The sequence below is a fragment of the Celeribacter marinus genome, assembly GCF_965656515.1.
GTDB classification, from domain to species: Bacteria; Pseudomonadota; Alphaproteobacteria; order Rhodobacterales; family Rhodobacteraceae; genus Celeribacter; species Celeribacter marinus_D.
This window is the reverse complement of the sequence record NZ_CBFHKW010000020.1, coordinates 1-43,730: the sequence shown is the minus strand read 5'-3', so window position 1 is coordinate 43,730 and position 43,730 is coordinate 1. Positions and strand designations below refer to the sequence as shown.

The window sequence follows — 43,730 nt, the reverse complement described above, 5'->3', positions numbered from 1 at the left end:
CGGCGGGTTTTATAGGTCAAAGCCATATCGGGCAGTTAGTCCGCAAACGGGTCTGTGACAAGGATCGTATCTTCACGCTCGGGTGAGGTCGACACGAGCGCCACAGGACAATCGATCAATTCCTCGATATGGCGCACATATTTGATCGCATTTGCAGGCAGATCATTCCATGTGCGCGCGCCCTCGGTGCTTTCGGACCACCCCGGCATTTCCTCATAAATCGGCACGCAACGTTCCTGTTCTTCGGCCGCGGTCGGGAGATAGTCCAAACGCTCCCCGTCGAGGTCATAGCCCACGCAAATTTTCAGCGTCTCGAACCCGTCAAGCACGTCCAGTTTGGTCAAACAGATGCCGTTCATGCCCGACGTCGCACAGGTCTGACGCAACAAGGCCGCATCGAACCAACCGCAGCGGCGCTTGCGCCCTGTAGTGGTGCCAAACTCGTGGCCGCGTTCGCCAAGGCGTTGACCATCCGCATCATGCAATTCGGTCGGAAACGGTCCCTCGCCCACACGGGTGGTATAGGCTTTAACGATCCCAAGGACGTAATCGATGGCCCCCGGACCGATGCCGACACCTGTGGCCGCTTGGCCCGCTATCACATTGGATGACGTCACAAACGGGTATGTCCCAAAATCAATATCGAGCAATGCACCCTGTGCGCCCTCAAACAAGATGCGTTTGCCGGCTTTGCGTTTCTCGTTCATCACCTTCCAGACGGGACCGGAATACGGGAGAATCTTTGGTGCGATCTCTTTGAGCGCCGCGATCAAGGCGTCACGATCAACTGGCTCGAACCCTAGGCCCTTACGCAATGGATCGTGGTGTTGCAACGCGCGGTCAACACGCGCAATCAACGTGGCCTCATCAGCCAGATCTGCCACACGAATGGCACGGCGACCCACTTTATCCTCGTAACACGGGCCAATGCCGCGCCCTGTTGTGCCAATTTTTGTGCCTTTGGACGCGGCTTCCTCGCGGGCGCGGTCCAATTCACCGTGGATTGGCAAAATAAGCGGGGTGTTTTCGGCAACCATCAGCGTTTCAGGCGAAATCTCGACGCCTTGAGCGCGGATCGTTTCGATCTCGCTCAACAAATGCCACGGATCCAGAACAACACCGTTGCCAATCACGGACAACTTGCCACCGCGCACCACGCCCGAAGGCAGCGCATGTAGCTTGTAGACCTTGCCGTCGATGACGAGCGTGTGGCCTGCATTATGGCCACCTTGGAAGCGTGCGATCACATCCGCGCGCTCCGAGAGCCAGTCCACGATCTTGCCTTTACCTTCGTCACCCCATTGGGCGCCGACAACGACGACGTTAGCCATGATGAATCCTTTGATTGGATTGAAACCCGCGCCCGTATAGCGCCGCGCGGGCGGTGAGGGAACCGCAAAACGTGTGAAACCTCTCACAACGCCACATTGTATATAGGAACACCACGCACGAGCGGCGCGCAATTTGTGCCCGATCCGTTTGCACGGGGTTGCGTATAGGGCAATCTCATCTTAAGTACCCGCAACGAACCAATCGAAAGCAGATCCATGGAAAACGTTGTTCTCGTCGTCCACCTCATCTTATCGCTTTGCCTTATTGGCATTGTGCTCATTCAGCGGTCTGAAGGCGGCGGTCTTGGCATGGGCGGCGGCGCAGGTGATGCGATGTCGGCACGCGGTGCGGCAACGGCCCTCACGCGACTGACATGGATTTTTGCGGTTGGGTTCATCATTACTTCCATCACTCTTACGGTTCTGGCGCGGCGCGAGGCCAATGTGTCCTCGGTCGTGGACAACATGTCCGCCACCGAAACGGTAGATGATACCGTATCGAGCCCTGTGTTGCCATCCGGCGAAAGCCTGTTGCCACCCTCGGCCACAGACGCGCCTATCGCACCACCAAGCGTCGAATAACCCCAAAACATGGGCGTTGCGGGATTAATTTCCGCAACATGTAGCGGTTTGGTTGCGCGGGACGACCGAATCTGATAGCTCTCAAATCCCGTGATACACGCGAAATATTTTCGCGTGTTTTACTCTTTTTTGGACACTCACGGGAGCCCCTCATCACATGGCACGATACGTTTTCATCACCGGCGGTGTTGTATCTTCTTTGGGCAAAGGTCTTGCCTCTGCGGCTCTTGGCGCCCTTCTTCAGGCGCGCGGATTTTCCGTAAGGTTGCGCAAGCTCGACCCCTACCTCAACGTCGATCCAGGCACGATGAGCCCGTTTGAGCACGGCGAAGTGTTCGTCACGGATGATGGTGCGGAAACCGATCTCGATCTTGGCCACTACGAGCGGTTCACGGGCGTGGCCGCGCGCAACACCGACTCGATCTCGTCGGGGCGCGTTTACACCAATGTTCTCGAAAAAGAGCGCCGTGGTGATTATCTTGGAAAAACCATTCAGGTGATCCCTCACGTGACCAACGAAATCAAAGATTTCTTGCATGTTGGCAATGACGAAGTTGATTTCATGCTCTGTGAAATCGGTGGCACGGTTGGCGACATCGAGGGCTTGCCCTTCTTTGAGGCAATCCGACAGTTCGCCCAAGACAAACCACGCGGCGATTGTATTTTCATGCACCTCACGCTCCTGCCCTACATCACCGCATCGGGCGAGTTGAAAACCAAACCGACACAGCACTCGGTCAAAGAACTGCGCACCATCGGCCTTCAGCCAAACGTATTGGTGTGTCGCTCCGAGCATCCGATCCCTGAGAAAGAGCGCGAAAAAATTGCGCTATTTTGTAACGTGCGCAAAGAGGACGTGATTGCAGCCCCTGATCTCAAATCGATCTATGAGGCTCCATTGGCCTATCACCGTGAGGGCCTTGATCAAGCAGTGCTTGACGCTTTCGGCATCTCACCCGCGCCCAAGCCGGACCTCACCGTTTGGCACGATGTAGCCGACCGTGTTTTCAACCCCGAAGGCGAAGTCAAAGTTGCCATTGTGGGCAAATACGTGCAACTCGAAGATGCCTATAAATCTATCGCCGAGGCGTTGACGCACGGCGGCATGGCCAACCGTGTCAAAGTCAAAATTGAATGGGTCGACGCGGAAATCTTTGAAAAAGAAGACCCTGCTCCCCACCTCGAAGGGTTCCACGCGATCCTGGTCCCTGGTGGCTTTGGCGAGCGCGGCACCGAGGGCAAAATCAAGGCCGCGAAATTCGCGCGCGAACGCAAAGTCCCCTACCTCGGTATCTGTTTGGGCATGCAATTGGCCGTCATCGAGGCCGCACGCAACCTCGCGGGCATCGAAACCGCAGGCTCCGAGGAGTTCGACCACGAGGCAGGCGGCAAACGGTTTGAACCCGTGGTCTACCACCTCAAGGAATGGATCCAAGGCAATGCAACCGTGCGCCGCAACGCAGGCGACGACAAAGGGGGCACCATGCGCCTTGGGGCCTATAGCGCAACCCTCAAAGAAGGGTCCAAAGTCGCTGCGGCTTATGGCACCACCGAGATCGAAGAACGCCACCGTCACCGCTATGAAGTTGACACAAAGTACCGTGAAAAACTCGAAAGCTGTGGCATGATTTTCTCTGGCATGTCCCCTGATGGACGCCTGCCCGAGATTGTCGAAGCGGTCGATCACCCGTGGTACATCGGCGTGCAATTCCACCCCGAATTAAAATCCAAACCGTTCGCGCCCGCGCCTTTGTTCAAGGATTTCATCCGCGCCGCAAAAGACAATTCACGCTTGGTCTAAGCCATCACAGCGTGCGATTTAAACGGGCTCCTACGGGGGCCCGTTTTCGTGTGCGGGGTCTAGCTTAGCAATTGGGGATGTTTACGGCCAACCCGCCTAGGCTGGTCTCTTTGTATTTGTCGCTCATATCGCGCCCCGTCTGCCACAGGGTTGCAATTGCGCTATCGAGCGGAACAAGATGCGATCCATCGCCGTGCAGCGCCAATGACGCGGCTGCGACCGCCTTAATCGCGCCTAAACCATTGCGCTCAATACATGGCACTTGGACCAAGCCCGCAACCGGATCGCAGGTCATGCCAAGGTGATGTTCCAACGCAATCTCGGCGGCATTTTCAACCTGCGCAGGCGTGCCGCCCAAAACCGCACACATGCCCGCCGCCGCCATTGCTGAGGCGGATCCCACCTCGGCCTGGCATCCGCATTCCGCTCCCGAGATTGACGCATTGTGTTTGATCAATCCGCCGATGGCCGCCGCCGTCAAAAGGAAATCGGGTAACTGCGCCGGATCGGCTTGTGGGACATGATCGAGCCAGTAGCGGATGCACGCAGGGATCACACCCGCCGCACCATTGGTGGGCGCGGTGACCACTTGGCCCCCCGCTGCGTTCTCCTCGTTCACCGCCATTGCGTAGGCCGAAATCCAGTCGTTGACGATATGGGGCGGCGCAAGATTGCTGTGTTGCAGCTCTTGTAAATTAACATAGATACCCCGCGCACGGCGTTTCACCGCAAGACCCCCGGGTAGAATTCCATCGCCCGCAAGCCCCCGCTCCAGACAGGCATTCATCGTGGACCAAATCTGAGCGATTCCGCGATCAAGATCGGCCGCACTCATCCGCGACACCTCGTTTGCGCGCTTCATCTGGGCGATGCTCAATCCCGCCGATTGCGCCATGTCCAACATCTCAAGGCTCGATTGAAATGGATAGGGCACATCGGACCGCGCGCTCGCATCTTGGCTTTGTGCCTGCTCAAACTCGTCAGCAGTCAACACAAAACCACCGCCAATAGAATAGTAGGTCTCGCACAACAACAGGACGCCAGAGACGCCTACCGCCCTAATTTCCATAGCATTCGCATGACCGTGGGACGGCGTGTCATAGTCAAAAATCAAATCAATCGAAGGGTCGAATGCAATGCCAGTATCGGGCAAAACGTGATCCGTACAAATCGCATCAAAGACCATATTGGCGCGGACCGGATCAAATGTTTGCGGGCTAAATCCAGCCAGCCCAAGAATACAGGCCCGATCGGTCGCGTGTCCTTTTCCCGTAAATGCAAGTGATCCAAGCAATCGTACCTGAACTCGGACAGGCGTGATGTTTTGATCAGCCAATGCGGCCATAAACCGTGCTGCGGCCACCATTGGCCCCATCGTATGCGACGATGACGGGCCGATGCCCACCTTGAACATTTCAAAGACACTCAAGAACATCGCGACCTCCCATTGCCATGTAGACCAACGCGACGTCCGTCACCCTGTCAGTTATTGATCGTCAGCTTTTGGAAAGAATTCAAGCGCTTCTGCTAAATCCCGCGCCATGTCGCTACGTTCACTCATCAAGCCGTGATAGGTGCCCGCACGATCCTGCTCAGATTTGGCTTGGTTCACTTTCCACTTTCCTTCCATGTGTGACACGTCAAATCGTATGCCGACAATGCCGCGCTTGAGGGCGGCAATGTAGGCCACAGGTGCATCAGACATCGCCCACGGATTGGCGCGCCCCGCCTCATGGCGATCCGACAAGGCGCTCAGATGCGCGTGCAACCAGTCGCCGTCCTGAATGGCCTCGAATGTGCCATGGGCATGCGCCACGATGTAACCCCACGTTGGGACAACCTTTGCATGAACCTGTTTTGACGGATAGTAGCTTGGCGATATATACGCGTGCGGCCCTTGAAACATCACCACCGATTGACCTGCACCCGCGAGAGTCCAATGGGCATTCGGGCGTGCGATATGGCTTTCGAGATAGGTTTTTGTGCCCTCTTCACGCACCATCCACGGAACATGCGAAATCTCGATGCCGCCCTCATGCGGCGTCACAAGCGCGCCGAACGAAATTTCGTGCATCGCCGCGCGCAGGACAGTTGGATCGTCTATGCCAGTTTGGTCAGGTCGGTACATGGTCTGCCTCGCGCGGTTTTCTTTCGCCTAACACGCTCGTGCCACCGCGCAAACCATCATTCGCGTCATTCACCGCGTTTGGGCGGCTCGACGCCAGATACAGGCCTTTCATCATCTACAGTGATCATAATTATCAAAAAAAAGCGCACCACATTCGCGCGCGACCCGCTATAGCCTCCCGTTATGGATATGACCCTTTTCTTTGCCCTTTTGACATTTGCATTTGTGGCCTCTGGCACGCCCGGACCAAACAACCTGATGCTCTTGGCCTCGGGCGCCAATTTCGGGTTTCGGCGGACTTTACCGCATATGCTCGGCATCTCTCTTGGCCACTCATTCATGGTGTTTGTAATCGGTCTGGGTCTAGCACAGTTGTTTGAGGCAGTTCCGGTTTTGCGTCAGATACTGGTTGTCGTCTCACTCGCTTACATGCTGTGGCTCGCGTGGAAAATCGCGAATGCCGCCCCACCCAAAGAGGGCGCAGCCGGCGGTAAACCGTTCACATTTTGGCAAGCGGTCGCATTCCAATGGGTCAATCCAAAAGCATGGATTATGGCGATTGGGGCGCAAACCAACTATGCACAAGGCGAGGGATGGACGGCGGCGGCCGTTGTGGGGCTTGGGTTTCTCATGGTGAACTTTCCCGCCATTACAGTCTGGGCATGGATGGGCACCGAGGTGCGGCGCTTGCTTACCAACTCGCGGCGCTTGCGCATCTTTAACTGGACTATGGCCACCCTTCTTGTGGCGTCGCTCTTACCCATTTTGGCGCACTAACGGCACCCCATCACAGTTGCGTGCACCCGTTTCCTTTTCCCAAATCGCGGTTTATATGAAGTCTATGTTTGCAGATTTTATAAAAAACCTCCTCCAACCGAACCCGCCGCGCCTATCGAACCTGGATTCGCGTCTTGCACTTGGCGCGCTTTTGGTGCGCGTGGCGCGCGCGGATGGGCACTATGATCCTGCCGAGGTCACAAAAATCGAGACGGTGCTGTCGGACCGCTACTCCTTAAGCCAGTCCGATGCGACCGAGCTGCGCATACGCGCCGAACACCTCGAAGAGGAAGCCCCTGACACAGTGCGCTTTACCCGCGCGATCAAGGACGCCGTGCCCTACGAGGATCGCGAAAGCGTCATAGAAAGCCTATGGTCCGTTGTGTTAGCCGATGGAGCGCGCGATCACGACGAAGATACGCTTTTGCGTTTGGTTGCCAATCTACTTGGCGTCAATGATCGCGATAGTGCCTTGGCCCGCCAACGCGTTGAAGCAAAGGCAAAATAGCCGCCACATCCGAGGCAGCTTGCGAATCTGTGGGTGAGCGCCTTTAGACGTTGACGTTCAAAAGTCGGCCCCGACACTGCATTTGGATGAACATTCGCGCAGATTGACGCATAAATCCTCGCCATTTCGGATAGTTAACGTTGCGACGCAGGGTCAATTCGATGATGTTTGTTGCATCTGCTTAAGAATTCGCCCTAACTCGTTCGAATGTTGACCACTGACTCAAAAACAAATCCGCCCATGGATACGCCCGTGATCGAAATTCGGGAGCTTCACAAGGCGTATGGCGCCCTTGAAGTGCTCAAAGGAGTCTCGATGACCGCGCCGCGCGGCCATGTGCTTTCGCTTATTGGCTCCTCGGGGTCAGGAAAATCGACGCTTTTGCGCTGTGCCAACTTGTTGGAAGACAGCCAACAGGGCGAAATCTTGTTCGAGGGCGAGCCGATTACGTGGAAGGGAACAGGCCTGCACCGCCGGCCCGCTGACCGTAAACAGGTGATGCGGATTCGCACCAACCTGTCGATGGTCTTTCAACAGTTCAATTTATGGGCGCATATGACGATCCTTGAGAACGTCATGGAAGCGCCTGTAACGGTTTTGGGGCGGCCCAAAAAAGACGTCGAAGAGGCCGCACGCGCCTATCTGGACAAGGTCGGCATTGGTGACAAATGCGATGTCTACCCTGCGCAAATGTCGGGCGGCCAACAACAGCGCGCCGCCATTGCACGGGCTTTGTGCATGGAACCCAAGGCCTTGTTATTCGACGAGCCGACATCCGCGCTCGACCCCGAACTGGAACAAGAGGTGGTGAAAGTGATCAAAGCGTTGGCCGAAGAAGGCCGGACCATGATCATCGTCACCCACGATATGCGAATGGCGAACGACGTGTCAGATCACGTGGTTTTCCTCCATCAAGGCCGTGTTGAAGAAGAAGGCGCACCCGCCGACCTCTTTGGCGCGCCTAAAACGGAACGGCTACAACAGTTTCTAAGTGCAACTGTTTCAGCCTAAAAAGACCAACCTGGGAGTATTAAAATGAACAAACTCATCCTTTCCGCTGCGGCTTTGGCTCTCATGGCCGGTGCTGCGACTGCCGACACCGTGCGCATGGGCACCGAGGGCGCCTACCCTCCCTACAACTTCATTGATGACAACGGCGAAGTTGCAGGCTTTGAGCGCGAAGTGGGCGACGAGCTATGTGCACGCGCCGAACTCACCTGTGAGTGGGTCACAAACGAGTGGGACACAATCATTCCAAACCTCGTATCGGGCAACTACGACACTATCATTGCGGGCATGTCGATCACCGACGAGCGCGACGAAGTGATTGATTTCACACAAAACTACTACCCACCTACCGCATCTGCCTACGCCACACTGACCGAAGGCGCAGACATGATGGGCGGCGTGATCGCGGCACAGACATCCACAATCCAAGCGGGTTACGTAGCTGAAACCGGCGCAACGCTTGTTGAATTCGCAACCCTCGACGACACCATTGCTGCTGTGAAAAACGGCGAAGTGGACGGCGTGTTCGCAGACAAAGACGCCTTGGTGCCTTTCGTTGAAGAGCAAGGCTTCATGTTCGCAGGCGACGACGTGCCACTGGGCGGCGGTATCGGCCTTGGCGTGCGCGAAAGCGACACTGAGTTGAAAGACAAATTCAACGCAGCTATCGACTCCATGAAAGCGGACGGTTCGTTGAACGCCCTTCTCGTCAAGTACTTTGGCGCCGAAACAGCGCAGTACTAAGATCCAAGAGGGCGGGGCCAGTTTTGCGCTGGCCCCTTCTCAACCTTTTATATGTTTGAATATTGCACAGATCCTTCCGCCATTGACGGCCTGAACTGGCTCGCCTGTTATCTGACAACGGGCAAGCATATGCTGTTCTATAAGTCGTTTTTTGTCGTGCTATCGCTGCTTGCGATTACGGCGCCTGCGGCGTTGGCATTGGGATTTGCGGGTGCAATGGCATCGCGCGCGCGCCTTGCCCCGATCCGTTGGATTGGTGCGCTTTATACTTCGATGGTGCGTGGTGTTCCCGATATTATTTTCTTTTTGTTTGTCCCCTTTGCAATGGACCAAGGGTTCGAGTGGCTGCGCCATAAGGTAAAGTGCCCCGACTGGTCCGAACCGATCCGCCAAGGCAATGACTTTATCGTCTGCTCGGCGGCCAAATTACCGCTCAATTCAGCGCCGCAATCGGTGCATGAGCTCTATGGCTTCACCCTCGCGGTTCTGGCATTTGCCATTGTGTTTGGTGCATTCGCGGCCAACGTCATGGCCGGCGCGATGAAGGCCGTCCCACACGCACAGATCGAGACCGCAGAAAGCTACGGCATGTCGCACCGCCAATCGTTTTGGCGCATTCTGGTGCCACAAATGTGGATTTTCGCCCTGCCAGGCCTGAGCAATCTTTGGATGATTTTGATCAAAGCCACACCGCTTCTATTCCTACTCGGCGTCGAAGATATCGTATATTGGGCGCGCGAATTGGGCGGAACAAAAACGTCTCAATACACCTACCCACACCCCGATTGGCGGCTCTGGTATTTCCTCGCGTTGTTGGTGTTCTATCTATGCTTTACGCGGGTCTCTGAGATCGTGCTTGGCCGCATCACCCGAAAACTCTCACACGGACAAGCTACCGTGGCGGGCGAAGAGATGAGGAAAGCGACATGAGCATGACATGCGCTGAAACCATATCCGCCTACGCGCTGCGCTCCATCGGGATTGGCGAGCGGCTGTTGCCGAAATCCGATATCACCTTGTGCGACCAGATCACGCTGATCGGGTCGGGTATGATTTGGAACATCTATTTTGGTCTCGTGGCCTTGATGCTCGGGTTTGTGTTCGCAACGGCGTTGGCCATGGCGAAAGCAAGTTCAAACAAATGGCTGCGCAAACCCGCCGAATGGTTCATCTTTTTGTTTCGCGGCTCACCCTTGTTCATTCAATTCTTTTTGGCCTACGAATTGTTTGTGGCTCTCCCCAAAGCAGGGATCGACATCTTTGGCATAACGATTGAGACAGGGAACCTGACCCGTGCGTGGGCGGGTGCATTGGTCGTCTTGTTCTTGAACACATCCGCGTATTCCGCTGAAATCTTTTATGGCGCGCTGCGCTCGGTCCCCAAGGGCGATATCGAGGCCGCGGACGCCTACGGCATGGTGGGATGGACGCGCTTTCGCCGTATAACATGGCCTACGATGCTGCGTCTTGCGTGGCCGGCCTATACCAATGAGGCGATATTTTTGTTCCACGCCACCGCGCTTGTCTTTTTCTCGGGCTTTCCCGCATGGCAGCAAAAGGGCGATGCGCTTTACTATGCGTCCTACTTTGCGGAAAAGACGTTCAACCCCTTTGTGCCTTATCCTATTGTGGCAGGGTTCTTTGTGGTTCTGACGCTCATCGTGATCATGGTCTTTGGTCTGATCGGGCGGCATCTGAATCGCCATCTCCCCTCCTCTGCGCAGCGTCCAAAACGCGCGCGGATGATGTTGATCCGTTAAAGGCACATCCATGAAGCTAGGCATTTTGCTATGTGGTGATCCGCCCCTGTCCGTCATGGAGCAACACGGCGATTTCTCCGCTCTGTTTTCGTCGCTTTTCACTCCCTACGGGTTTGAAATTCAGACGTGGCGTGTGGTGGACATGGTGTTTCCGGACGATATCACGGACGCAGATGCGTGGCTTGTCACAGGCTCCAAACATGGCGCCTACGAAGATCATCCCTTTATTGCGCCGCTGGAGACATTCATTCGCGATTGCTTTGCCGCACAACGCCGCATGACGGGGATTTGTTTTGGCCATCAGATTATCGCCCAAGCGATGGGTGGGCGCGTCGAAAAATATGACGGCGGTTGGGGCATTGGCCGTACGTCCTATGCGCTCGACGGTTTGGGTGATGTGCATTTAAACGCTTGGCATCAAGATCAGGTAACGACACTGCCACCATCCGCTGAAGTTGTCGGAACATCACATAACTGTGCCAATGCCGCCCTCTTGTACGACGATACGATTTATACCGTGCAGCCTCATCCCGAGCTGTCACACGCCACAATCCAAAGCTACCTCAATGCCGATTGGCCAAACGGCGTGTATCCGGACGGTGTATTTGCCGCCGCCCACCAATCGCTAACCTTGCCCAATGACGAAGCCGCGCTGACGGCACAGATTGCAGCCTTTTTGACATCAGGCCGGTCCGCAGTCATACGCGACACCTAGAACACCCGCCCCCACGCGGGCCCCTCATGTAACGGATTTGCGATATTTCGCTTGCCCGTTCAAGAATGCGTGGATTTTCGCGCCGCAGGTGTTTACAGGTATTCCGAAAGCAGAATTTAAAAATGGTGAAAGTTATGGCCAGCGCTCCAAACGTTTACGATGCAGAACCAATCCCCGAAGAGGCCCGCGCCGAAGTCGAGCGCTTGCTCACCAGCGGTGATTTGTTTCGTTATACCGCCGCCAAAGATGCCCCCGTCACCTTGTTGGAACAAGAGTTCGCGCAGATGTTGGGTGCAAAATATGCGCTCGCCGTTGCCTCATGTTCCGCCGCCTTGTTTCTCTCGCTCAAGGCTTTGGACTTGCCACGCGGAGCGAAGGTCTTAACTCCTGCGTTTACCTTTGCCGCGGTGCCCTCCTCCATCGTTCATGCCGATTGCACGCCTGTGCTTGTCGAATGCGGGGATAACTACCGGATCGATCTGGATGATTTTCATGCGAAAATGGTCGATGCAGACGCTGTTCTTATCTCGCACATGCGCGGCCACACCTCGGATATGGACGCAATCAAAGCGGCCTGTGACGCCAAAGGCATTCCATTGATTGAGGACGCCGCACATTCGCTTGGCACTGTTTGGGATGGTAAAAACGTTGGCACTATTGGCCAGATCGGATGTTTCTCGTTTCAATCCTACAAACTGCTGAACGCAGGCGAAGGCGGCATTATGATCACCGATGACGAGGACATTTATGCCCGCGCCGTGATCATGTCAGGGGCCTATGAACACAACTGGCAAAAACATAACACAGAGCGGAATAATGCCCTGCAAGAGGCGTTTGACCGCTGGCAAAACAAACTGCCCCTCTACAATACGCGCCTGTCCAATATGTCCGCGACCATTGTGCGCGCCCAACTCAAAGAGGTGCCGCGCCGTGTCGCTGATGGCCGCGCCAACCACGATTATGTCGCCGCACGCCTTGAGACGTGTCCCTATCTCACAGTGCCGGCGAAACTGGACAAAGAGGTCCGTGCACCCGACAGCCTGCAATTCAATCTCGTTGATTTTGACCGTGACATGGCGATTGCGTTTCAAGCCGCGGCCAAGGAAAATGGCGTATCGGTTCAGGTCTTTGGCCTGTCCACAGACAACGCCCGCGCGTTTTGGAACTGGCAGTTTTTGGGAGAGGCTCCCGCCCTCCCCAAGACCCGTGAAATGTTGTCGAAAGCCTGTGATACGCGCCTGCCTGCGCGCCTCGAAACGGCCGATCTCGACTATATCGCCGATGCCCTGATAGAGGCGGCAACACGTGCGAAATCGGCAAAGATCGCGGCTGAATAAGCGGCTAGAACGCGACACTGATCTACAAACGCCGCTTCGCATGGAGCGGCGTTTTACGTTGTGATCAGCTCGATTTGGCCCGCCAACCACGGCCATGCGTCAACCGCAGGGGCCACAACGCGGTCACGGATTAACGGACGCAAACGCGTTGCAATGTCATCCGCCATATCCGGCATTCCATCGGTATGGGCAAAGAGTGACAATGTGCGGGCCAATGGTGCCATCGGCAGTGGATGCACGTCAATTTCGGCCGCATACCGCCCCGCGTGCTGTGCGCCCAAGACGCTTAGGATCGTCCACCCCGTCCCGCTGGCTACCATCGCCAGCATCGCGCGGTAGCTGTCCAATTCAAACCGGCGTGGAGTGCGCACACCCTGCTCGGCGAGATGCGCCGATAATGTGCGCCCCATCGCATGACGGCTTGTGTATGCAATATATGGCAGGTTGCAGAGCGTGTCGGGGTCTGGTGTACGCCCTTTGGGCACGACGATGATAAACGGATCGCGCAACAGCGCACGCACATCCATCCATGCAGCCGGCGCGCCAAGCTCGGCCGCAACAACGATATCGAGAGCACGGTGTTCCAACTTATCAAGCAGACGGTGCGAGGGCCCCGTTTCCAATTCAAACCGCGTTTGCGACAATCGATCCGCCATATCCGCAATCAGGGTCGGCGTCACCGATGCCTCGAAATCCTCAACCATACCAAGGCGCAATTGACCCAATTGGGTCAGGTCCAAACTGGCTATCTCTGATCGCGCGCGCGCCGCTTCAGAGCGGATCACCAACGCCCGTTGTCGCAAAATGCGCCCCGCAGGCGTGAGCGTCATCGGACGGCTGGACCGGTTCAGCAATTCCGCGCCAAGTGCGGTTTCAAGATTGGTAATCTGCTGGGAAATGGCAGAGGGCGATGCCCCGAGACGACGTGCAGCGGCAGACACCGATCCCTCTTCGGCGGCGGCGAGAAAAACCTCCACCCCCCAAAGGGTCAAACGCGTGACCGTATCGCTCATGGTTCGCCCTCATGTTGTGCCGCGCAAATCGCTATTGATCCGCGCGGCCACGCTTTACTTCAGTTTCGACAGCTTATCTTGAAGCTCTGCAAGCTGCTTTTTAATGGTGTCGAGATCATCGCCATCGCTACGGCTGCGTTCCGGCTCAGGCTCTTTGGCGGGTGTTGCCCAACTTGTCCCGAGACTGCCAAGTCCGCCTGTCATCGCCTTCATAAAGGCTTCTTGCTGCGCTTGAACGGCACCCAGACCCGGAATGGATCCGCCTAATCCTTGCATCATCTTCTCTTGCCCATCACGGAACATCTCAAAGCTTTGAGCCAAGAACTGCGGCACGGCCGATGTCACATCGGTGGTGTAGCTACGCACCAAATCGTTGAGCACATTGAGTGGCAGCACATTTTCTCCACGGCTTTCATGTTCTGCAATGATTTGAAGTAGATATTGACGCGTCAAGTCATCGCCGGATTTCAAATCAACGATTTGAACCTCGCGGCCACCACGTATGAACTCCGAAATATCGCCAAGCGTGACATAGTCAGAGGTCTCGGTGTTGTAGAGGCGGCGCGATGCGTACCGCTTGATTAGCAAAGGCTCTTTTATATCGGCCATTGGGTTCCCCTCCCTTATTGCGTTGCAGAAAACGCTAAGGGATGGGTTTCGCAAATGCAAAAGAAAACGGGCCCCGCCAAAAAGGAGGAGCCCGTCTCGCGATCCGCGTTTCTCAGGGAGGAGGGAGAAAGCAGATGAAGTTTATGCGATTATTTCGCTGTCGCTTTTTTCGTAGCAGCAGTCACTTCGTCCGTAGCTTTTTTAGCGGCGGATGTCAGTTCGTCCGTTGCTTTTTTAGCAGCGGCGGTCATGTCTTCGCCCATGTCTTTGCCAGCGGCAAGCAACAGGTCAACAGTTTCCATCTGAACTTTTTTGGCGATCTCAGCGAAAGCAGCCATGTTTTCAGTGGCAAGCTCGGCCTGAGCAGATGCAAACGCGGTCATTGCGCTTGTGTAATCTGTTGGCTCGTCTTTAGCGGATGTAAAAGCTGCAACTTTCGCAAGTGTTTCTTTTGTCCACTTGGACGAAATCTCTGTAGATTTCTCAGCCGCTTCAACAGCGACTTTGGACATTTTCTCACCAAGCGATGCTTGGGTTTTGAATGTCTCTTGCATAGCGGACATATCTACCGGAAATGCGCCCATCATGTCTTTCATCATCTTTGTCATGTCATCAGTCTTGGCCATTGGTATAACTCCTTACTGGCTATCTTGAGCATGCGTCCTGAGAAGTCTGGGCGCTGCCAATTTCTGCATCTGCGAACAATATGCATGCCGCAATGCAGAAAATCAAGCCTTAATGCTGCGATGCAGCAAAAGTGAGCCAAAGCAATACCTTATCATACCTTTAAGATGACTTAACGTAAGTTCCGGGTGCGGGAGCGAGAATGTCATGACCCGAATCACCCTCATTGCGCGCGGGGATTTGCGCGCCGGAGCGACCAGACAACCACGCCTCCCAACGCGGCCACCAACTTCCGCTCGTAAAGGTCGCCGTGCCCTTCCACTCTTGGGGGGCTAACGACAGATCGTCATTGGTATAGTGTCCGTACTTCTTTTTCGACGGCGGATTGACGATGCCTGCGATGTGGCCCGACTCCGACAAGATAAAGGTCTTGTCCGTGGACCCCATCTTGCGAATGCCATTGTACGATGCATCCCACGCCGCAATATGATCGGTTTCACAGCCGATCGCACACAAAGGCACGCAGACTTCGGACAATTTGACGGTCTCCCCGCAAATCTCAAAACCTTTGGTGGCCAACTCATCGCGTTGACACAGCCCGCGCAAATACTGCACCGCCATGCGGCCGGGCAAATTCGTACTGTCACTGTTCCAATAGAGCAGATCAAAGGCGGGCGGTGCTTCGCCCAGCATGTAGGAGCGGATCGCAGGTTGGTAGATGAGATCGTTCGAACGCAGATAGGAGAATGTCCGTGACATGTAGAGCGACTTCATCAAACCTGACGTTTTGACCTCTTCCTCGATCCCGTCGATGAAATCGTCATCCAGAAACACGCCAACCTCGCCTTGATCCGAAAAATCCGTGAGTGTGGTGAAAAAGGTTGCACAGTTTACTGACGTATCGCCGCGCTTTTGCATCAACCCGAGCACAATGGAGAGCGTCGTTCCTGCGATACAATAGCCAACAACGTTGATCTTATCTTGCGCGGTGATGTCCTTGACCTGTTCAATCGCGGTGAAATAGCCCTGTTCAATATAGTCTTCGAGACCCACATCGGCGTAGCTTTCATCGGGATTAACCCATGAGACAACAAAAACGGTATATCCCTGATCCACGACCCATTTGATCAAAGAGTTTTTTTCTTTGAGATCAAGAATGTAAAATTTGTTGATCCAAGGTGGAAAGATCAAAAGCGGTGTGGTGTGAACTGTTTCTGTCGACGGCGCGTATTGGATCAGCTCGAACATACGATTGCGAAACACCACCGAGCCTTTGCTCGTTCCGATGTTCCTGCCCACCTCGAACGCGGTTTTGTCCGCGAGATTTACAACCATCTCACCGTCATGGTCCTCAAGGTCGCGCACAAGGTTCTCTAACCCCATCACGAGGCTCTCGCCATCGGTCGCCACGGCGCGCTCCAAGGCGTCGGGGTTGGTTGCCAAAAAGTTGGTCGGCGCCATCATATCAACGATCTGACGGGTAAAATACTCGATCCGCTTGCGTTCGCGATCGTCCAGCGCACCCATATCAACAACAGCCGCCTCAACGGCCTGAGCATTTGTCATGTATTGCTGTTTGAGAAAGTTGAAATAGGGATTCGTGTCCCAAAGCGGGTTGGAAAAGCGGCGATCTTTAGGGCTATCATCTGGCGGCGGGGTCATATCCCCCTTCGTCAATCGCTGTTGAGCCTCGACATAATGTTTAAGCGTTTTGCCCCAATAGCCGATTTGATGTTCGACGATCTTGGCCGGATTATTGACCATTTCGGACATATAGGCGCTCGCCGCCTTCATATAGAGCTCTTGGCTTGGTCCTTGCAACGCTGCGGGGATCGGCTTTTTACGGGCAAGCGCCGCTGACAACCTCTGCGACAGCCCCTCAATTCGTTCGATATTTTCATTGAGCTTATCGAGTTCGGGACGTTCGTCACCACCTGTTACGGTGCCATCATGAGCCATATTGCCTCCTCCCCGATCATTTTGCACTTGCAGCATTAACATTTACTGTAAGAGTATGGTAACATGATAGCGACACAGTTTGACTCTGGAAAGCTATTGCACGCACAAATATTACGCGCGCACCGACCTCAGCAGGAGACCACCATGCGATTTATGGCAAGTTACGATTGGATGGAAACGGTTCGCAATACGAACCAATGGCTTGGCGCGTCCGCGCGGGCCCTTGGATCCTACCCTGCGTTCGCGCTCGTTCCGAACCCAGGATTGCAATGGTTGTCCGCATGGGGCGAAGTCACTGAGCGCTCGTTTGCGCGCATGGTCACAAAACCGGACTGGAATATCCAATCCGTTGTCGGCGAAGATGGGCGAGACCACCTTGTTGAAGTGGTCACAGAAGTTTCCAAGCCGTTCGGTGACCTGATCCGATTCAAAATTCAAAGCCGCAAGGAACTGCCGCGCAAGGTCTTGATCGTTGCTCCGATGTCAGGCCACTACGCCACCTTGCTGCGCTCCACCGTTGTCTCGCTTCTACCCGACTGCGAGGTCTATATCACCGACTGGCACAATGCCCGCGACATTCCTGTCTCCGAGGGCAAATTCGACGTAGAGGATTACACCCTCTACCTCGTCGAGTTCATGAAACATATGGGCCCGCAGACACACGTGATCGCAGTCTGCCAACCTGCGCCCCTCACGCTTGCCGCAACGGCTTATCTGGCCGAAGATGAACCCGCGGCGCAACCGCGCTCGCTCACACTCATCGGTGGTCCGATTGACCCCGATGCGACCCCGACCGATGTCACGGATTTCGGCAACCGCGTCACTATGGGGCAACTCGAAGAGAGTATGATTCAGCGCGTTGGCTTTAAATACAAAGGGGCCGGACGAAAGGTCTACCCGGGATTGTTGCAGCTCTCGTCCTTTATCGGCATGAACAGCGAAAAGCACAGCCAAGCCTTCACTGACCAAATCAGCCGCGTGGCCAAAGGCGAAGCCTCGGAACACGACAAGCATAACAAATTCTACGATGAATACCTTGCCGTGATGGACATGACCGCAGAATTCTATCTGTCAACGGTCGAGCGTATTTTCAAAGGCTTGGAAATCGCCAAAAACGAGTTCGTTGTGGCAGGCCGCAAAGTAGATATCGGCGCGATCACCGATGTTGCTGTGAAAACCGTCGAAGGATCCGAGGACGATATTTCCGCACCTGGTCAATGTGTTGCGGCACTAGCGCTTTGTACGGGCCTCCCCGACACCATGAAGGCATCGCACCTTGAGCAAGGCGCAGGCCACTATGGTATTTTTGCGGGCCGCAGTTGGCGCACAAATATCCGACCCTTGGTTCTGGATTTCATCGATCAGAACTCTGGGCCGCGCGTGGTTGCGGGCAAAGACGCGAAGAAGAAAGCGGGTTAGGCCAAAGGCCTTTCAATCCAAAACACGCGGCGTCCTTGAAAAAGGGCGCCGTTTTGGTTTGCCACCATCACGTCAAAACCAAAGGCGCATCGATTTGCATCCAGCTGCGCAAGATTCGCGTGACGGTTTGCGGTGCCTCCAGCATCGGCAAATGCCCCGCCGCATCAATAATCTCCAACTGTGCACGCGGCATAAGTTGGGCGATAAAATCCTGTCTACGCGGCGGACAAATGGTATCGTGCTGACCACCAATCACCAACGCGGGCAAACGTGCGCGGCGCAGAATGTTTTGTTGATCAGGGCGGCGCTGCATGATGCGGGATTGATGGAGATAGCCCTCAACACCCGCCTCAAGCGCCATATCGATCCAATAGTCACGGATGGCATTGCGGTGCGGACCACTGGCCAAGGCACCAATTGGCAACTCGTCAAACAACACCTCGCCCAACCGGCCGGAACGCGCGCGCACCATGCGTGGCTCGCGCGCAGCCGCTGCATTCGGTGGCTCGGATTGAGCATTGGCACAGATGAGAGCAATACGCTCCACACGGTCAGGCGCGCGGCGCAGCACTTCGGCGGCCACAGACGCGCCCAAATCATGCCCCGCAATGGCAAAGCGTGGCGGCGCATGGGCCAAAACATGATCGGCCATCTCGGTTACACTCGCACCAACCAATGGGGCGACCATGACCGCATACTCCCGACTGAGGTCCGACACCTGATCCGCAAAAACACGCCCATCTGCTAAAAACCCCGGAAGAAACACCACCGCGTTGGACATTTACCCCACCACTCTCTCATATCTGTCTGCGTCCATGATCATGGCCTCGCCCTACGCATCGTCGCCGTGGGACATGTGCCCTAGGACATCAAAAATCGCGGCTTCGACCATTTTAAGGCACTCGATTGTCGAAAACGAATGATCGGCCCCTTTGGCAAAGGTAAGCCGCACATCCGCGCCGTCGATGTGATCCATCAACCGCAGAGCTGTCTCGCGTGTTACCGACCCGTCATTGGTCCCTTGGAGAAGTCGCACAGGGAACGGAAGGGACAGGCGGTCGCGCAAAACAAGATTGCTGCGCCCGTCCTCAATCAGACGTTTGGATATGGGATAATCGCTATCATAACCGGACGGTAGATATACTACGCCGTCTCGCTCCAAAGCGGTACGTTGATCGGCGTCGAACCCCGCCCAAAACCCGTCTTGGGTAAAATCGGGCGCGGCGGCAATCCCCACAAAGCCCGCGATCTGTTCTGCAATACGCTTGGCCAAAATGAGTGAAATCCATCCGCCCATTGATGAGCCGACAAGTACTTGAGGCCCAAGTGTGAGCGCCTCAATGGCGGCCAATGCATCCTCGGCCCAATCGCCGATACAACCGTCCTCAAACCGGCCATCGCTCTCGCCATGTCCTGAATAATCGAAGCGCAAAAACGGCCGCCCTTGCGCGCGGGCCCACTGCTCAAGAGCCACAGCCTTGGTGCCCGCCATATCCGACATAAAGCCACCAAGAAACACAACCCCGACGCCTTCACCCTCGACGTGGTTGTAGGCGAGTCTACGCCCTGTCGGGGCATCGAGGAAATCGGTCATAGTCAGGCTCCATTTTGATCTCCCTTGACAGGTAGCGCGCCTCAGCGCTCTTTGCAAACGCACCACACGCAACATCACCAATAAAGCCGCATGTGTCGGCGGCGATACGTATGAGAGGGCAGAATTCGCATGAAATGCGGGCAATGCGGGCGCAACACCCCCTCTTTCGCATTGACTTTGCGCCTCCGCCTAAAGCACATAGGGCGCGAAAATATAACCCGCAACCGGGCGTTCAGTGGGCGCCAAACTGACGAGGAGTGCCACATATGGCCCAAGTCTCTCTCACCTTTCCTGATGGCAATTCACGCGCGTTTGACGCGGGCGTCACCGCCGCACAAGTTGCCGACAGCATCTCAACCTCGCTTGGCAAAAAAGCAATCTCTGCGACCGTGAACGGTGCGCATTGGGATTTGGCATGGCCGATTGAAGCCGATGCACAGATCGCAATCCACACCATGCAAGATGACGACCAAGCCAACGAGTTGATCCGTCATGATCTCGCCCACATCATGGCCCGCGCCGTCCAAGAGTTGTGGCCGGATGTCAAAGTGACTATCGGCCCAGTGATCAAAGACGGTTGGTACTATGATTTCGACCGAAAAGAACCATTCACCCCCGAGGATCTCGGCGCGATCGAGGCGAAGATGAAAGAGATCATCAACGCCCGCGATGCGGTCCGCACCGAGGTGTGGAGCCGCGCCGATGCGATTGCGCATTACGAAAAACGTGGCGAGCACTACAAGGTCGAACTGGTTGGGATGATCCCCGATGATGGACAGCCGATCCGCATGTATTGGCACGGCGAGTGGCAGGATTTGTGTCGCGGTCCGCACCTGCAACACACGGGCCAAGTGCCCGCCAACGGGTTCAAATTGATGTCTGTTGCCGGCGCATACTGGCGCGGGAATTCCGACAATGCGATGCTACAACGCATTTACGGTGTCGGGTTCAAAGACCCCAAGGCGCTCAAAGCGCACCTGACAATGTTGGAGGAAGCCGCCAAACGCGATCACCGTAAGTTGGGCCGCGAAATGAACCTCTTTCACATGCAAGAAGAGGCCCCCGGACAGATTTTCTGGCACCCGAACGGCTGGCGTATCTACACATTGCTGCAAGACTACATGCGCCGCCAACAAGAGCGCGATGGCTATGTCGAGGTGAACACACCCCAAGTTGTGAACCGTAAACTGTGGGAAGCCTCGGGACACTGGGAAAACTACCAAGACAACATGTTCATCGTCGAAGTCGACGAAGACCACGCACGCGAAAAGACTGTGAACGCGCTCAAGCCGATGAACTGTCCATGTCACGTTCAGGTGTTCAATCAGGGGCTAAAATCCTATCGCGATTTGCCGCTGCGCATGGCCGAATTTGGATCATGCAACCGCTATGAGCCATCTGGCGCACTACACGGAATCATGCGTGTACGCGGGTTCACCCAAGATGACGCCCATATTTTCTGTACCGATGATCAGGTCGAGGAAGAGACTAAGAAATTTGTCACCTTCTTGGCGAAAATCTATGCCGATCTGGGATTTGACCAGTGGAAGGTAAAACTGTCCACCCGCCCTGAAAAGCGCGTTGGCACCGAAGAGAGCTGGGACAAGGCGGAAACCGATTTGGCCAACGGGATCAAAGCGGCTGGATACGAGTTTGAAGTTCAAGAGGGCGAAGGCGCGTTCTATGGCCCCAAACTCGAATTCGTGCTCACCGATGCGATCGGGCGCGATTGGCAATGTGGGACACTTCAGATCGACCCCAACCTTCCCGAACGCCTTGACGCGAGCTACGTAGGTGGGGACGGCGACAAACACCGCCCCGTAATGCTGCACCGTGCCGTGCTTGGCTCGTTCGAGCGCTTCATCGGTATCTTGATCGAAAGCCATGCGGGCAAGTTACCGTTCTGGCTTGCCCCGCGTCAGGTGGTGGTCGCCTCGATCATTTCGGATGGGGACGATTATGTCCACGAAGTCGTCGCGGCATTGAAGGCGCAAGGCGTGCGCGCCGAGGCCGATACACGCAACGAAAAGATCAACTACAAGGTGCGCGAACACTCGCTTGGTAAAGTTCCGGTCATTTTAGCTGTGGGCGCCCGCGAAGTTGAGGAAAGAACTGTTTCAGTTCGCCGCCTCGGAGAGAAGCAAACCTCGGTTGTCGCCCTCGACAAAATCGTGAGCACATTGAAACAAGAGGCACTCGCGCCCGACTTGAAATAAAGCCACAAATTACTGATAATAAACACATAAAGCGCCCTCAATCGAGAGGGCGCTTTACATTTCAGCCCCCTAAACTCACGTTTGCGTTTGTTACACTCCCTAACAGACGCGTAAGGACACGCCCTCGTGAGTGGTCTGTGATCGCTCTCATCTGACACGTTTGGGACACCGCCACGATGGCGCTAACAAACGTATGAGTTTTGGGAGACACACAATGAAACACACAAAAACACTCGCTCTGGCCGTTGCCGCAGCTGCCGCATTGTCCGCACACGCCACCACCGCATCCGCTCAAGCACAAGAAAAATGCTTTGGTGTCGCGATGGCCGGTCAAAATGACTGTGCGGCGGGTCCGGGCACATCCTGCGCTGGAACATCCAAAGTAGACTACCAAGGCAACGCATGGTCACTCGTCCCCGAAGGCACCTGTGAGAGCATTACAATTGCGGCGATGGGCGATCAGCCAGAGCGCATGGGCTCTCTCGAAGCCCTTGAGCGCGACTTGCCAATGTAATCGCACATCGGGGCGGCGCGCACATCGGGCCGCCCCATCCACAACATAGGAGAGCCCCATGTTGGACGCCGCACAAACCACCACAACATCTCTGCCCGCAGCAACCGGTGTTGGCTACAAACCCCAGCATTTTTCAAATATTTTGGCGGGGGCAGATCCTGTCAAATGGCTCGAAATTCACGCCGAAAACTACATGGGCGCAGGTGGGCGACCCATTGCGCAACTGCGCGCGTTATCCGAACGATTTCCCCTATCCGTCCACGGTGTTGGCCTGTCGATTGGCGGCGAAGGCCGCCTTGACCCCGATCACCTCGCCCGCCTTAAACACCTCATCGACTGGTTGAACCCCGCGTCCTTTTCCGAACATCTAGCGTGGTCGACGCACAATATCGACGGTGCGGGCGGATATTTCAACGACCTACTGCCACTGCCCTACACCGATGCCACGTTGACGCGTATTTGCGCGCATGTCAGCGAAGTCCAAGAGACAATCGGACGCACGATGTTGCTCGAAAACCCGTCTTCCTATCTGGTCTTTAACGAAAGCACATGGGACGAAGTGGCGTTTTTGCGCGAAGTGGCACGGCGCACGGGATGCGGGCTTTTGCTCGATGTGAACAACGTCTTTGTATCTGCGACCAACCTAAATCTCGACCCCCGCGCCTATATCGATGCGTTCGATCACGCGGCTGTGGGAGAAATCCATCTAGGCGGGCATGACGAGGATGAGGACGACCACGGCGCGCCGCTATTGATTGACAGTCACGGACGCGAGATCGCCGATCCGGTTTGGGCGCTTTACGCGCATACCATCGCGGTGGGCGGGCCGAAACCAACTCTGATCGAATGGGACAACGATGTGCCAGCGTGGGACGTCCTTGCACGGGAGGCCGTGCGCGCCGCTACCCTACTAGAAGGTGTGCACGCATGAGCCAAGCCGCCTTTATCACCGCAACACTCGACCCTGCGGCCCCCGTGCCCCGAGGCATCTCGGACGGGCAAGGGCGCGCGACCACAAAGCGGTTCAACGTCTATCGCAACAACGTTGTGGTTGGATTGAAAGACGCTCTCGGCGCCGGATTTCCTGCTGTCAAATCACTGGTCGGCGACGCGTTTTTTGACGCAATGGCGGGCGCGTTTGTGCGCGCTCACCCGCCAAAATCACCCGTTATGCCACTCTACGGCGCAGAATTTTCGGCATTTATCGCGGCCTTTTCCCCCGCCGCATCTCTTCCCTATCTGGCGGATGTTGCGCGCCTAGAATGGGCGATGCGGTGTGCGTACCACGCGGCCGATGCCCCCGCGATTGCCCCAAATCGCCTCACCGATCCTGCGGCCTTTGCCGCGCGCGTCACCCTCGCGCCCGCAGTCCACATCGTGTGTTCGCCCTACCCTATTTTGGAGATCCATGGTGCCGCGTTTGGTGGGCCAAGCCCCACAGGAGCCGCGCAAGACATCCTGATCACACGGCCAGAGTTTGACCCTGTGCTACAGGCATTTCCAAAAGGCACATCTGCAATCCTAACCGCGTTAAACACGGGGACGCCCCTAGGCGAAGCCTTGGAGGGGGCGCCGCACACTCTCGATCTTACTGTCTTTATCGGCGCGCTCATGTCGGGCGGGGCCATCATTCACTTGGAGGACATTGCGTGACTGATTTTTTTGACCGCATCACTCGGACATCTACCCACGTGTTGCCCGTTTTCGCCCGCATCGTATTTGCCGCCGTTCTCTTGCGCTATTTTTGGGGGTCAGCCCTCACCAAACTCGACGGTATATTCACACCATCCCTTGGGGCCTACGCGCAGATTTTCCCACGTCAGATGGAAGCGGCGGGATATGATGCCAGCCAACTGGGTGCATTCCATTGGCTCGTTGTTATGGGCGGCACCTACGCCGAGTTCATTTTACCGGCGTTGATCGTCATCGGCTTGTTCACACGGATCGCTGCCCTCGGCATGATCGGCTTTACCGTTGTTCAATCGCTGACCGACATCATTGGTCACGACGCGGACCCCACAACTATCGGTGCGTGGTTCGACCGCGCCTCGGATGCACTCATCCTTGATCAGCGCGCTTTCTGGGTCTTTTTGTTCGCAACATTGGTCGGCATGGGCGCGGGATCGCTCTCCCTCGACGCCCTCTTAAACTCACGCCTCAAACAGTCGGACTACACATCCGACAAAGCCGCCTGAACATCCTTACCCCACCCCAGATAAAGCGTGCCATTACGATCAATCACGGGTCGCTTCATCACGGTTGGATGGGCTGACAACAAGTCAAGCGGTGCCAGCGCGCGCTCCTCGTCGGACAAGCCGCGCCATGTGGTCGAGCGCGTATTGAGCAACGCATCTCCAAACGCCTCATGAAACTGTGCCAGCTGCGCCATGGACAACGGCGCGGTGCGAATATCATGCAGCTCAACATCGAGGGCCTTTACCGCTTTGCGGCAGGTGTCACAGGTCTTAATTCCGTAAACGGTTATCATATTCATGTCGCCTTTCGTCGTGAGTTCATTCATTTTGCTCATTTTTCGGAGAGAATACACCCAGAAAACACCGCCAAATACGGTTGTAATCAGGGGCCACTCGGCCCAAGTTGCATCCTGATTGATTTACCAAAACGCCCAAAAGGACATCCCATGCCCCGACTCTTATGCTTTGGTGATAGCAACACGTATGGGACGCAACCTGTGCCTGCGTTTGACGCCAATTTGCCGCGCATCGAACACCGGTGGCCTGTTGTGTGCGCCCAAACGTTGGATTGGGATTTGACCGAAGAGGGCTTGCCGGGGCGGACCACTGCGCGACCCTGTCCCGTCATGGGGCCGCATATGGATGGGCGCATCGGCCTGTTCATCGCCCTCGAAAGCCATGGTCCGATTGACGCACTTGCTATCATGCTAGGGACCAATGACTTTAAGGCGCACTTCGACGCGAGCGCCGATGAAATCGCGTCTGATGTCGGCTTTTTACTTGATGTTGCGTTGTCGGAAGATGTGCAGGAGCGTCATGGCGGGTTCGAGCCGTTTTTGATTGCCCCCCCTGCGCCGTTCGAGGCAGGGATCCTGGCTGATGAGTTTGCCGGAGCGACACAAAAAGCCCGCAATATCGCCGCGCTCTATGCAGCCGAAGCCGAAAAACGCGATGTGGGTTTTTTCGATGCAGGATCGGTTATTCGCTGTTCTGATGTGGACGGCATCCATTTTGACGCCGCCGCACATGATGTTTTAGGGCGCGCTATTGCGGATTTCATCCAATCTGAAATCCAGCGCGCAATCGCTTAGCCGTGCACAGCGCGCGCAATGACAACACCTGCAACAGCCGCCAGACCTGTCACGAACGCGCCCCAAGCCACGTCCATCACAACCAACTGCGCGGACCAACGATCCAACACGGCGTAAGACGTGAATTCAAATGTCCCGTATGCCAACGCACCAAGTAAGGCACCCTTGGCCGCGATCGCGACCAACGACCCACCTGCCAACGCGGGCAAGGACACAAAAATCAAAACACCCGCAATGTAGAAGAGGTAAAACAGTGCAGCAGGCACAACGCGGAAGTCATCGAGCAACCAATCTCCGATGGTCCGCTCGAACACAGGGCGCATGACATTTTTCAAAAACACGGCATCTACGCCAAGAAAAACCACAGCCGTCGATAGATATAGCGTTAGAATTTGTAACACGCGAATCTCCTTTTATTAGAGTACGCGTGCCAAACCCGTTTGGATCAACGCTGTGGCGAATAAAGGCGCAGTGGCAAATGAATTAGCTGCCGCCCATAGAGTTGGGAGATTTTCCCATGGGGATGCGTTCGGGCGTGTATGCGGGTGATTTGGGATCTGTAGACTGCGCGTAGGTGCGCACGGGTGCGTGCCGACGGACCACTGGAGCCTCGGAATATCCCGTTGCGTTAGGCTCGCCACAACACACAATCCCGTTGTAGCGGATCGGCTGAAGGCCCGCAGGGCAATAGTTCCCTACGTGCTGCTCATAGGCAAACTGCGTCACACCATGCTGTGCAGGCTGGTAATCAGCGGCAAAAACCGGGGTGGCAATAATAGCCAACGCCGCGAGGGCATATGCAGATTTAGCCATGATGAAAAACTCCTGAACGTATCAAAAACTATAGTTGCCAAAACGATAACCCAATGGTGCACTCATGGTCAAACCCCATTGCATCGCTGAGCAGCTTGATATCTCGGCTTGATGTCTAACAAAAACAATCGCCCGTGCCGCGCTCACTATATCCCCTCAAGAAACGCGTAGTCGCTCCACGACCTCACAGCGCGGCCCCGCGCCACCAAGTGTGATCCGCGCAACCTCGCGCCATTCGGCCTCGTCGACCTGCGCAAACCATGTATCGGCGTCCTCGACCTCCAAATCCACCTCTGTGATCAGCAAACGGTCGGCCATCGGCATCATCGCCGCGTAAATACCCGCCCCGCCCATGCCGTAAATACGTGCGCGGCCTTGGGATTTGGCAAAGGCAATCGCGGCGTCAAGCGTGGCAAAGACATGCTCGTGATCAACACCCTGTGACGACACCACAATATTGAGACGGTTTTTCAATGGCCTGACGGCGGCGGGCAAGCTGTCCCATGTATTGCGCCCCATGATGACGGCCCCGCCCATGGTTTCGCGCATGAAAAACTTGAGATCTTCGGGCGCATGCCACGGGATATCGTTGCCCTTGCCAATAGCGCCATTGCGGTCACGCGCGACGATGAGCGAAATCATGACCGCCCCCTCACACAGCGACCGGCGCTTTGATCGCACCATCAGGGTCGTAATCCAGAATTTCGATATCGTCGAACGTGAAATCGAACAGGCTTTTAACCTCCGGGTTCAGACGCACCTGTGGCAGTGCTTTGGGCGTGCGCGACAGTTGCAAGTTCACCTGATCAACATGGTTGGAATAGATATGGGCATCGCCAATTGAATGCACGAAATCACCCGCCTCATAGCCCGTCACCTGTGCTAGCATCTGGAGCAAAAGCGCGTAGGACGCGATGTTGAACGGCACGCCCAAAAACATATCTGCCGAGCGTTGATACAGTTGCAAGTGCATCTTATTGCCCAATATTTTAACCTGCCAAAGCGTATGACACGGCGGGAGCGCCATGTGCGGCACATCGGCGGGGTTCCATGCGGAAACAATCAGGCGGCGGCTATCTGGCGTGGCTTTGATCGCCTCAATCAAGCCTTCGATTTGGTCAATGGTGCCGCGCTCGCCGCCCGGCCATTTGCGCCATTGCTGACCATACACAGGCCCAAGATCACCGTTCTCGTCGGCCCATTCGTCCCAAATCCGCACCCCGTGTTCCTTAAGGTACGCAATGTTTGTATCGCCCGAGATGAACCACAACAGCTCATGAATAATCGAGCGCAGGTGCAGCTTTTTGGTGGTGACAAGCGGGAAACCGTCCGACAGTGGATAGCGCGCCTGCATCCCGAAATGCGAAATCGTCCCCGTCCCCGTGCGGTCCGTGGTTTCGACGCCGTGGTCGAGAATGGTGCGAAGTTGATCGTGATACTGCTTCATGGCGCTGTGGCTTCCCTCATGCTCGGGTCGAATCAGATCCCACTATATCTGGACACGACTTCGCGAACACCCGCAACATAGGGACGATTGCGTCACATTCCCAAAATGAATCCCCCCAACCGCAGGCATTATCGTCGCGACACCAATGCATGAGTTGACAATAGCGCGACACTTTGGAAGTTCTGGCATACTAAAGTGATGAAAGTCGCGCGTTTAGATATCCTTTCGGTGAGGCCAAAATGAGCACGTCAAAAATAGCCCTGATCTCCGTTCTTTTGGCTGGCCTCTCGGCCTGTGGCAGCAACAATAAATCCGTAGGACCAAACGCAGTTCCCGAAACGCCCGAACCGCCAGAAGTCATTTCCGCAATCTCCGACCTGCGCGGAACAGCGGACGAAGATCTAAGCGCAGATCGCTCCATCGTGCGGTTACATGAGGCGCAAACCGATCCGACCAAAGATGATTTGGATTTTTACCTGAGCGCCGATTCCGTGACCGTCATCGATGATGGCGATGAGTTGATTATCACAGGGATGCCGTTTGATGGCGAAGATGACAGCTACGTACGTTTAGCAACAACGAGAAATCCAACGGGAACCGCAGGCGCAAGTGGCGATTTTTATGTTTACCGCAACCGCGACAACACCGCGCGCGACGAATTTGGCGGCGAACCTATTGTTCAGTTCCAAAATCTCGCGGTTCATCAAACGAGTGCGAACGGCAAGGCATACGTCACTGTGGTTGGATCCTCGCTACACGATGAGGCCAAGTACGATCTGAGTGCGTTCATTTACGGGCGCAATGGCGGCGTCACAATGCCGAAAACGAACCAAGCAGATTTCCGCGGCGATTATGCCGCCATCCGCACATTCGACAACGCTCAAAAAACGCAATATGTTTCAGGCGCCATGGTCCTTGAAATCGACTTTGAAAAACTCAATAGCGCAGGTGCGGTTTACTTCAACATTTCCGAGCGCAAAGCCTACAGTGCTCAGGGGGAATTTCTGGGTGACCTATACGACGTTGGCGGCAATGCAGCCAACGGGGTGCTCGACACTCAAGGTGAATTCCAAGCCGAGGGCACGATTGGAGCGCGGCGTGCCGCACAATGGGTCGTTGGCGACGATGACACTCCGGGTGAGTTCGAGGACATTGGCAATGGTGATGGCGGCTCTGGCACCATTCAGGGGATGTTGGTCGGCTCAGATGCGGACATGTTAGCTGTTGGCACATTAGAGTTTACCGGCGGCGACGACATCTACATCGACCCCGTTTGGATTGACATCAATGAAGACGGAATTATGCAGGTAACCCGACCAGACGAATTAGACAGAACCGTCGTCGTCGACCGCTTCGACACGCCCGTGGACGCTTCTGTACTCATTGACAGTGAGAATATCGCTTCAAACCAAAACGAAATCTTCTTTCGAACGGATGAAGACTACTTTATTTACGAAAACAGCGTGAACGAAACGGGTGCCTTCCTCCTTCATCGAGATCGGTAATGCAATTGCGTATGCCTCATGCCCTGTCTGCGTGTTTGGCTGGATTCATGATCCTCGCATCTCCCACGTGTGCGCAGACTGTCGCGCCAGTGTTGCAATTGAGTCAAAATGAGGTTCTCGCCCTCGCTGAAACGCAATTGGTTTCGGGGCGCGCGGATCTCGCTCTAAAACTCGTCGATGGTCTTTTGGTCACGCGTCCCGATGTTTACCCCGCCCATTTGATCCGTATTGATGCATTGCGCCGACTTGGCCGCACGGACGCTGCATTGAGGGCTGCGCGTGCGGCGTGGCGTGGAGCTCCAAACGCCAGTGAACGCACCCGCGTGGCCCGCCTTGCCTCGGTCGAAGCCTACAAAGACGGCAAGACATTCCAATCAAAACTGTGGCTGCGCCGCGCCTCAAACACCGCAGACACGCCCGCACAAAAGCGTGGCATCGCTCGTAACTTCAACGAAATACGGCGCTACGACCCGTGGACCACCAATTTCAGTTTCTCCATATCGCCCTCATCGAACGTCAACAATGGGGCGCAGGGGGACGTGTATTCTGTCGACGGATCACCGTGGACAGGCACCGTCGACGCGCAAAGTCAGGCCCTGTCCGGCTACCGGATTAGCGCCAGTGCGGCGGCGCGACACCGCTGGGAAAAAGCGCGCGGCCTGTCCCTTTATGCGGGCGCGAGTGTCAGCAACACGCTCGTAAAACTCTCCTCCACGGCCAAAACAGACGCCCCAGACGCAGTGGAGTCCGACTATGATTTTGGGCGGATATCACTTGAATTTGGCGGCACCAAAGCGCTTGGCAAACGGCACGCGGTCGCATGGGACATCGCGGCAGGGCGCGTCTTTTCCGGTCGCGCCCCCTATAGCGACACCCTATCTGCGACGATCACCGACATCCGCGCGCTTACAAACGGCGGCGTGATCCGCAACAGTCTTGAGGCGCGCGGCACCTTTGCCGTGTCACCGGATCGCGCCGATTCCCATTCTGTGCGCTACAGCGTTGGCTTCACGCCCGCAAAAACCGCGCGCGGATCATTCAACCACGCGGCCTATGTTGAGCGCGTGTTTTCAGACGCATCCACACTTGCCCACGACAGCTACGGCGTGTCGACAAAATTCACAGCGGCCAATCCGGTCTTTGGCACGCAAGCGTATTTCGCCATCGGCGCCGAGGTCTCGCGCTATGAGGCCTATCCGTTCGTGCCCACCCCCGTCACACGAAGCGATAAAACCCTATTCGGCGTGGCGAGCTTCACGTTTACAGATCAGGCCATTTACGGCTTTGCACCCGAATTAAAAATCAATTTCGGCCAGACATGGTCCAACATGTCGCGGTTTGACACGCGCACCACGGCCATTGGCCTTGGGATCAAGTCCGCGTTCTAGCACGCTTTTGCGCGTGCATTTACGCAAACGGGCAACGCATGGACAGGCATGGTCATTGCCGTGATCTCCGCTAAAATCGCACCAAGCACATTCAACGGGAGGAAGCATATGCGCTATTTACACACAATGGTTCGCGTAAAGGACTTGGAAAAATCGATGGCTTTCTATGCGCTTTTAGGTCTGAAAGAGACCAAGCGTCATGACAGTGAACAAGGGCGATTTTCCCTTATTTTTATGGCCCCAGACGGCCAAGAGGATTGTCCGGTCGAGCTAACATACAATTGGGACGGCGATGACGGATTGCCCTGTGACGGTCGCCACTTTGGTCACCTCGCCTACGAAGTCGATGACATTTACGCGCTGTGCCAAACCCTTATGGACAATGGCGTGACGGTCAATCGCCCTCCACGTTGTGGTCACATGGCCTTCGTGCGCTCACCCGACAATATCTCCATTGAGCTGTTGCAAAAGGGCGAAAACCTCCCCCCACAGGAGCCTTGGCTGTCGATGGAAAACACCGGCCACTGGTAAATACCCCAACGGCGCGCCACACGACAAAACCGCGCCCACAGTAAACTGAAATGATAAAGGCAGGCGCAACGCCTGCCTTTTATCTAACGGTCTACCCGCATGTCGGTAAAATCCTGATCAGTAGATATAGCGGATTTGATCAGTCCAATACCGCTCCATACGGCGTAGCGCGGTATTGATATCTTCGACCCCCTCGGAGGTGATGACACCGCGCCCCTGAAGTCCCTCAGCATGACGTGCAAATAGTTCGGCAACAGTAGTGCGCACGTAACGCCCTTTTTCCGTGAGCTTGACTCGCACCGAGCGGCGATCAATCTCGCAACGCTGATGGTGCATGTATCCCATGTCCACAAGCTTTTTGAGATTATAGGACACGTTGGAGCCCTGATAGTAGCCGCGCGATTTCAATTCGCCTGCGGTCACTTCGTTCTCGCCAACGTTGAACAAAAGCAGGGCTTGCACCGCATTTATTTCCAACACCCCAACACGTTCAAACTCGTCTTTGATCACATCAAGAAGCAGTCGATGCAATCGTTCAACGAGCGACAGTGCCTCAAGGTATTGGGACATAAATGTCGTATTCGTAGGATTTTCAATCATAGGATGGACGCTCATTTAGCACTCCGACAAAGCAGTTCGGGTCTCAATGTGCGTCCAATTCCCCAAGATAAGGTTAAACGGTGAAAAGTTTTTTATATCTGGCCGTTACAGGCCTTACTTTAACCATAATTTAGGGTCTGCAAACGCAACCACTTTATCCAACATCACCTGAAAATGGGCCGGCGTTGGTTCCTGATGCGTCACCCAAGCCAGTAAATCTTGGTCGTTCTCATCCATCATGTGCTCGAATGCGTCCAACTCGTCGGCAGTCATTGTGGGCAAATGTGCATCTGCATAGCCGCCAATCAACAAATCCATCTCTTTGATACCACGGCGCCATGCGCGGATTTTGATCCGTTTGAGGCGGTGCTCGTGTGTTTCGGTCATGATGGTCTCCTTGTTGATACGCACTTTTTGCACCCCTGCCCGCGTGATCGCAAGCGGCGTCTTGGCGTTCGCGTCACATTGTGTCACTGAAAGCGTAAGTTTTTTTCCACGGAGATGCCTCATGCCCTTTCTGTCTGATACCCTTGCCCGCGTAAAACCCTCGCCCACCATTGCTGTGACGACAAAGGCCCAAGAGCTAAAAGCCGCGGGGCGTGACATCATTGCGCTCGGCGCAGGCGAGCCAGACTTCGACACGCCCGACCACATCAAAGCGGCGGGTATTCGCGCCATTGAAGAGGGCAAAACCAGATATACCGCCGTGGATGGCATTCCCGAGTTGAAACAGGCCATCTGCGCCAAGTTCAAACGCGACAACGGGTTAGACTATGCACCCGATCAGGTCAGCGTCTCGTCTGGTGGCAAACAAGTGCTATTCAACGCCTTGACGGCCACTCTCAACGAGGGCGACGAGGTGGTGATCCCTGCGCCATACTGGGTATCGTATCCCGACATGGTGTTGCTGGCGGGGGGCGTCCCTGTCTGTGTCGAGGCCAAGTTGGACACCAATTTCAAACTGACGCCGGCGCAATTGGAGGCGGCGATTACACCAAAAACCAAATGGCTGATCTTTAACTCACCGTCCAATCCCACGGGAGCGGGCTATTCGCGCGCCGAACTCACCGCGCTTACCGATGTCTTGATGCGCCACCCCCATGTCTGGGTGATGACCGATGATATGTATGAACACCTCGCCTTTGACGGGTTTGAGTTTTGCACCCCTGCTGAAGTTGAGCCACGCCTGTATGCGCGCACGCTGACGGTGAACGGCGTCTCAAAGGCCTACGCCATGACCGGATGGCGGATCGGCTACGCCGCGGGGCCAAAAGAGTTGATTACAGCAATGCGCAAAATCCAGTCGCAATCCACGTCGAACCCCTGTTCGATTTCCCAATACGCCGCTGTTGAGGCGCTCAACGGGTCACATGACTTCATCGCGCGCAACAATGAGGTGTTCGTGCGGCGGCGCAATTTGGTGGTGGAGATGCTAAACGCAATCGACGGGGTCACCTGTCCCGTGCCAGAGGGCGCATTCTATGTCTATCCCGATATCTCGGGATGCATCGGCAAAACCGCCAAGGGCGGGACAAGAATCGAAACGGACGAGGACTTTTGCACCGCGCTGCTCGAAGAGCACGGCGTTGCGGTTGTTTTTGGCGCGGCTTTTGGCCTATCGCCCAACTTCCGCATTTCCTACGCCACCTCGGATGCGGCCCTCAAAGAGGCCTGTACCCGCATTCAGGCGTTCTGCGCCGCACTCACCTAAACATGGCGGCGGGCGCTTGCATTGCCGCCCCCGCTCTCTATTCTGCGCTGTATTAACCATCTGAAAGCCATTTTTGCTATGAGCGCTGATCTTCCCGACTATTACTTTCGCGTGCGTGAAAACGGTGCCTTTGTGTTCCGTGTGGACACCGAGAACCGCCAACGGCGCATCGAGATGGATCAAATCGCGGTCATCAACATGAAAAACGGCGAGATCAAACCGCATGGCCAGCGTGTATTGTCGGATGCGGATCTCGTCGCGATCCAGAACTGGATGGCAGAGCGGGCGGTGATTCTGGCAGAGCGCGACATTGATGATATTCACCGCGCGGTGGATCACCTCAATTATACGGCCCATTGGGCCCAAACACGCGCGACAGATGAACAGTTAGAACTGGTCACGGATGACTTGCTGTTGACCATGCATGATTTGCGGACAGTTCTCGTACGCAAAAAGGCCGACCGGCTGATGGCGAAAGGCTAGGCCGCGCTTAGGCAGATACTCCGCCAATGCGCGACTTGTTCATCCAAAAGCGCCACGCCATTAGCACCCATGCACAGCTCAATCCGGTGAGTAGGCCAACCCAAATGCCGTTGCCGCCCATATCAAGCACAAAGCCGCAAACATAGGCCACGGGCAACCCCACGCCCCAATAGGACAAGGACGCAAGCCACATCGGCACAGTCGTGTCTTGCACACCGCGCAAAAGCGACAGGGCCGTAACTTGTCCGCCATCTGAAAACTGGAACAGCGCCGCAAACACCATAAAGCCCGCACCCGCCGCCAAGACCAGATCACGCTGAGGTTCGCTCGGTGCAATGAACAGACCGATAAGGATATGCGAGGCCGAGAGGAACACCGTGAGTGTCAATGCAGCTGTGACAAGCGAGAGCACGGTGACGACAAGCGCGCCGCGCCGCAATCCCGCCTCATCACGCCGCCCGTAGGCATTGCCCGCACGGATCGTTCCAGCCTGAGACAGACCAATTTGAATCATAAAGGCGAGGGCAGACAGTTGTAGCGCCACACCATGCGCCGCAAGGGCCACCGTACTAATCCAACCCATCATGAGGGCGGCGGCGTTGAACAATCCCACCTCGGCCAATGATGTCAGCCCAATCGGCACACCCATCTTGGCCACAGTGCGGAACATATCCCAATCGGGTTTGGTCAGGTTGCGAAACAACTCGTTCTCGGGAGTCGCTTTGTTCGCGTAGATCACAAGCGCCACAACCGTCAGGGTCGACACAATCAGCGAGGCGATAGCGGAGCCGATCACCCCCATGGCCGGAAAGCCGAGATTACCAAAGATCAGCACCCAATTGAGGCCCGCGTTTGCGAACACAGCAATAACCGTGAACAACAAAACCACACGCGTGCGCTCAAGGGCCGAGAAATAGGACCGCAACACCATCGCAATAAGAGCAGGAAGCATCTCGATTCCCGCAACGATCAAGTAGGGTTGAGCGAGGGCTGCAATTTCAGGTTTTTGTCCCAGCGCGATCAAAACCCGCTCAGAAAACCCGAACAAAGGATAAATCGCCACGGCTGCCAAAACAGAGAGCCACATCGCCATGCGAGTCGAGCGGCGCACAACCGTGGTGTCCCCTGCCCCCGCCGCGTTTGCAACAAGCGGCATGACGGCAAAGGCAAAGCCCGCAAGCAAAATAAACGTGATGAACCAATAGCCTGACGCAAGGACCAATGCGGCCAGTTCATTGAGGCCAAACCACCCCATCATGATGACATCTGTCATGTGAAGCGCGAATTGCGCCAACTGACTACCGGCCAAAGGCAACGCCAGTGCGATCACCGCACGGGCGTGGGCGGAATATGTTGTTTTATCTTGCATACGGGCGCTATACGCCCAAACGCCCTTGACCGACTAGTCAAAAAGTTTGGCACCCCCGATCACCAAACGTGATCGGGGTCTCTCACGTCTACCCCTCAAGCACATCGCGCCAGTTGTGCACCGGCGCAAAGCCCAACAATTTCTTGGCTTTAGCGTTGGAATAAACCGTTTCCTCGTGCCCCATGTCGCCCTTGACCTCGACGCCCTGATAATATCGCGCGATGATCTCTTTTGTAGATAGATTGACAGAATGATTGTCGTTGGACGCGTTGAAAATCTCGAACCCCAATCCGTCCGTGTGCAACATCAGATCCACCATCTGCCCCAGATCGCGCGCATCGATATAGGCAAAGATGTTGCGGCGGCGCAGGTCTGGATCGGCAAAATAGCTTGGGAAGTTTTGCGCATACTCATGCGGCTCAATCACGTTGTTGATCCGAATACCGTAGATGTCGATACCGCTGCGGCGTTGAAAACTGCGTGCTGTGACCTCATTGACGACCTTGGACATGGCGTAGCTGTCCTCGGGGATCACGGGGTGGTCCTCGTCGACAGGGATATACTCGGGTTTGCGTTCGCCGTCTGCAAAACACACGCCATACGTTGTCTCTGACGAGGCAAAAATCACCTTCGTGATCCCAAGTTTCACCGCCGCCTCAAGCACGTTATAGGTGCTCATCGTATTGACACGGTAGGTCTCGTTATCGGGTTTGAGCAAAATACGTGGCACGGCGGCAAAATGCACCACGGCATCAAATTTGGGCACGCCCGTTCCCGGCTCAAGTTCGTCAAAGTTGGCATAGGACGTGAGCGCGTTGAACATCTGGCCGCTGTCCGTGACATCGACCGTCAAATTGTCGACCCCATCACACTCAAGCGGGACAAGATCCGCATTCACAACGCGGTGCCCTTTGCTCAAAAGATATGGCACCACATGGCGCCCCGCTTTGCCTGATCCGCCTGTAAACAAAATCCGCATGATCTCTCCTCCCGTATTGTATGTCGTTGTCTGGTTAGTTGCGCCGTGCCGGCGCCAAGGTTGACACGTCAAACCCGTTCCACGTTAAAATCTCTTTGGCCGCCTGACGTTTATCGGCGGGAATACTCAATGACCGCGAGAGGATATGTGCGCGCCCTGTCGGCGTAGCGATCACCGCCGTTTGCACCTCTTGGTCGATCCAAAGCACCCAAAGCGTCTCTCCCATAAATTCAAACCGCCCCGGCCCTATGCGTTTGGCCAAACCCCGCCGTGGAGTTCCATCCGAACACGGCCCCTCGGTCAGGGTCATGTCGCCCCCGCGTTGCGGCGTAAAGGTCATCCCTCCGACAACACAAGATTCCCCTGCGGGCAAATAGGTCATCACTTCGTTCCAGCGTCCCGCGAACTCAAGCGGATCAAACGCCGCCATAGATGACATCGGTACGTCCGCATCACGCGGTCCCGTGGCGTCTGGCATCTGCGTGCGCCCTATACATCCGCTCAACACCACAAGGCCGAGAACAGCGATCAATCCACGCATTGAGTCACTGTACGCCCCTGCGCGTCTAAAAGGTCGTTGCAGCCATAGAGCGGCTGTATCGGCGCGCAGCTACGCGAGCGCGCCAGACATTCAGTCGAACACTCGGTGGATTTGGTACAGTATTTGCCCGCATCTTTGGGCGTGGTGAAACAGGTCATCAACCCGCCCAACCCGACTGTGCGCCACTCACCTCCGCGCCGCTCGCACGCCGCCTGTTGCGTGGCCGCGTTTGAGGGGTCGGACGCCGCAGCCCCCGGCCCCAAGATCACATCGCTGCCCTCGTCACTGGGCGCACATCCCGCAAGACATACTACAAGAACAAGGCCCGAGATGAGAGAAGCGAGACGCATTAGAACGGTTTTCCGTGTGCGCGGTGCGCGGCGTCAATCTCGGCCAAAACCTCTTTGGACAACACCAAAGTTCCGCCATCAATCGAGTGCTGCAATTGCTCGACCGAGCGGCCGCCAATAATCGGCATCACATCAAACGGCCGCGTCAGCGACCACGCGATGGACATGGCAACGGGATCAAGTCCGTGATTTTTCGCAATCTGCATGTAGGCCTCAACGGCGGGCCACGCTTGTGGCGTCACGCGACCACCAAGCCCGCCCCCGACAGCCAAACGCGAGTCAGGATCAATGGTTGTGCCGCCGTGGTATTTGCCCGACAGCATGCCACAGGCAAGCACAGAATAGGCCAGCAAGGTCACGCCCTCATGCACCGCAAACTCCGCCATGTCGGTATCGTAGAGACGACACATCAACGAGTATTCATTCTGGATCGACTGCATACGCGGCCCACCGGTCTCTTCGGCCACGCGCTGCCATTGGGTCATGCCCCAGACAGATTCATTGGACGTTCCAAATTCGCGCACTTTACCGGCCTTTTGCAGATCGGCCATTTTCTCATTCACCGCACGCATGTTGTCGAGGATCTCCTCTTTGGCGGGCTGGGTGCGTGGATCAAAGGACCAGTGCTGGCGGAAATGGTACGAGCCACGGTTGGGCCAGTGAAGTTGATACAGATCGACATACTCGGTCTGCAAGCGCTTGAGCGACAGATCGAGCCGCGCCTCAAGCGTGGCGGGCGTGATGCCCTCTTGCGAGATAAAACCTGACGGGCCTGCAATCTTTGTGGCCACGACCCAATCCGCACGATCGCCACTTTGGGCGAAATACTTGCCGATGATCTCCTCGGTGTCGCCCACGGTTTCGGCGCGCACGGGGTTCACGGGATACATCTCGGCGGTATCCATAAAATTGATACCCTGTTCTTTGGCATGGGCGATCTGAGCGTGGGCATTCTCAAGGCTGTCTTGCGATCCCCATGTCATCGTTCCAAGACAAATCTCGGAGACATTCAAATCACTTTTGCCAATTTTGCGCATTTTCATGGTGGTATATCCTATCCGTCTTTGTGCGTTTGCATCCCCCAGTGCCCAGGGTTGTCGCTAACTTATAGCGCGCGGCGCTATGTTCAAAGGGGCAAGGCCGGCTTTGCGCCACCTTTGGCTGTGCAAATTCGACAAAGGGCGTCGACCTGCCCGCCCAGACCCCAAACAGCCACGAAGGACGGCGTGTCCCCTCTGGCCCTTTTGCGCGCGGCGCGGTAGACACAGCCTAAGAGAATTTAACGGACGGACCCGCACGCACATGGCACGCACGCTCATCACTTCCGCGCTTCCCTATATCAACGGGATCAAGCACCTCGGCAACCTCATCGGCTCGCAATTACCCGCCGATCTTTACGCCCGCTACCGCCGTGCGCGGGGCGACGAGGTTTTGTTCCTTTGCGCGACCGACGAGCACGGCACCCCTGCCGAAATCGCGGCGCAAAAAGCCGGCAAAGATGTCGCTGAATACTGCGCCGAAATGCACGAGGTTCAGGCCGAATTGGCCAAGGGGTTCCGCCTGTCGTTCGACCACTTCGGGCGGTCCTCGTCCGATCAAAACCGTGCGCTGACCCAGCACTTTGCAAAGCGTCTGTTTGAGCAAGGGTTGATTGAAGAAGTTGAAGAAACCCAAGTGTATTCCGCCACTGACGGGCGCTTTTTGCCCGACCGCTACATTGAGGGCACCTGTCCCAGTTGCGGCTTTGAGAGTGCGCGGGGCGACCAATGTGACAACTGCACCAAGCAGCTTGATCCGACCGATTTGATCAACCCCTACTCGACCATTTCGGGGGCCACCGACCTTGAGGAACGCAAGACCAAACACCTGTATCTGCGCCAATCCAACATGCGTGATGCGCTCAACGACTGGATCAGCAGCAAGGCCGATTGGCCGATCCTGACCACCTCGATTGCAAAGAAATGGCTCAACGATGGGGACGGCCTGCAAGACCGCGGCATCACCCGCGATCTCAAATGGGGGGTGCCTGTTCAAAAGGGCGATCAGCCCTGGGCAGGCATGGAAGGCAAGGTGTTCTACGTCTGGTTTGACGCCCCGATTGAATACATCGCATGTGGCGCGGAATGGGCGGAAAAACAAGGGCTTAGCGATGCGGAATGGGAGCGCTGGTGGCGCACCGACAAGGGTGCCGATGATGTGCGCTATGTCCAGTTTATGGGCAAGGACAACGTGCCGTTTCACACCCTGTCTTTCCCCGTCACCATGCTTGGGTCGGGTGAGCCGTGGAAGATGGTCGATTACATCAAATCGTTCAACTACCTGAACTATGATGGCGGTCAGTTTTCCACCTCGCGCGGGCGCGGTGTGTTCATGGATCAGGCGTTGTCTCTTCTGCCGTCCGACTACTGGCGGTGGTGGCTATTGAGCCACGCTCCCGAAAGTTCGGACAGCGAATTCACTTGGGAAAACTTCCAAGTTTCCGTGAACAAAGACCTCGCAGACGTACTTGGCAACTTCGTGTCTCGCGTGACCAAATTCTGTCGCTCCAAGTTTGGCGAAGCGGTGCCAGAGGGCGGCACATACGGCGCGCGTGAAACCGATTTGATGGCTGCGATTTCAGAAAAAATCGAAGCCTACCAAGGACATATGGGCGCCATCGACGTGCGCAAAGCCGCCGGAGAACTACGCGCCATCTGGACGCTCGGCAACGAGTATCTCCAAGATGCATCGCCATGGGCAGTGTTCAAAGAAGACCCTGAAACAGCCGCGATGCAAATTCGCTTCGCGCTCAACCTGATCCCGCTTTACGCGGGCCTCTCCGCGCCGTTCATTCCTGACGCGGCGGGCAAACTGGCCACGGCCATGGGGACGGGAGACGCGGTTTGGCCAGAGGATAAAGCGACCGCATTTGCACAGCTTCCCGCCGGCCACACCTTTGCCGTGCCTGACAACCTGTTCGGCAAAATCACCGACGAGCAGCGCGAAGACTGGCAAGAAAAATTCGCCGGTATCCGCAGCTGATCGACCTCGAATTCCACTGATTTGGGCGTCCCGCGCGGGGCGCCCTTTTTGTTCGATTTGGACACGTTTAGCTCTGTGGCACACCCACAAAACGGCTGTCGGCGTTTCGTCGGACTTTCGTCGGCTTTTCGTCGGGCAACGGTGTCGCACACAAGGCGCTCTTTTACGCGCCTGATCTGCGTGCTAGCGTCCCCACATCTGTGTTCATTAACCATTACTGGAGCCCGCCCATGCGCCGCATCCTCGCCCTGTCAGTCGCCCTTTTGACCGCCACCCCGACCCTTGCCGCCACCTGTGGCAACACGTCGAGCGGATTTGAGACATGGAAGGCGCAGTTCGCAGCCGAGGCCGTAAACGCAGGCGTGGGGGCCAAAGGCCTCGCAGCACTGGCGGCCACGTCCTACGCCACCAAAACCATCGCCGCCGACCGCAATCAAAAGAGCTTCAAATACACGCTCGAAAAATTCATGCAGGTGCGCGGCGCGCCCACGATCGTCAAAATGGGCCGCGCCCGTATCGCCAAAAACCCGACATACTACGGTAACCTCGAAAAGCGGTTTGGCGTCGACGCCGAAGTCATCGTGGCAATCCACGGCATGGAAACAGCCTTTGGCTCGAACATGGGCAGCGCCAACGTGCTCTCCGCGATCAGCACCCTCGCCTACGATTGCCGCCGATCCGATTTCTTTTCTGGACACGCTATGGCCGCCTTGAGATTGGTGGACAAAGGCGCGCTATCATCATCCACCAAAGGTGCGATGCACGGCGAAGTCGGCCACACCCAGTTTCTAACTGGCAATATCGAAACCTACGGTATCGACGGCGATGGCAACGGCGTTGTCGATCTCACCAACCTATCTGACGGGCTGGCATCCACGGCCAATTTCCTTGCCCAAAAGGGCTGGAAAACGGGACAGGGATACCTTGAGGGTCAACCCAATTTTAGCGTCATTCAGGAGTGGAACGCGGCGGGGGTCTATCAAAAGGCGATTGCTATCATGGCCAGTCAAATCGCCCAATAAGGGCCGCGACAGGTGCGCAGTGTGTTCACTTTATCCAATTGGAAAAGTGCGTGGTGCCCGCGGCCGGACTCGAACCGGCACGGCCATACAGCCGGGAGATTTTAAGTCTCATGTGTCTACCATTCCACCACGCGGGCACGTCAGCGGCACTTTGGCGAGGCCAAAGCGTGGCGCGACCATAGCCACCAAATCAGCGGTGTAAAGGGTCGTTCGGCACTTGACCCCACACGCACAAAGACCACCTACTCATATTATGTTTCCAATCCGCGACCACAATCCGTCCCGCCGCCCCGCGCTTGTCACGTACACATTGATGGCGCTCAACATTGCCGTGTTTTTGGCGATGTGGCCGAGCTATAGCAACGATGCCGCGATTTCGCGGATTTACATGGACTGGGCGATGGTGCCCGCGCGCATTTCATCGGGAGACGGGTTCTATACCCTCATCACATCGATGTTCATGCACGGCGGCTTTATGCACATCGCGGGCAACATGCTATTTTTGTGGATTTTCGGGGACAACCTCGAAGATGAGATGGGGCATCTGAAATATCTGGGGTTCTATCTCTTGTGCGGGATTGCCGCAGCGCTTGCCCAATATATCGCCGCCCCGTTTGAGTGGGTGCCAATGGTGGGCGCATCCGGCGCGATTGCCGGCGTCATGGGCGGCTATTTGCTTTTGTTTCCAAAGGCAAAGGTCGACGTTTTGTTTATCTTTGTGATCTTTTTCAAAGTCATCCCACTGCCCGCATGGATCATGCTTGGCGTTTGGTTCGGACTACAACTGTTCGGAGGATTTGGCGCAGCGAACAGTGGCGTGGCCTATCTCGCCCATATTGGTGGCTTTGTCGCAGGGCTGTTGTTGGCAGCACCAGAATGGCGGCGCTTGGGCGGGACAGCCTATTGGGCGCGCACGCACGGGCACCCACCGCACTCCGAGGCCCGTTACAGGTTTCAAACCTCGCGCGTGCCCGTGGTGCGTCGATCAAAATAACACTGCGTGCGAAGTGGCAGGGATTAGCCGCCCTCTTGGTAGTTCACAACATCGATGTTTTCGATGTCGGAATTGACGTTGGTGGCAAAGATATTCGCGCCACCCCAAACAATTTGAAGCACGACAACACCCAATCCGACCACGGCGGAGGTTAAGACCACCCAATCGACGGTGACGGCCCCGTCATCGGCAGGGCGGTAGGTACGAAATGCTCTCTTGAGACGGTTGATCATGGTGCGTTACTCCAAATGTTTCTGCCAAACTCTATGGTAAACGTGTCTGAATTTAGGCGGGTGTTAGGTATTTTGGAGAAAGCGCACAAAAAAACGGCCCCGCAGTGGAGGCCGTTTTTTGTACCGTCTGTAACGGTCGTTTATTGGTTGCGCACCATTTTAGCGAACTTGTCAAAAAGTGGCTCGTTGGAGCACAAAACTTCGCAATCCAAAAGCACATCACCAGCAGGGTCGATCGCCTCAACCAGACCACCGGCCTCTTTCACAAGCAAGATACCCGCAGCCATATCCCAGATTTTAAGGCGACGTTCCCAAAATCCATCGTAACGGCCAGCCGCAACGTATGCGAGATCGAGCGAGGCCGCGCCGTAGCGGCGCACACCGGCGGTAGCGGGCAGCACGCGTGCAAGGTCTTTGAGGGTTGCAGGCAAATCGGAGCGACCGGCAAACGGTAGACCCGTTGCAAAGATCGATTCGATGAGCTTTTGACGACCGGAGACGCGGATACGTTGATCATTCATCCATGCGCCTGCGCCCTTTTCGGCCCAGAACAATTCGCCCTTTGCCGCGTCGAACACAACGGCGGAGACGATTTCCCCCCGGTGCTCAAGCGCGATGGACACCGCCCAATGCGGCAAGCCGTGCAAAAAGTTAGTGGTGCCGTCGAGAGGGTCAACGATCCAACGGCGTGTCGGGTCTTTTCCTTCGATCTCTTCGGTCTCTTCGCCCACATAGCCATAGGTCGGGCGCGCTTCCATGAGCATCTCGCGAATGATCTCTTCGGCGCTTTCGTCGGCTTTGGTTACGAAGTCACCCGC

At 55.9% G+C, this 43,730-nt stretch carries 48 protein-coding genes and 1 tRNA gene; 25 read left to right on the top strand and 24 right to left on the bottom strand.

Annotated features, from left to right (window positions below):
• Nucleotides 1–35: 35 nt before the first annotated feature.
• Nucleotides 36–1,331 carry an adenylosuccinate synthase gene (locus ACTG34_RS06605; RefSeq protein WP_439104181.1) on the bottom strand — a complete coding sequence of 432 codons (1,296 nt, stop codon included), beginning with the start codon at nucleotides 1,329–1,331 and terminating at the stop codon, nucleotides 36–38.
• Nucleotides 1,332–1,547: 216 nt separating this feature from the next.
• Between ACTG34_RS06605 and secG the strand changes: the two genes are divergently transcribed.
• Entirely contained in the window at nucleotides 1,548–1,913 is a 366-nt protein-coding gene (gene secG / locus ACTG34_RS06600) for a preprotein translocase subunit SecG (protein ID WP_439104180.1), read from the top strand.
• Between the two features lie 157 nt (nucleotides 1,914–2,070).
• Nucleotides 2,071–3,714: a CTP synthase gene (locus ACTG34_RS06595; RefSeq protein WP_439104179.1), complete on the top strand. Its 1,644-nt coding sequence runs from the start codon at nucleotides 2,071–2,073 to the stop codon at nucleotides 3,712–3,714.
• Nucleotides 3,715–3,778: 64 nt separating this feature from the next.
• On the opposite strand, the gene ACTG34_RS06590 is transcribed toward ACTG34_RS06595, so the two are convergent.
• Together ACTG34_RS06590 and ACTG34_RS06585 are read right to left on the bottom strand one after the other, a co-directional pair.
• Nucleotides 3,779–5,149 carry an L-serine ammonia-lyase gene (locus tag ACTG34_RS06590; protein WP_439104178.1) on the bottom strand — a complete coding sequence of 457 codons (1,371 nt, stop codon included), beginning with the start codon at nucleotides 5,147–5,149 and terminating at the stop codon, nucleotides 3,779–3,781.
• Nucleotides 5,150–5,200: 51 nt separating this feature from the next.
• Complete coding sequence (locus ACTG34_RS06585) at nucleotides 5,201–5,842, bottom strand: FMN-binding negative transcriptional regulator (RefSeq protein WP_439104177.1); 642 nt, start codon at nucleotides 5,840–5,842, stop codon at nucleotides 5,201–5,203.
• Nucleotides 5,843–6,025: 183 nt separating this feature from the next.
• On the opposite strand from ACTG34_RS06585, the gene ACTG34_RS06580 reads away from it, so the two are divergent.
• The 8 genes from ACTG34_RS06580 to ACTG34_RS06545 all read left to right on the top strand — a co-directional run bounded on the left by ACTG34_RS06580 (nucleotide 6,026) and on the right by ACTG34_RS06545 (nucleotide 12,691).
• Complete coding sequence (locus tag ACTG34_RS06580) at nucleotides 6,026–6,619, top strand: LysE family translocator (RefSeq protein ID WP_439104176.1); 594 nt, start codon at nucleotides 6,026–6,028, stop codon at nucleotides 6,617–6,619.
• 64 nt (nucleotides 6,620–6,683) lie between these two features.
• On the top strand, nucleotides 6,684–7,127 hold the full coding sequence (locus ACTG34_RS06575) for a TerB family tellurite resistance protein (protein ID WP_439104184.1): 444 nt from the start codon (nucleotides 6,684–6,686) through the stop codon (nucleotides 7,125–7,127).
• A gap of 207 nt (nucleotides 7,128–7,334) precedes the next feature.
• Nucleotides 7,335–8,138, top strand: a complete 804-nt coding sequence (locus tag ACTG34_RS06570) for an ABC transporter ATP-binding protein (RefSeq protein ID WP_439104175.1) — start codon at nucleotides 7,335–7,337, stop codon at nucleotides 8,136–8,138.
• A 24-nt stretch (nucleotides 8,139–8,162) separates the two neighbouring features.
• Nucleotides 8,163–8,879 carry a transporter substrate-binding domain-containing protein gene (locus ACTG34_RS06565; protein ID WP_439104174.1) on the top strand — a complete coding sequence of 239 codons (717 nt, stop codon included), beginning with the start codon at nucleotides 8,163–8,165 and terminating at the stop codon, nucleotides 8,877–8,879.
• A 51-nt stretch (nucleotides 8,880–8,930) separates the two neighbouring features.
• Nucleotides 8,931–9,809 carry an ABC transporter permease gene (locus tag ACTG34_RS06560; RefSeq protein ID WP_439104173.1) on the top strand — a complete coding sequence of 293 codons (879 nt, stop codon included), beginning with the start codon at nucleotides 8,931–8,933 and terminating at the stop codon, nucleotides 9,807–9,809.
• 2 nt (nucleotides 9,810–9,811) lie between these two features.
• Nucleotides 9,812–10,639 (top strand): ABC transporter permease, encoded by an 828-nt coding sequence (locus ACTG34_RS06555; RefSeq protein WP_439104183.1) that lies wholly within the window; start codon nucleotides 9,812–9,814, stop codon nucleotides 10,637–10,639.
• A 10-nt stretch (nucleotides 10,640–10,649) separates the two neighbouring features.
• Nucleotides 10,650–11,354, top strand: a complete 705-nt coding sequence (locus ACTG34_RS06550; RefSeq protein ID WP_439104172.1) for a type 1 glutamine amidotransferase — start codon at nucleotides 10,650–10,652, stop codon at nucleotides 11,352–11,354.
• Nucleotides 11,355–11,488: 134 nt separating this feature from the next.
• Entirely contained in the window at nucleotides 11,489–12,691 is a 1,203-nt protein-coding gene (locus tag ACTG34_RS06545; protein ID WP_439104171.1) for a DegT/DnrJ/EryC1/StrS family aminotransferase, read from the top strand.
• A gap of 53 nt (nucleotides 12,692–12,744) precedes the next feature.
• Here ACTG34_RS06545 and ACTG34_RS06540 read toward each other — a convergent pair whose 3' ends face one another.
• The 4 genes from ACTG34_RS06540 to phaC form a co-directional block, all read right to left on the bottom strand.
• Nucleotides 12,745–13,704, bottom strand: coding sequence for a LysR family transcriptional regulator (locus ACTG34_RS06540; protein WP_439104170.1), 960 nt, complete (start codon nucleotides 13,702–13,704; stop codon nucleotides 12,745–12,747).
• A 54-nt stretch (nucleotides 13,705–13,758) separates the two neighbouring features.
• Nucleotides 13,759–14,313: a polyhydroxyalkanoate synthesis repressor PhaR gene (gene phaR / locus ACTG34_RS06535; protein ID WP_439104169.1), complete on the bottom strand. Its 555-nt coding sequence runs from the start codon at nucleotides 14,311–14,313 to the stop codon at nucleotides 13,759–13,761.
• Between the two features lie 149 nt (nucleotides 14,314–14,462).
• Nucleotides 14,463–14,939, bottom strand: a complete 477-nt coding sequence (locus ACTG34_RS06530; protein ID WP_439104168.1) for a phasin family protein — start codon at nucleotides 14,937–14,939, stop codon at nucleotides 14,463–14,465.
• A 160-nt stretch (nucleotides 14,940–15,099) separates the two neighbouring features.
• Entirely contained in the window at nucleotides 15,100–16,896 is a 1,797-nt protein-coding gene (phaC, locus tag ACTG34_RS06525) for a class I poly(R)-hydroxyalkanoic acid synthase (RefSeq protein WP_439104167.1), read from the bottom strand.
• A 144-nt stretch (nucleotides 16,897–17,040) separates the two neighbouring features.
• On the opposite strand from phaC, the gene phaZ reads away from it, so the two are divergent.
• Complete coding sequence (gene phaZ / locus ACTG34_RS06520) at nucleotides 17,041–18,315, top strand: polyhydroxyalkanoate depolymerase (RefSeq protein WP_439104166.1); 1,275 nt, start codon at nucleotides 17,041–17,043, stop codon at nucleotides 18,313–18,315.
• A gap of 67 nt (nucleotides 18,316–18,382) precedes the next feature.
• Here phaZ and ACTG34_RS06515 read toward each other — a convergent pair whose 3' ends face one another.
• Both ACTG34_RS06515 and ACTG34_RS06510 read right to left on the bottom strand, forming a co-directional pair.
• Nucleotides 18,383–19,096: an alpha/beta fold hydrolase gene (locus ACTG34_RS06515; protein WP_062219472.1), complete on the bottom strand. Its 714-nt coding sequence runs from the start codon at nucleotides 19,094–19,096 to the stop codon at nucleotides 18,383–18,385.
• Between the two features lie 51 nt (nucleotides 19,097–19,147).
• On the bottom strand, nucleotides 19,148–19,909 hold the full coding sequence (locus tag ACTG34_RS06510) for an alpha/beta fold hydrolase (RefSeq protein WP_439104165.1): 762 nt from the start codon (nucleotides 19,907–19,909) through the stop codon (nucleotides 19,148–19,150).
• A 266-nt stretch (nucleotides 19,910–20,175) separates the two neighbouring features.
• On the opposite strand from ACTG34_RS06510, the gene thrS reads away from it, so the two are divergent.
• From thrS to ACTG34_RS06485, 5 genes are all read left to right on the top strand, one after another.
• Nucleotides 20,176–22,125, top strand: coding sequence for a threonine--tRNA ligase (thrS, locus tag ACTG34_RS06505; RefSeq protein ID WP_439104164.1), 1,950 nt, complete (start codon nucleotides 20,176–20,178; stop codon nucleotides 22,123–22,125).
• A gap of 214 nt (nucleotides 22,126–22,339) precedes the next feature.
• Nucleotides 22,340–22,639 (top strand): BufA1 family periplasmic bufferin-type metallophore, encoded by a 300-nt coding sequence (locus ACTG34_RS06500; RefSeq protein WP_439104163.1) that lies wholly within the window; start codon nucleotides 22,340–22,342, stop codon nucleotides 22,637–22,639.
• 58 nt (nucleotides 22,640–22,697) lie between these two features.
• A complete protein-coding gene (gene bufB / locus ACTG34_RS06495; protein ID WP_439104162.1) occupies nucleotides 22,698–23,570 on the top strand; it encodes an MNIO family bufferin maturase in 873 nt (290 codons plus the stop codon).
• Nucleotides 23,567–24,292 (top strand): HvfC/BufC N-terminal domain-containing protein, encoded by a 726-nt coding sequence (locus ACTG34_RS06490; protein ID WP_439104161.1) that lies wholly within the window; start codon nucleotides 23,567–23,569, stop codon nucleotides 24,290–24,292. Before bufB ends, ACTG34_RS06490 begins: the two co-directional genes overlap by 4 nt.
• Complete coding sequence (locus ACTG34_RS06485; RefSeq protein WP_439104160.1) at nucleotides 24,289–24,834, top strand: DoxX family protein; 546 nt, start codon at nucleotides 24,289–24,291, stop codon at nucleotides 24,832–24,834. Before ACTG34_RS06490 ends, ACTG34_RS06485 begins: the two co-directional genes overlap by 4 nt.
• Here ACTG34_RS06485 and ACTG34_RS06480 read toward each other — a convergent pair.
• Complete coding sequence (locus tag ACTG34_RS06480; protein ID WP_439104182.1) at nucleotides 24,810–25,124, bottom strand: arsenate reductase family protein; 315 nt, start codon at nucleotides 25,122–25,124, stop codon at nucleotides 24,810–24,812. The two genes, ACTG34_RS06485 and ACTG34_RS06480, sit on opposite strands and share 25 nt — an antisense overlap.
• Before the next feature lie 156 nt (nucleotides 25,125–25,280).
• Here ACTG34_RS06480 and ACTG34_RS06475 point away from each other — a divergent pair, with 156 nt between their 5' ends.
• Nucleotides 25,281–25,925 carry a GDSL-type esterase/lipase family protein gene (locus ACTG34_RS06475; protein ID WP_439104159.1) on the top strand — a complete coding sequence of 215 codons (645 nt, stop codon included), beginning with the start codon at nucleotides 25,281–25,283 and terminating at the stop codon, nucleotides 25,923–25,925.
• Here ACTG34_RS06475 and ACTG34_RS06470 read toward each other — a convergent pair.
• From ACTG34_RS06470 to ACTG34_RS06455, 4 genes are all read right to left on the bottom strand, one after another.
• A complete protein-coding gene (locus ACTG34_RS06470) occupies nucleotides 25,922–26,326 on the bottom strand; it encodes a DUF2177 family protein (protein WP_439104158.1) in 405 nt (134 codons plus the stop codon). The genes ACTG34_RS06475 and ACTG34_RS06470 overlap by 4 nt on opposite strands.
• Nucleotides 26,327–26,408: 82 nt before the next feature.
• Entirely contained in the window at nucleotides 26,409–26,738 is a 330-nt protein-coding gene (locus ACTG34_RS06465) for a hypothetical protein (protein WP_439104157.1), read from the bottom strand.
• A gap of 156 nt (nucleotides 26,739–26,894) precedes the next feature.
• A complete protein-coding gene (locus ACTG34_RS06460) occupies nucleotides 26,895–27,380 on the bottom strand; it encodes a dihydrofolate reductase (protein WP_439104156.1) in 486 nt (161 codons plus the stop codon).
• A 10-nt stretch (nucleotides 27,381–27,390) separates the two neighbouring features.
• Nucleotides 27,391–28,185 carry a thymidylate synthase gene (locus ACTG34_RS06455; RefSeq protein WP_439104155.1) on the bottom strand — a complete coding sequence of 265 codons (795 nt, stop codon included), beginning with the start codon at nucleotides 28,183–28,185 and terminating at the stop codon, nucleotides 27,391–27,393.
• Between the two features lie 239 nt (nucleotides 28,186–28,424).
• Here ACTG34_RS06455 and ACTG34_RS06450 point away from each other — a divergent pair, with 239 nt between their 5' ends.
• From ACTG34_RS06450 to ACTG34_RS06440, 3 genes are all read left to right on the top strand, one after another.
• Complete coding sequence (locus ACTG34_RS06450; RefSeq protein WP_439104154.1) at nucleotides 28,425–29,690, top strand: hypothetical protein; 1,266 nt, start codon at nucleotides 28,425–28,427, stop codon at nucleotides 29,688–29,690.
• A 47-nt stretch (nucleotides 29,691–29,737) separates the two neighbouring features.
• A complete protein-coding gene (locus ACTG34_RS06445; RefSeq protein ID WP_439104153.1) occupies nucleotides 29,738–31,078 on the top strand; it encodes a hypothetical protein in 1,341 nt (446 codons plus the stop codon).
• 108 nt (nucleotides 31,079–31,186) lie between these two features.
• On the top strand, nucleotides 31,187–31,609 hold the full coding sequence (locus ACTG34_RS06440; protein WP_439104152.1) for a VOC family protein: 423 nt from the start codon (nucleotides 31,187–31,189) through the stop codon (nucleotides 31,607–31,609).
• Nucleotides 31,610–31,726: 117 nt separating this feature from the next.
• Here the strand turns inward: ACTG34_RS06440 and ACTG34_RS06435 are convergent, their stop codons facing one another.
• Together ACTG34_RS06435 and ACTG34_RS06430 are read right to left on the bottom strand one after the other, a co-directional pair.
• A complete protein-coding gene (locus ACTG34_RS06435; protein WP_439104151.1) occupies nucleotides 31,727–32,224 on the bottom strand; it encodes a MarR family winged helix-turn-helix transcriptional regulator in 498 nt (165 codons plus the stop codon).
• Between the two features lie 99 nt (nucleotides 32,225–32,323).
• Nucleotides 32,324–32,596 (bottom strand): succinate dehydrogenase assembly factor 2, encoded by a 273-nt coding sequence (locus ACTG34_RS06430; protein ID WP_439104150.1) that lies wholly within the window; start codon nucleotides 32,594–32,596, stop codon nucleotides 32,324–32,326.
• 121 nt (nucleotides 32,597–32,717) lie between these two features.
• Between ACTG34_RS06430 and ACTG34_RS06425 the strand changes: the two genes are divergently transcribed.
• Nucleotides 32,718–33,920 carry a pyridoxal phosphate-dependent aminotransferase gene (locus tag ACTG34_RS06425; protein ID WP_439104149.1) on the top strand — a complete coding sequence of 401 codons (1,203 nt, stop codon included), beginning with the start codon at nucleotides 32,718–32,720 and terminating at the stop codon, nucleotides 33,918–33,920.
• Between the two features lie 78 nt (nucleotides 33,921–33,998).
• A complete protein-coding gene (locus ACTG34_RS06420; protein WP_439104148.1) occupies nucleotides 33,999–34,403 on the top strand; it encodes a hypothetical protein in 405 nt (134 codons plus the stop codon).
• A 7-nt stretch (nucleotides 34,404–34,410) separates the two neighbouring features.
• On the opposite strand, the gene ACTG34_RS06415 is transcribed toward ACTG34_RS06420, so the two are convergent.
• From ACTG34_RS06415 to ACTG34_RS06395, 5 genes are all read right to left on the bottom strand, one after another.
• Nucleotides 34,411–35,772: an MATE family efflux transporter gene (locus ACTG34_RS06415; protein ID WP_439104147.1), complete on the bottom strand. Its 1,362-nt coding sequence runs from the start codon at nucleotides 35,770–35,772 to the stop codon at nucleotides 34,411–34,413.
• An 88-nt stretch (nucleotides 35,773–35,860) separates the two neighbouring features.
• Nucleotides 35,861–36,751 (bottom strand): NAD-dependent epimerase/dehydratase family protein, encoded by an 891-nt coding sequence (locus ACTG34_RS06410; RefSeq protein ID WP_439104146.1) that lies wholly within the window; start codon nucleotides 36,749–36,751, stop codon nucleotides 35,861–35,863.
• Between the two features lie 34 nt (nucleotides 36,752–36,785).
• Nucleotides 36,786–37,292, bottom strand: a complete 507-nt coding sequence (locus ACTG34_RS06405; protein WP_439104145.1) for a lipocalin family protein — start codon at nucleotides 37,290–37,292, stop codon at nucleotides 36,786–36,788.
• A complete protein-coding gene (locus ACTG34_RS06400) occupies nucleotides 37,280–37,642 on the bottom strand; it encodes a hypothetical protein (protein WP_439104144.1) in 363 nt (120 codons plus the stop codon). The genes ACTG34_RS06405 and ACTG34_RS06400 overlap by 13 nt, the downstream gene beginning before the upstream one ends.
• Nucleotides 37,642–38,685 (bottom strand): aldo/keto reductase, encoded by a 1,044-nt coding sequence (locus tag ACTG34_RS06395; protein WP_439104143.1) that lies wholly within the window; start codon nucleotides 38,683–38,685, stop codon nucleotides 37,642–37,644. The genes ACTG34_RS06400 and ACTG34_RS06395 overlap by 1 nt, the downstream gene beginning before the upstream one ends.
• A 259-nt stretch (nucleotides 38,686–38,944) precedes the next feature.
• Here ACTG34_RS06395 and metG point away from each other — a divergent pair, with 259 nt between their 5' ends.
• Together metG and ACTG34_RS06385 are read left to right on the top strand one after the other, a co-directional pair.
• Nucleotides 38,945–40,663: a methionine--tRNA ligase gene (metG, locus tag ACTG34_RS06390; protein ID WP_439104142.1), complete on the top strand. Its 1,719-nt coding sequence runs from the start codon at nucleotides 38,945–38,947 to the stop codon at nucleotides 40,661–40,663.
• 230 nt (nucleotides 40,664–40,893) lie between these two features.
• Nucleotides 40,894–41,685: a lytic murein transglycosylase gene (locus ACTG34_RS06385; protein WP_439104141.1), complete on the top strand. Its 792-nt coding sequence runs from the start codon at nucleotides 40,894–40,896 to the stop codon at nucleotides 41,683–41,685.
• A gap of 51 nt (nucleotides 41,686–41,736) precedes the next feature.
• On the opposite strand, the gene ACTG34_RS06380 is transcribed toward ACTG34_RS06385, so the two are convergent.
• Nucleotides 41,737–41,822, bottom strand: a tRNA-Leu gene (locus ACTG34_RS06380).
• A gap of 116 nt (nucleotides 41,823–41,938) precedes the next feature.
• Between ACTG34_RS06380 and ACTG34_RS06375 the strand changes: the two genes are divergently transcribed.
• On the top strand, nucleotides 41,939–42,679 hold the full coding sequence (locus ACTG34_RS06375) for a rhomboid family intramembrane serine protease (protein ID WP_439104140.1): 741 nt from the start codon (nucleotides 41,939–41,941) through the stop codon (nucleotides 42,677–42,679).
• A gap of 23 nt (nucleotides 42,680–42,702) precedes the next feature.
• Here ACTG34_RS06375 and ACTG34_RS06370 read toward each other — a convergent pair whose 3' ends face one another.
• Both ACTG34_RS06370 and ACTG34_RS06365 read right to left on the bottom strand, forming a co-directional pair.
• Nucleotides 42,703–42,912, bottom strand: coding sequence for a pilus assembly protein (locus ACTG34_RS06370; protein ID WP_439104139.1), 210 nt, complete (start codon nucleotides 42,910–42,912; stop codon nucleotides 42,703–42,705).
• A gap of 140 nt (nucleotides 42,913–43,052) precedes the next feature.
• On the bottom strand, nucleotides 43,053–43,730 hold a 678-nt coding region (locus tag ACTG34_RS06365; RefSeq protein WP_439104138.1), incomplete at its 5' end, for an inositol monophosphatase family protein.

Bases quoted from the DNA above. Each gene is read 5' to 3' on its own strand.
- ACTG34_RS06605 (WP_439104181.1), bottom strand. From the start codon at position 1,331: ATGGCTAACGTCGTCGTTGTCGGCGCCCAATGGGGTGACGAAGGTAAA.
- secG (WP_439104180.1), top strand. From the start codon at position 1,548: ATGGAAAACGTTGTTCTCGTCGTCCACCTCATCTTATCGCTTTGCCTT.
- ACTG34_RS06595 (WP_439104179.1), top strand. From the start codon at position 2,071: ATGGCACGATACGTTTTCATCACCGGCGGTGTTGTATCTTCTTTGGGC.
- ACTG34_RS06590 (WP_439104178.1), bottom strand. From the start codon at position 5,149: ATGTTCTTGAGTGTCTTTGAAATGTTCAAGGTGGGCATCGGCCCGTCA.
- ACTG34_RS06585 (WP_439104177.1), bottom strand. From the start codon at position 5,842: ATGTACCGACCTGACCAAACTGGCATAGACGATCCAACTGTCCTGCGC.
- ACTG34_RS06580 (WP_439104176.1), top strand. From the start codon at position 6,026: ATGGATATGACCCTTTTCTTTGCCCTTTTGACATTTGCATTTGTGGCC.
- ACTG34_RS06575 (WP_439104184.1), top strand. From the start codon at position 6,684: ATGTTTGCAGATTTTATAAAAAACCTCCTCCAACCGAACCCGCCGCGC.
- ACTG34_RS06570 (WP_439104175.1), top strand. From the start codon at position 7,335: ATGTTGACCACTGACTCAAAAACAAATCCGCCCATGGATACGCCCGTG.
- ACTG34_RS06565 (WP_439104174.1), top strand. From the start codon at position 8,163: ATGAACAAACTCATCCTTTCCGCTGCGGCTTTGGCTCTCATGGCCGGT.
- ACTG34_RS06560 (WP_439104173.1), top strand. From the start codon at position 8,931: ATGTTTGAATATTGCACAGATCCTTCCGCCATTGACGGCCTGAACTGG.
- ACTG34_RS06555 (WP_439104183.1), top strand. From the start codon at position 9,812: ATGACATGCGCTGAAACCATATCCGCCTACGCGCTGCGCTCCATCGGG.
- ACTG34_RS06550 (WP_439104172.1), top strand. From the start codon at position 10,650: ATGAAGCTAGGCATTTTGCTATGTGGTGATCCGCCCCTGTCCGTCATG.
- ACTG34_RS06545 (WP_439104171.1), top strand. From the start codon at position 11,489: ATGGCCAGCGCTCCAAACGTTTACGATGCAGAACCAATCCCCGAAGAG.
- ACTG34_RS06540 (WP_439104170.1), bottom strand. From the start codon at position 13,704: ATGAGCGATACGGTCACGCGTTTGACCCTTTGGGGGGTGGAGGTTTTT.
- phaR (WP_439104169.1), bottom strand. From the start codon at position 14,313: ATGGCCGATATAAAAGAGCCTTTGCTAATCAAGCGGTACGCATCGCGC.
- ACTG34_RS06530 (WP_439104168.1), bottom strand. From the start codon at position 14,939: ATGGCCAAGACTGATGACATGACAAAGATGATGAAAGACATGATGGGC.
- phaC (WP_439104167.1), bottom strand. From the start codon at position 16,896: ATGGCTCATGATGGCACCGTAACAGGTGGTGACGAACGTCCCGAACTC.
- phaZ (WP_439104166.1), top strand. From the start codon at position 17,041: ATGCGATTTATGGCAAGTTACGATTGGATGGAAACGGTTCGCAATACG.
- ACTG34_RS06515 (WP_062219472.1), bottom strand. From the start codon at position 19,096: ATGTCCAACGCGGTGGTGTTTCTTCCGGGGTTTTTAGCAGATGGGCGT.
- ACTG34_RS06510 (WP_439104165.1), bottom strand. From the start codon at position 19,909: ATGACCGATTTCCTCGATGCCCCGACAGGGCGTAGACTCGCCTACAAC.
- thrS (WP_439104164.1), top strand. From the start codon at position 20,176: ATGGCCCAAGTCTCTCTCACCTTTCCTGATGGCAATTCACGCGCGTTT.
- ACTG34_RS06500 (WP_439104163.1), top strand. From the start codon at position 22,340: ATGAAACACACAAAAACACTCGCTCTGGCCGTTGCCGCAGCTGCCGCA.
- bufB (WP_439104162.1), top strand. From the start codon at position 22,698: ATGTTGGACGCCGCACAAACCACCACAACATCTCTGCCCGCAGCAACC.
- ACTG34_RS06490 (WP_439104161.1), top strand. From the start codon at position 23,567: ATGAGCCAAGCCGCCTTTATCACCGCAACACTCGACCCTGCGGCCCCC.
- ACTG34_RS06475 (WP_439104159.1), top strand. From the start codon at position 25,281: ATGCCCCGACTCTTATGCTTTGGTGATAGCAACACGTATGGGACGCAA.
- ACTG34_RS06465 (WP_439104157.1), bottom strand. From the start codon at position 26,738: ATGGCTAAATCTGCATATGCCCTCGCGGCGTTGGCTATTATTGCCACC.
- ACTG34_RS06460 (WP_439104156.1), bottom strand. From the start codon at position 27,380: ATGATTTCGCTCATCGTCGCGCGTGACCGCAATGGCGCTATTGGCAAG.
- ACTG34_RS06455 (WP_439104155.1), bottom strand. From the start codon at position 28,185: ATGAAGCAGTATCACGATCAACTTCGCACCATTCTCGACCACGGCGTC.
- ACTG34_RS06450 (WP_439104154.1), top strand. From the start codon at position 28,425: ATGAGCACGTCAAAAATAGCCCTGATCTCCGTTCTTTTGGCTGGCCTC.
- ACTG34_RS06445 (WP_439104153.1), top strand. From the start codon at position 29,738: ATGATCCTCGCATCTCCCACGTGTGCGCAGACTGTCGCGCCAGTGTTG.
- ACTG34_RS06440 (WP_439104152.1), top strand. From the start codon at position 31,187: ATGCGCTATTTACACACAATGGTTCGCGTAAAGGACTTGGAAAAATCG.
- ACTG34_RS06435 (WP_439104151.1), bottom strand. From the start codon at position 32,224: ATGAGCGTCCATCCTATGATTGAAAATCCTACGAATACGACATTTATG.
- ACTG34_RS06430 (WP_439104150.1), bottom strand. From the start codon at position 32,596: ATGACCGAAACACACGAGCACCGCCTCAAACGGATCAAAATCCGCGCA.
- ACTG34_RS06425 (WP_439104149.1), top strand. From the start codon at position 32,718: ATGCCCTTTCTGTCTGATACCCTTGCCCGCGTAAAACCCTCGCCCACC.
- ACTG34_RS06420 (WP_439104148.1), top strand. From the start codon at position 33,999: ATGAGCGCTGATCTTCCCGACTATTACTTTCGCGTGCGTGAAAACGGT.
- ACTG34_RS06415 (WP_439104147.1), bottom strand. From the start codon at position 35,772: ATGCAAGATAAAACAACATATTCCGCCCACGCCCGTGCGGTGATCGCA.
- ACTG34_RS06410 (WP_439104146.1), bottom strand. From the start codon at position 36,751: ATGCGGATTTTGTTTACAGGCGGATCAGGCAAAGCGGGGCGCCATGTG.
- ACTG34_RS06405 (WP_439104145.1), bottom strand. From the start codon at position 37,292: ATGCGTGGATTGATCGCTGTTCTCGGCCTTGTGGTGTTGAGCGGATGT.
- ACTG34_RS06400 (WP_439104144.1), bottom strand. From the start codon at position 37,642: ATGCGTCTCGCTTCTCTCATCTCGGGCCTTGTTCTTGTAGTATGTCTT.
- ACTG34_RS06395 (WP_439104143.1), bottom strand. From the start codon at position 38,685: ATGAAAATGCGCAAAATTGGCAAAAGTGATTTGAATGTCTCCGAGATT.
- metG (WP_439104142.1), top strand. From the start codon at position 38,945: ATGGCACGCACGCTCATCACTTCCGCGCTTCCCTATATCAACGGGATC.
- ACTG34_RS06385 (WP_439104141.1), top strand. From the start codon at position 40,894: ATGCGCCGCATCCTCGCCCTGTCAGTCGCCCTTTTGACCGCCACCCCG.
- ACTG34_RS06375 (WP_439104140.1), top strand. From the start codon at position 41,939: ATGTTTCCAATCCGCGACCACAATCCGTCCCGCCGCCCCGCGCTTGTC.
- ACTG34_RS06370 (WP_439104139.1), bottom strand. From the start codon at position 42,912: ATGATCAACCGTCTCAAGAGAGCATTTCGTACCTACCGCCCTGCCGAT.